The 57,671-nt window shown below is 67.4% G+C and carries 51 protein-coding genes; 21 read left to right on the top strand and 30 right to left on the bottom strand.

What is annotated here, in order from left to right:
- Positions 1-149: 149 nt before the first annotated feature.
- On the top strand, positions 150-797 hold the full coding sequence (locus tag B3547_RS11485; RefSeq protein ID WP_292963207.1) for an HAD-IA family hydrolase: 648 nt from the start codon (positions 150-152) through the stop codon (positions 795-797).
- A gap of 6 nt (positions 798-803) precedes the next feature.
- Here the strand turns inward: B3547_RS11485 and B3547_RS11480 are convergent, their stop codons facing one another.
- Positions 804-1,676, bottom strand: a complete 873-nt coding sequence (locus tag B3547_RS11480; RefSeq protein WP_125954164.1) for a LysR family transcriptional regulator — start codon at positions 1,674-1,676, stop codon at positions 804-806.
- A 91-nt stretch (positions 1,677-1,767) separates the two neighbouring features.
- Here B3547_RS11480 and B3547_RS11475 point away from each other — a divergent pair, with 91 nt between their 5' ends.
- Genes B3547_RS11475 through B3547_RS11460 form a run of 4 tightly spaced genes read left to right on the top strand, consistent with a single transcriptional unit; the run spans position 1,768 to position 4,371 of the window.
- On the top strand, positions 1,768-2,478 hold the full coding sequence (locus tag B3547_RS11475; protein ID WP_124808132.1) for a CoA transferase subunit A: 711 nt from the start codon (positions 1,768-1,770) through the stop codon (positions 2,476-2,478).
- Entirely contained in the window at positions 2,478-3,113 is a 636-nt protein-coding gene (locus tag B3547_RS11470) for a CoA transferase subunit B (protein ID WP_194918735.1), read from the top strand. The genes B3547_RS11475 and B3547_RS11470 overlap by 1 nt, the downstream gene beginning before the upstream one ends.
- Positions 3,114-3,125: 12 nt before the next feature.
- Positions 3,126-3,680 carry a glutathione peroxidase gene (locus B3547_RS11465; protein WP_292963202.1) on the top strand — a complete coding sequence of 185 codons (555 nt, stop codon included), beginning with the start codon at positions 3,126-3,128 and terminating at the stop codon, positions 3,678-3,680.
- A gap of 7 nt (positions 3,681-3,687) precedes the next feature.
- Positions 3,688-4,371, top strand: coding sequence for a glutathione S-transferase (locus tag B3547_RS11460; RefSeq protein WP_292963200.1), 684 nt, complete (start codon positions 3,688-3,690; stop codon positions 4,369-4,371).
- A 3-nt stretch (positions 4,372-4,374) separates the two neighbouring features.
- Here B3547_RS11460 and B3547_RS11455 read toward each other — a convergent pair whose 3' ends face one another.
- Positions 4,375-4,791: a DUF983 domain-containing protein gene (locus B3547_RS11455; RefSeq protein WP_124808128.1), complete on the bottom strand. Its 417-nt coding sequence runs from the start codon at positions 4,789-4,791 to the stop codon at positions 4,375-4,377.
- A gap of 194 nt (positions 4,792-4,985) precedes the next feature.
- Between B3547_RS11455 and B3547_RS11450 the strand changes: the two genes are divergently transcribed.
- On the top strand, positions 4,986-5,654 hold the full coding sequence (locus B3547_RS11450) for a ferritin-like domain-containing protein (protein ID WP_194918742.1): 669 nt from the start codon (positions 4,986-4,988) through the stop codon (positions 5,652-5,654).
- Between the two features lie 9 nt (positions 5,655-5,663).
- Here B3547_RS11450 and B3547_RS11445 read toward each other — a convergent pair whose 3' ends face one another.
- From B3547_RS11445 to B3547_RS11435, 3 genes are read right to left on the bottom strand one after another with little or no spacing between them, the layout of a single operon-like run.
- On the bottom strand, positions 5,664-7,229 hold the full coding sequence (locus tag B3547_RS11445) for a DHA2 family efflux MFS transporter permease subunit (RefSeq protein WP_292963197.1): 1,566 nt from the start codon (positions 7,227-7,229) through the stop codon (positions 5,664-5,666).
- Positions 7,229-8,326: an HlyD family secretion protein gene (locus B3547_RS11440; protein ID WP_292963194.1), complete on the bottom strand. Its 1,098-nt coding sequence runs from the start codon at positions 8,324-8,326 to the stop codon at positions 7,229-7,231. The genes B3547_RS11445 and B3547_RS11440 overlap by 1 nt, the downstream gene beginning before the upstream one ends.
- A complete protein-coding gene (locus B3547_RS11435; protein ID WP_124808239.1) occupies positions 8,319-8,768 on the bottom strand; it encodes a MarR family winged helix-turn-helix transcriptional regulator in 450 nt (149 codons plus the stop codon). The genes B3547_RS11440 and B3547_RS11435 overlap by 8 nt, the downstream gene beginning before the upstream one ends.
- Before the next feature lie 121 nt (positions 8,769-8,889).
- Here B3547_RS11435 and B3547_RS11430 point away from each other — a divergent pair, with 121 nt between their 5' ends.
- Positions 8,890-9,501, top strand: a complete 612-nt coding sequence (locus B3547_RS11430) for a lysophospholipid acyltransferase family protein (RefSeq protein WP_194918746.1) — start codon at positions 8,890-8,892, stop codon at positions 9,499-9,501.
- Positions 9,502-9,510: 9 nt separating this feature from the next.
- Here the strand turns inward: B3547_RS11430 and B3547_RS11425 are convergent, their stop codons facing one another.
- Entirely contained in the window at positions 9,511-11,289 is a 1,779-nt protein-coding gene (locus B3547_RS11425) for a bifunctional metallophosphatase/5'-nucleotidase (RefSeq protein ID WP_125954061.1), read from the bottom strand.
- Between the two features lie 169 nt (positions 11,290-11,458).
- Between B3547_RS11425 and B3547_RS11420 the strand changes: the two genes are divergently transcribed.
- Positions 11,459-12,094 carry a TetR/AcrR family transcriptional regulator gene (locus B3547_RS11420; protein WP_292963190.1) on the top strand — a complete coding sequence of 212 codons (636 nt, stop codon included), beginning with the start codon at positions 11,459-11,461 and terminating at the stop codon, positions 12,092-12,094.
- A gap of 3 nt (positions 12,095-12,097) precedes the next feature.
- On the opposite strand, the gene B3547_RS11415 is transcribed toward B3547_RS11420, so the two are convergent.
- From B3547_RS11415 to gluQRS, 5 genes are all read right to left on the bottom strand, one after another.
- Positions 12,098-12,445 carry a DMT family protein gene (locus B3547_RS11415; protein ID WP_124808121.1) on the bottom strand — a complete coding sequence of 116 codons (348 nt, stop codon included), beginning with the start codon at positions 12,443-12,445 and terminating at the stop codon, positions 12,098-12,100.
- A 6-nt stretch (positions 12,446-12,451) separates the two neighbouring features.
- Entirely contained in the window at positions 12,452-13,321 is an 870-nt protein-coding gene (locus B3547_RS11410; protein WP_124808120.1) for a 3-hydroxyacyl-CoA dehydrogenase family protein, read from the bottom strand.
- 341 nt (positions 13,322-13,662) lie between these two features.
- The gene (locus B3547_RS11405) at positions 13,663-14,226 is read right to left on the bottom strand and encodes a cob(I)yrinic acid a,c-diamide adenosyltransferase (RefSeq protein ID WP_292963186.1); all 564 of its coding nucleotides are present in this window, start codon (positions 14,224-14,226) and stop codon (positions 13,663-13,665) included.
- Positions 14,227-14,262: 36 nt separating this feature from the next.
- Positions 14,263-14,493: an HIG1 domain-containing protein gene (locus B3547_RS11400; RefSeq protein WP_124808118.1), complete on the bottom strand. Its 231-nt coding sequence runs from the start codon at positions 14,491-14,493 to the stop codon at positions 14,263-14,265.
- Positions 14,490-15,350, bottom strand: coding sequence for a tRNA glutamyl-Q(34) synthetase GluQRS (gene gluQRS / locus B3547_RS11395; protein WP_292963183.1), 861 nt, complete (start codon positions 15,348-15,350; stop codon positions 14,490-14,492). Before gluQRS ends, B3547_RS11400 begins: the two co-directional genes overlap by 4 nt.
- A gap of 470 nt (positions 15,351-15,820) precedes the next feature.
- Here gluQRS and guaA point away from each other — a divergent pair, with 470 nt between their 5' ends.
- Together guaA and B3547_RS11385 are read left to right on the top strand one after the other, a co-directional pair.
- Positions 15,821-17,380 carry a glutamine-hydrolyzing GMP synthase gene (guaA, locus tag B3547_RS11390; protein WP_124808116.1) on the top strand — a complete coding sequence of 520 codons (1,560 nt, stop codon included), beginning with the start codon at positions 15,821-15,823 and terminating at the stop codon, positions 17,378-17,380.
- A 7-nt stretch (positions 17,381-17,387) separates the two neighbouring features.
- On the top strand, positions 17,388-17,813 hold the full coding sequence (locus B3547_RS11385; RefSeq protein ID WP_292963180.1) for a GNAT family acetyltransferase: 426 nt from the start codon (positions 17,388-17,390) through the stop codon (positions 17,811-17,813).
- A 4-nt stretch (positions 17,814-17,817) separates the two neighbouring features.
- Here the strand turns inward: B3547_RS11385 and B3547_RS11380 are convergent, their stop codons facing one another.
- On the bottom strand, positions 17,818-18,654 hold the full coding sequence (locus B3547_RS11380; RefSeq protein WP_125954066.1) for a DODA-type extradiol aromatic ring-opening family dioxygenase: 837 nt from the start codon (positions 18,652-18,654) through the stop codon (positions 17,818-17,820).
- A gap of 284 nt (positions 18,655-18,938) precedes the next feature.
- Between B3547_RS11380 and B3547_RS11375 the strand changes: the two genes are divergently transcribed.
- Positions 18,939-22,367, top strand: a complete 3,429-nt coding sequence (locus B3547_RS11375) for a glycosyltransferase (protein ID WP_292963177.1) — start codon at positions 18,939-18,941, stop codon at positions 22,365-22,367.
- Here the strand turns inward: B3547_RS11375 and B3547_RS11370 are convergent.
- Positions 22,323-23,636 (bottom strand): HAMP domain-containing sensor histidine kinase, encoded by a 1,314-nt coding sequence (locus B3547_RS11370; RefSeq protein WP_124808112.1) that lies wholly within the window; start codon positions 23,634-23,636, stop codon positions 22,323-22,325. The two genes, B3547_RS11375 and B3547_RS11370, sit on opposite strands and share 45 nt — an antisense overlap.
- A 39-nt stretch (positions 23,637-23,675) precedes the next feature.
- The gene (locus B3547_RS11365) at positions 23,676-24,368 is read right to left on the bottom strand and encodes a response regulator transcription factor (protein ID WP_124808111.1); all 693 of its coding nucleotides are present in this window, start codon (positions 24,366-24,368) and stop codon (positions 23,676-23,678) included.
- 82 nt (positions 24,369-24,450) lie between these two features.
- On the opposite strand from B3547_RS11365, the gene B3547_RS11360 reads away from it, so the two are divergent.
- The gene (locus tag B3547_RS11360; protein WP_292963173.1) at positions 24,451-25,176 is read left to right on the top strand and encodes an AcvB/VirJ family lysyl-phosphatidylglycerol hydrolase; all 726 of its coding nucleotides are present in this window, start codon (positions 24,451-24,453) and stop codon (positions 25,174-25,176) included.
- Positions 25,177-25,199: 23 nt separating this feature from the next.
- Here B3547_RS11360 and B3547_RS11355 read toward each other — a convergent pair whose 3' ends face one another.
- Together B3547_RS11355 and B3547_RS11350 are read right to left on the bottom strand one after the other, a co-directional pair.
- Positions 25,200-26,009: a hypothetical protein gene (locus tag B3547_RS11355; protein ID WP_292963170.1), complete on the bottom strand. Its 810-nt coding sequence runs from the start codon at positions 26,007-26,009 to the stop codon at positions 25,200-25,202.
- Positions 26,006-26,689 carry an RNA polymerase sigma factor gene (locus tag B3547_RS11350; RefSeq protein ID WP_292963168.1) on the bottom strand — a complete coding sequence of 228 codons (684 nt, stop codon included), beginning with the start codon at positions 26,687-26,689 and terminating at the stop codon, positions 26,006-26,008. Before B3547_RS11350 ends, B3547_RS11355 begins: the two co-directional genes overlap by 4 nt.
- 313 nt (positions 26,690-27,002) lie before the next feature.
- On the opposite strand from B3547_RS11350, the gene B3547_RS11345 reads away from it, so the two are divergent.
- Positions 27,003-30,146, top strand: coding sequence for a beta strand repeat-containing protein (locus B3547_RS11345; protein ID WP_292963165.1), 3,144 nt, complete (start codon positions 27,003-27,005; stop codon positions 30,144-30,146).
- Positions 30,147-30,221: 75 nt separating this feature from the next.
- Here B3547_RS11345 and B3547_RS11340 read toward each other — a convergent pair whose 3' ends face one another.
- From B3547_RS11340 to B3547_RS11275, 14 genes are all read right to left on the bottom strand, one after another.
- A complete protein-coding gene (locus tag B3547_RS11340; RefSeq protein ID WP_124808106.1) occupies positions 30,222-31,328 on the bottom strand; it encodes an NADH:flavin oxidoreductase/NADH oxidase in 1,107 nt (368 codons plus the stop codon).
- A gap of 146 nt (positions 31,329-31,474) precedes the next feature.
- Complete coding sequence (locus B3547_RS11335; RefSeq protein ID WP_194918794.1) at positions 31,475-32,356, bottom strand: transglutaminase family protein; 882 nt, start codon at positions 32,354-32,356, stop codon at positions 31,475-31,477.
- 10 nt (positions 32,357-32,366) lie between these two features.
- A complete protein-coding gene (locus tag B3547_RS11330; protein ID WP_292963161.1) occupies positions 32,367-34,856 on the bottom strand; it encodes a circularly permuted type 2 ATP-grasp protein in 2,490 nt (829 codons plus the stop codon).
- On the bottom strand, positions 34,856-38,266 hold the full coding sequence (locus B3547_RS11325; RefSeq protein WP_292963159.1) for a DUF2126 domain-containing protein: 3,411 nt from the start codon (positions 38,264-38,266) through the stop codon (positions 34,856-34,858). The genes B3547_RS11330 and B3547_RS11325 overlap by 1 nt, the downstream gene beginning before the upstream one ends.
- Positions 38,267-38,516: 250 nt before the next feature.
- Complete coding sequence (locus B3547_RS11320; protein ID WP_292963157.1) at positions 38,517-39,671, bottom strand: pyridoxal phosphate-dependent aminotransferase; 1,155 nt, start codon at positions 39,669-39,671, stop codon at positions 38,517-38,519.
- A 28-nt stretch (positions 39,672-39,699) separates the two neighbouring features.
- Entirely contained in the window at positions 39,700-40,287 is a 588-nt protein-coding gene (locus tag B3547_RS11315) for an NTP transferase domain-containing protein (protein ID WP_292963155.1), read from the bottom strand.
- Positions 40,280-41,278: an XdhC family protein gene (locus B3547_RS11310; protein ID WP_292963153.1), complete on the bottom strand. Its 999-nt coding sequence runs from the start codon at positions 41,276-41,278 to the stop codon at positions 40,280-40,282. The genes B3547_RS11315 and B3547_RS11310 overlap by 8 nt, the downstream gene beginning before the upstream one ends.
- 31 nt (positions 41,279-41,309) lie before the next feature.
- On the bottom strand, positions 41,310-41,837 hold the full coding sequence (locus tag B3547_RS11305; RefSeq protein ID WP_292963150.1) for a cytochrome C: 528 nt from the start codon (positions 41,835-41,837) through the stop codon (positions 41,310-41,312).
- Positions 41,838-41,881: 44 nt separating this feature from the next.
- On the bottom strand, positions 41,882-42,424 hold the full coding sequence (locus B3547_RS11300; RefSeq protein ID WP_124808098.1) for a methylamine dehydrogenase light chain: 543 nt from the start codon (positions 42,422-42,424) through the stop codon (positions 41,882-41,884).
- A 49-nt stretch (positions 42,425-42,473) separates the two neighbouring features.
- Entirely contained in the window at positions 42,474-43,076 is a 603-nt protein-coding gene (locus B3547_RS11295; RefSeq protein WP_124808097.1) for a methylamine utilization protein MauD, read from the bottom strand.
- 4 nt (positions 43,077-43,080) lie between these two features.
- Positions 43,081-43,656 carry a MauE/DoxX family redox-associated membrane protein gene (locus B3547_RS11290; RefSeq protein ID WP_125954077.1) on the bottom strand — a complete coding sequence of 192 codons (576 nt, stop codon included), beginning with the start codon at positions 43,654-43,656 and terminating at the stop codon, positions 43,081-43,083.
- The gene (locus B3547_RS11285; protein WP_124808095.1) at positions 43,653-44,837 is read right to left on the bottom strand and encodes an amine dehydrogenase large subunit; all 1,185 of its coding nucleotides are present in this window, start codon (positions 44,835-44,837) and stop codon (positions 43,653-43,655) included. Before B3547_RS11285 ends, B3547_RS11290 begins: the two co-directional genes overlap by 4 nt.
- A 120-nt stretch (positions 44,838-44,957) precedes the next feature.
- The gene (locus tag B3547_RS11280) at positions 44,958-46,142 is read right to left on the bottom strand and encodes an MFS transporter (RefSeq protein ID WP_292963145.1); all 1,185 of its coding nucleotides are present in this window, start codon (positions 46,140-46,142) and stop codon (positions 44,958-44,960) included.
- A 60-nt stretch (positions 46,143-46,202) separates the two neighbouring features.
- Positions 46,203-46,838 (bottom strand): TetR/AcrR family transcriptional regulator, encoded by a 636-nt coding sequence (locus tag B3547_RS11275; RefSeq protein ID WP_124808093.1) that lies wholly within the window; start codon positions 46,836-46,838, stop codon positions 46,203-46,205.
- A gap of 300 nt (positions 46,839-47,138) precedes the next feature.
- On the opposite strand from B3547_RS11275, the gene B3547_RS11270 reads away from it, so the two are divergent.
- From B3547_RS11270 to B3547_RS11235, 8 genes are all read left to right on the top strand, one after another.
- Complete coding sequence (locus B3547_RS11270; RefSeq protein ID WP_136956409.1) at positions 47,139-47,600, top strand: (2Fe-2S)-binding protein; 462 nt, start codon at positions 47,139-47,141, stop codon at positions 47,598-47,600.
- Positions 47,597-49,840, top strand: a complete 2,244-nt coding sequence (locus B3547_RS11265; protein WP_292963138.1) for a xanthine dehydrogenase family protein molybdopterin-binding subunit — start codon at positions 47,597-47,599, stop codon at positions 49,838-49,840. Before B3547_RS11270 ends, B3547_RS11265 begins: the two co-directional genes overlap by 4 nt.
- A gap of 211 nt (positions 49,841-50,051) precedes the next feature.
- On the top strand, positions 50,052-51,896 hold the full coding sequence (peaA, locus tag B3547_RS11260; protein ID WP_292963136.1) for a quinohemoprotein amine dehydrogenase subunit alpha: 1,845 nt from the start codon (positions 50,052-50,054) through the stop codon (positions 51,894-51,896).
- On the top strand, positions 51,893-53,347 hold the full coding sequence (peaB, locus tag B3547_RS11255) for a quinohemoprotein amine dehydrogenase maturation protein (RefSeq protein ID WP_292963134.1): 1,455 nt from the start codon (positions 51,893-51,895) through the stop codon (positions 53,345-53,347). Before peaA ends, peaB begins: the two co-directional genes overlap by 4 nt.
- Positions 53,344-53,673 carry a quinohemoprotein amine dehydrogenase subunit gamma gene (gene qhpC / locus B3547_RS11250; RefSeq protein ID WP_124808088.1) on the top strand — a complete coding sequence of 110 codons (330 nt, stop codon included), beginning with the start codon at positions 53,344-53,346 and terminating at the stop codon, positions 53,671-53,673. Before peaB ends, qhpC begins: the two co-directional genes overlap by 4 nt.
- Positions 53,674-53,767: 94 nt before the next feature.
- Positions 53,768-54,895: a YncE family protein gene (locus tag B3547_RS11245; RefSeq protein WP_292963130.1), complete on the top strand. Its 1,128-nt coding sequence runs from the start codon at positions 53,768-53,770 to the stop codon at positions 54,893-54,895.
- A gap of 896 nt (positions 54,896-55,791) precedes the next feature.
- Positions 55,792-55,992, top strand: coding sequence for a hypothetical protein (locus B3547_RS11240; protein ID WP_292963128.1), 201 nt, complete (start codon positions 55,792-55,794; stop codon positions 55,990-55,992).
- Positions 55,993-56,021: 29 nt separating this feature from the next.
- The coding region (locus tag B3547_RS11235) for an ABC transporter ATP-binding protein (protein ID WP_292963126.1) at positions 56,022-57,671 on the top strand (1,650 nt) is incomplete at its 3' end.

Here is a 57,671-nt window from a genome sequence, read left to right as displayed (position 1 = left end):
CTTGTGACTCGCAGCATCGGCCCGCCCGCGCCATGATCCAAGTCAAATCGGATCGATGCGGCGCCGCTTGCCGTGCGGCGCGTGCGCGTCCATGGTCCCGCCGCAAACCCCGAGCAGGGGCCCGGGACAGGGTACATGAGGGAGCAGGCATGGCGTTTCGCGCGGTTATCTTCGATTTTGGCGGCGTCATCACGTCCTCCCCTTTCGAGGCGTTCAACAGGCTGGAGACCGAACGCGGGTTGCCGGCGAACCTGGTCCGCAAAATCAACGCGACCAATCCCGACAGCAACGCCTGGGCGCTGTTCGAGCGCTCGGAGATCGATGCAGCCCGCTTTGACGCGCTGTTTGCCGCCGAAGCGCGTGCGCTGGGGCATGATCTGGAAGGCAGCGCGGTGCTGGCGGTGCTGGCGGGCGCGGTCCGCCCGGCAATGGTCGCCGCGCTCGATCGCATCAAGGCGGCCGGCTATCGCCTGGCCTGCATCACCAACAACGTGCCGGCCGGCCACGGCGCCGGCATGGCGCGCAGCGCCGACGGCAACGACGAGCTGGAACGGATCTTCGCCCGGTTCGAACATGTGATCGAAAGCAGCAAGGCCGGCGTGCGCAAGCCCGATCCGCGCATATACCGCATGATGTGCGAGAAGCTGGGCCTGGAACCGGCGGACTGCATCTACCTCGATGACCTGGGCATAAACTGCAAACCCGCCGCCGCGCTGGGAATGCACGCGATCAAGGTGACGGGCGAGGCGCAGGCGCTGGCGGACCTCTCCACCGCGCTGGGGATGGACCTGGGCTGATACGGTTCAGCCTTCGATCCTCAGGGCGCCCGCGCGGCGATAGAGTTCCAGGATCACCGGGTCCTGTTCGGTCGCGCGGATCGCCGCCTCGAAGCGGATCGTCCGGCGCGGGCGCGGCAGCACTTCCACCAGCGTTCCCGCCGCCATTTCGGCGCGCACCATCGTTTCCGGCAGCACCGCCGCGCCACCGCCGCCCGCCACGATCTCCATCAGCATCCGCACGTTGTTGCAGGTGTTGATCGAAGAAGCCTGCACGCGCTGTTCCGCCAGCGTGGCCATGGTCACCGCGTGGAGCGGCGAATGCGCGGGCACCGACCATACCGGCAGCGGCCGCGCGAACCCGCCCTGGGCGACCGTCCCCGGACTCGCCAGCCAGACCAGCCCCACCGACCCGATCCCGCAGGTCCGGATGCCGGGATTTTCCACCGGCCCGGCCAGGAAGGCAATGTCGGTGGTGCCGGCCAGCACCTGCTGCAGCATCCGCGCGGTCAGGTCGATCTCGATCTCCAGCGTCACGCCGGGCAGGTCGCGCTCGATCTGCTGAACGAAGCCGGGCAGACAGCTGGCCGCCGCGATCTCCCCCGCGCCGATCCGCACCACGCCGCTGGCCCCGGCAAAGTCGCTGGCCTTGAGCAACGCGCGTTCGAAGCCCGCCCACAGTGGCTCGCAATCGCGCACCAGTTCGCGCCCGCGCGCGGTCAGCACCATGCGCCGGCCTTCGCGCTGGAAGATTGCGATGCCGAGCTGATCCTCCAGCTCGCGCACCCGCGCGCTGATCGCCGGCTGCGTGGTGTTGAGCCGCTCCGCCGCCGCGCGGAACGTGCCCAGCCGCGCGATCCACAACAGGGTTTCCAGATGGTAGATGGCGATACGTTTCATAGCCATTGTTTATCATAAAACATAAAAAAGTATCGCTATTTACAATTGATCTTTGCCGTTAGGATCGCGCGCGGAAAAGGGAGAGACCCGGATGTCCAAGAAGCTCTATCCCGATGCGGCAGCGGCGCTCGACGGCCTGTTGCGCGACGGCCTGCTCATCACCTGCGGTGGCTTCGGCCTGTGCGGCGTGCCCGAACGCCTGCTCGACGCGGTGCGCGATTCGGGCGTGAAGGACCTGACCTTCGCCAGCAACAACGCCGGCATCGACAACGAAGGCATCGGCAAGCTGCTGCGCACGCGGCAGGTGAAGAAGATGATCTCGTCCTACGTGGGCGAGAACAAGGAATTCGAACGCCAGTACCTTTCGGGCGAGCTGGAAGTGGAATTCTGCCCGCAGGGCACGCTGGCCGAGCGGATGCGCGCCGGCGGCGCGGGCATTCCGGGCTTCTACACCAAGACCGGCGTCGGCACGCTGGTGGCCGAAGGCAAGGAAGTGAAGGTCTTCAATGGCGAGGAATATATCCTCGAACAGGGCATCTTCGCCGATCTGGCGCTGGTGAAGGCGTGGAAGGCCGACGAGAGCGGCAACGTGGTGTTCCGCAAGACCGCGCGCAATTTCAACGTGCCCGCCGCCACCGCCGGCAAGGTCTGCGTGGTGGAAGTGGAGGAAGTGGTGCCCACCGGCAGCCTCGATCCCGACGCGATCCACCTGCCGGGCGTTTACGTCCAGCGCATGATCGTGGGCGCGCCCTACGACAAGAAGATCGAATTCCGCACCGTGCGTGCAAGGGAGACCGCGTGATGGCTTGGACCCGCGACGAAATGGCCGCCCGCGCGGCCAAGGAACTGCAGGACGGGTTCTACGTGAACCTGGGCATCGGCATCCCGACGCTGGTGGCGAACCACATTCCCGCCGGCATGGAAGTGACGCTCCAGTCCGAGAACGGGATGCTGGGCATCGGCCCCTTCCCCTATGAGGACGAAGTGGACGCCGACCTGATCAACGCAGGCAAGCAGACGATCAGCGAACTGCCCCAGTCCGCCTATTTCGACAGCGCGCAAAGCTTCGCCATGATCCGGGGCGGGCATATCGACCTGACCGTGCTGGGCGCGATGGAAGTGGCCGAAAACGGCGACATCGCCAACTGGATGGTCCCCGGCAAGATGATCAAGGGCATGGGCGGCGCGATGGATCTCGTCGCCGGCGTGAAGAAGATCATCGTCGTCATGGAGCATTGCGCCAAGGACGGCAGCCCCAAGTTCATCCCGGCCTGCACGCTGCCGCTGACCGGCCGAAACGTGGTGGACATGGTGGTGACCGACCTGGCCGTGTTCCAGCGCCCGGACCACGCATCGCCGTTCCGCCTGATCGAGCTTGCGCCCGGCGTGACGGCGGACGACGTTCGTGCAAAGACGACGGCGCACTATATCGAATAAGGGACGAATCACATGAGCGCCGAACTCGCCGCGATCCCGCTGACCCGCATCGACGGCCAGCCCGATACCCTGGCCAACCATGCCGGCAACGTCCTGCTGGTGGTGAACGTGGCGTCGAAGTGCGGGCTGACCCCGCAGTACGAGGCGCTGGAGGCGCTCTACGAGGCCCGCCGGGATGCGGGTTTCGAGGTGCTGGGATTTCCGGCCAACGATTTCGGCGCGCAGGAACCCGGCACGCACGAGGAAATCGCCGCGTTCTGTTCGCTGAACTATGGCGTGACCTTCCCGCTTTTTGCCAAGGCGGACGTGACGGGACCGGGCAAGCAGCCGCTCTATGCCGCGCTGACGCAGGCGCAGCCCGCCAAGACCGGCCCGGCCGCCGAATTCCGCGAACGGCTGAAGGGCTATGGCATGACGCCTACCGAGGACCCGGAAGTGCTGTGGAACTTCGAGAAGTTCGTGATCGCGCGCGACGGGAGCGTGGTTGCCCGCTTTGCCCCGGCGGTGACGCCCGACGATCCGGCCCTGACAGCGGTGATCGAGGCGGAACTGGCCAAGCCCGCCTGAGGTTCGCATGTCCTACACGCTGATCACCGCCAACCGGAACTATTCCAGCTGGTCGCTGCGGCCCTGGCTATTGATGAAGGCGCTCGGCATTCCCTTCGCGGAACGGTTCGAGCCCTTCACCAAACCCAGCAATTACGACGAGTTCCGGGCCTTTTCGCCGACGGGCCAGGTGCCGGTATTGATCGACGGCGAACGCACGGTGTGGGATTCGCTGGGCATCGCGCTGTACCTGGCGGACCGCCACCCCGGCGTGTGGCCGGCGGATGAGGCGGCGCGCGCCTTTGCCCAGGGCATCGTCGCGGAAATGCACGGCGGCTTCAGCGCGCTGCGCAACGATTGCACGATGAACGTGGGCGTGCGGGTAAAGCCGCGCCCGATGTCGGCGGCGCTGCTGCGCGACGTGGCGCGGGTGGCCGAGATCTTCACGCAGGGGCTCGACCGCTTCGGCGGCCCGTGGCTGGCGGGCGAGGCTTTCAGTGCGGCGGACGCCTTCTTCGCGCCGGTCGCCTTCCGCGTGCGGACCTATGGCCTTGACGTCGGCCGAGGGCAGGCCTGGGTCGATCAGGTGCTGGCGCATCCCGCCATGCGGGACTGGGAACGGCAGGCGCTGGCCGAAACCTGGCGCGAGGCGGGCCATGAAGCGGAGCTCGCTGCCGCCGGCGAGATCATCGCCGACTACCGCAAGGCCTGAGGCCTATTCGCCGCGTTCCTCGCGCTCGCGCGCGTTGAGCTTTGCCCACAGGCCCTCGGTGCCCGCTTCCACCGCCTTGTTCACGTATTGGGAGGCGGCCAGCCAGCCCTTGAACGGGCGCAACGTGGCAAGGCAGCCGATGGCGAGGACCGGCACCGAGGTCAGCACGTGGACCCACCACGGCGGATCGTAGGCGACTTGCACCCACACGACCAGGAACGTCAACGGAAACGCGGTGATGCACAACGCGAAGAAGGCCGGGCCATCGTCCGTGTTGGCGAAGCTGTAATCCAGCCCGCAGCTTTCGCAGCGGTCCGCCAGCTTCAGCCAGCCCTTGAACATGTGCCCCTTGCCGCAGCGGGGGCAACGCCCTTCCCAGCCGGATTTGAGAATCCAGCGAAACTTGTCGTTTTCGGCCATCGTCCGTGCTTCCTGCCTCGTTTATCTTATTGTTTATCTTGTTCGGCGCGACATCCGCGTCGCGCGGTCGGCACGGTTGGACCATGCTTCGGCCACATCGCATATAGAGCCCTTCAAGAGCGGCGTAAGCCCCTGGGACAATCTGTCCTATCGGCAACTGGTGGAACCGGCTGCTCCGTGCGACATTGGTCTGCATGATCCACGCCATCACCCACGCTTTTCGTGCGCGCTTCCTGGACGTGCTGGCGTCGATCTACCTCTACAACGAACATCGCGGCTACACCGCGCTCGACCGGGTGCTGGAAGCGGTGCGCGTGCAATGCCCGGACGATCCGGCCTTCATTGACGCGATAGAGAAACACCGCGCGGACGAACGCAAACACTATGTCATGTTCCGGCGCTGGTTCGATTTGCAGGGCCGCATGCCGCTGGCGGTCGGTCGGTCGTGCGGCCACATCGACCGGTTCATCGAACGCGTGTTCGGCTGCCCGATCGACGCGCTCGACACCGCCATGATTGCGGCCGACCGGCGCGCCTTCGCGCAGCTCTGCCGGGTGATCATGCTGACCGAACAGCGCGGGATGCGCCAGGTGGAGGTGCTGCTGCGCAACCGCCAGGTCCTTTCCGACCGCGCAATGACGCGGATCTTTCGCGTGGTCGAAAAGGACGAACCGGACCACTGGATACCCTATCGCGACTGGCTGGCGCGCCATGGCGGCACGGCCACGCGCTGGCGCGAGCGCTGGACGGACTATGCGATCCACAAGTCGCTGATGCTGGTCAAGCTGCCGCTGTTGTTCGTGCGACGGAGCACGCCCCGGTTGACGCGCTGGCCCGATGCCGACGAACGGTCCGGCGCGTAACGCCGTGGCTCAATGCCCCATGTCGGCGTCGGGCGGCGGCGCGCCGGGGGCCGGCTTGCCCGCGCGCAGGAAGAACAGGACCGGGATCGCCGACCAGCACGCGATGGCCATCATCAGGAAATCGTTGAGATAGCTGATCATCGCCGCCTGCTGGTTGACCAGCCCGTCGGCCACGCCCAGCGCGGCATCGCCGACCGGCCCGAACGTATCCAGGCGGTTGATGTCGAACGGCACGCTCATCGCGGTCAGCCGCGCGCCCAGCTCCGCGTGGTTGATCTGGATGTTGCGCGCCAGCAGCACCGTGCAGACCGCGATCCCGATCGACGATCCGATGTTGCGGAACAGGTTGGTCATCCCCGCGGCATCCGCGCGCAACTGCGGCGGCAGCGTGGCGAAAGCGATCAGGTTCATCGGAATGAACGTGAAGCTGAGGCCCAGCCCCTGCAACATCCCCGTCAGGAAGATCGGCCGCATCGGCATGTTCGGCGTCCAGCCCGCCATCAGCCACAGCGACCAGCCCGCCAGAAACAGCCCGATGGCCAGCGAAATGCGCGGATCGAACCGGTTGATGAACCGGCCGAACAGGGTGATCGACAGCAGCATGCCCAGGCCGCGCGGTGCCAGCAGCCAGCCCGCGTCGATCGCGGGAAAACCGTATATCCCCTGCAACAGCCCGGGCAGCAGCGCCAGCACCGCCATCATCACCATGCCGACCAGGAAGTAGAGCCCCAGACTGGCGACGTAGTTGCCATCGCGGAACAGCGCGGTCGGGAACAGCGGATGGTCCGCTGTCACCAGATGGACGATCGCCATCCAGAAGGCCACCGCAGCGATCACGGCATAGGCCACGATCTCGCCCGATCCGAACCAGTCCTTCTGCGCGCCGCGATCCAGCATCAGTTGCAGCGTCGAGACTGCCAGCGCGATCAGGACCCAGCCGAACACGTCGAAACGCCGTTCCCGGCGCGGCGTCTGCGGCAGCAGAGCCAGCAGCGCGATCACCGCGCAGATGCCGATCGGCACGTTGATGAAGAACACCCAGCGCCAGCTGACATTCTCGGTGATGTAGCCGCCCAGCACCGGGCCGGCGATCGGCCCCAGCATCACGCCTTGCGTGAAGATGCCCATCATGCGCGGCCGTTCCGCCGGCGTGCTGGTATCGAGCATGATCGTTTGCGCCAGCGGCGACAGGAACGCGCCGCCCAGCCCTTGCAACACCCGGAAGAACACGATCTGTTCCAGGCTCTGCGCCAGCCCGCACAGTATCGAAGCCGCCGTGAACATCACCACCGAGGAAATAAACACCCGGCGGATGCCGATCGTGTCGACCAGCCATCCGGCCAGCGGCAGCGTGACGGCGGAGGCCAGCACGTAGCTGGTCAGTACCCAGCTGATCGTTTCCTGCGTCGCCGAAAGCGAGGCCTGCATGTGCGGCAGCGCGACGTTGGCGATCGTGGTGTCGAGCATCTGCATGACCATCGCGGCCATGACCGCGAACAGCAGCGGCCCGCGATGCTTGACTACCAGCGGCGGCAGCTCCTCCCGCCGGGGTCCGGACGGCGCCGCCGCTGCCATCAGCGTTTGCCGACGTTGACCGACACCACCGCGCTCAATCCGGCGATGAGCGGCCGGGGCGATCTTTCATCGATGGCGATGCGCACCGGCACGCGCTGGATCACCTTGACCCAGTTGCCGGTGGCGTTCTGCGCGGGCAGGACCGAGAACTCCGACCCGGTGCCCGCGCCGATGCTGTCGACATGGCCCTTCAGCCGCAGCTTGGGATAGGCATCCAGCCGGATTTCCGCCGGCTGCCCCGGCCGCATACGATCGAGATCGGTTTCCTTGAAATTCGCTTCCACCCGCGCGCCATCGGCCCGCACCAGGCTGAGCATCGGCACGCCGGGGAACACCATCTGCCCGATCTGCAAGCGCGAAACCTGCGTGATCCGGCCATCGGCGGGCGCGCGGACCACCGTGCGCCGCAGATCGAGCGCGGCCTTGGCGTGCGACGCCTGCGCGGCGGCGATCGCCGGGTTGACGCCGGGCACCTGCGCGCCATCCGCCAGTTGCGCGCGCGCCTTGGCCACTTCGGCCTCGATCGCGACCAGCTTGTCCCGCGCGGTGGCAACCGCGTGCTCCGCCGCGTCCATGTTGGCGCGCGTGTTGAAGCCCCGGTCCATCAGCGCCTTGGCGCGATTGTAGTTCGCCTGCGCCAGAGCAAGGTCATCGCGCGCCGCGCCCAGATCGGCGGCGTTGGCGCCGACGTCCGCCTGCAGCGCGGTAACGTGCGCCTGTGCCGTGGCGATCTGCGCATCCGCCTGCCGGATCGCGACCTCGTAGGGCGAGGTATCGATGGTAAAAAGGATATCGCCCGCCTTCACGTCCTGGTTGTCGCGCACCCGGACCGAGGTGATGAGGCCGGTCACCTCCCCGGCGATCGAAACGACGTCCTGCTTGACGTAGGCATTGTCGGTTTCGACCGAACCGGCGTTGCCGAACCAGTACCACAGGCCACCGGCGACGATCAGCGCCGGCACCACGGTCAACAGCACGATCCTCACCCGCTTGAGCCGGGTTCGCGCGGTATGGCGGGCGGCGGAAGCCATCGCTTCCTGTCGCGATTCTACGTCGCTTTCGCCGGGCTTGCCCGGAAAGGGATCGGCTTCAGCCATGGCTCACCCTTGCAGCCGGGGCGCTATCCTCCGCGAGGTTGGCCCGAACACGTTCGAGCAAGCGCACCAGCATGTCCTGTTCATCCTGCGAAAAGCCCGTCAGCGCTTCGGCGAACACGCCTTGCGCGAACAGGGCCAGGTCATCGAGCAACGGCGCGGCTGCATCGGTCAGGAACAAGCGCCAGGCGCGGCGGTCTGCCGGATCAGGCCGGCGCTCCACCAGCCCCGCCTTTTCCAGCCGGTCGATCATCCGTCCGGCCGTGATCGCCTCCACCTCCAGCCACTGCGCCAGGGCGCCCTGGTTGATTCCGGGCGTGCGCTTCAGCGCGGCGAGCACGCGCCATTGCGGCCCCGTTACGCCCAGATCACGGCTGACAACGTCGAAACGCTTGCGGAAGAGACGCCCGACATCGGTGGAGAGGAAGGCAATGTTATTTTGCACGCCATGCCGATAATAGCCATGCTCATTATCGTCAAGCAGCAGACCGTCCCTGCGCGTCGACCGCATCTTTCTTCGACACGCCCCCTTTCCCGCGATAGGAAACCGCATCGGGGGAGAGGACATGCCAGACAACAGGGTGCGGGACCGGCGGCCGGGCCGCCTTTCACGGATCGTGCGGCGCGTGCTGCTGTGGTTCTATCGCCGCCAGGGCTGGAAGGCCGTGGGCACTCCGCCCGCCAGCCGGCGTTGCGTGATCATCGCGGCGCCGCACACGTCTAACTGGGATTTCGTCTATTTTCTGGGCCTTGTCGACGCCCTGGGCATCCGGGCGCATTTCATGGGCAAACGCAGCCTGTTCCGCTGGCCGCTGGGCGGCTTCATGCGCGACATGGGCGGCGTGGCCATCGACCGGTCATCCCGCAACAACATGGTCCAGGCGATGATCGACGAATTCGCCGCACGCGACGAATTCATGCTGACGATCGCCCCCGAAGGCACGCGCGGCGCGGTGCGGCAATGGCGCACGGGCTTCTATCACATCGCGCTGGGCGCGGGTGTTCCGCTGGTGTGCGGCCTGATGGACTATGGCACCAAGACCGGCGGGCTGGGTCCGGAGATCTGGCCCACCGGCGATTACCGCGCCGACATGGAGAAGGTGGCGGCCTTCTACCGCAGCGTCACGCCGCGCCACCCCGCAAAGGGGCTGACCGATTTCGGCAACCTGGACGACTGACGCCGCCGGTCAGCGCCCGACGGGCGCCGCGCGGACTTCCGCCGGCACCGTGCGCAAGGGCACCGCTTTCACCCAGCTCTCCAGCGCCTCCATGTCCGTGGGACCGGTCACCGCATCGGGCTTGCCGACGAAGCCCGAGAAGGTGTCGCCACCCAACGCCAGGAAGCCGTTCACGGTGACGCGATAGCGGGCCTTCAGGTCCAGCGGCTTGCCGTTGAACGTCATCGCCACGATGCGATCGCCGATCGGCCGGCTGCGGTCGAAGCGGAAGCTGAACCCGGCCGAGGGCGAGAGCACCTGCTCCGGCCCGTTGGTGTCGAAGCCCTGTTCCAGCGTCGCCTTGATCTCCGCGCCGGTCATCGTCTCGGTAACCACCTCGTTGCCGAACGGCTGCGTCTGATAGAGATCGCCGAACGTGACCGTTCCATCGGCGCCCGGCACGATCGGCGCGCGCAGGCCGAACGGGTTCATGAAGGCGATCTGCGCACCGGCGGATCGCGTGGCGGCGAGCTGGGCGTCGGCGATCAGGTTGCCCAGCGTGCCACCGAACGCGCTTTCGGCGCCGTCGCCGCGCGTCGCCGGGCCGGAGAGCTTGCCGATCGGGCGCGTGGTGAAGGCCTTGGACGCATCGACGTAGCGCTTCACGTATTCGAGAATGTCGGCCCGCGGCTGGAACTGCGGATAGAGCGTGGTATTTTCGCGCAAGCCGGTGGCCGAGGTATAGGGGATCGACTGCACGATGACGTTGTGCGCCTTCTTCGACACGACCTGGTGCCGCACCGGATCGATCTCCAGCGTAATGTCGGTCACTTCCTTGCCATAGACGCCCGCGCTGGTGAGCAGGATCGGTTTGGCCGGGTTGATCTTGCCGTAATCGCACACGTATTCCCAATGGGTGTGCCCGGAAACGACGAGGTCGACGCGGGTGTCCAGCCGGTCGAGGATCGGCTTGATATCGCCCACCAGATCATTGCAGCCATTGGGATCGGGCGTGCCCTTGGTCTTGCCGCCTTCGTGGATCAGCACGACGATGGCGTCCGCCCCCTGCGCCTTGAGCTGCGGAACCGCCGCGTTGATCGTGTCCGCCTCGTCGGCGAACGTGTAACCCCTGATGCCTTCAGGGCTGACAAGATCGACCGTGCCCTTCAACGTCAGGCCGATCACGCCGATCGTCACCTTGCGGCTGCCTTCGCCGAAGCTCTTGATGCCCGTGGCGGGAAACAGCGTCTTGCCGCTGGCATCCTTCGTGCTTGCCGCGAGATAGCGGAATGTGGCGCCGGTGAACGGTTCGAGCTGGCAGGGCTGCTTGGCCGTGAACTTCTCGCAGCCCCCGTCCTGCATCCGCCGCAGTTCGCGGGTGCCGCGATCGAATTCGTGGTTGCCCACCGCGTTGAAATCGACGCCGATGCGGTTCATCACGCCGATCGTCGGCTCGTCGAGATAGAGCGAGGAGGCTAGTTGCGAGGCCGAGATCATGTCGCCGGCCGAAACCGTCAGATGGTTCGGATATTTCGAGCGGATCGATTCCAGAGCCGAGGCGAACCACGCCGCGCCGCCAGCGGGAACCTGCATCGTTCCGCCCTTGCCGTCTGGCGCCAGCACGGACTGGCGCGGCGGTTCGAGGCTGCCGTGGAAATCGTTGAACGCGATGATGCCCACTTCGACCGGGCCGGCTTCGGTCACGGCGGGGCTGCCCGCGCCCGGACCGGTCGAAGCGATCGGACCGGCACAGGCGGAAAGCAATACGGAAACGGTCAGTGCGACCGCACCGCGCAGAACATACGTCATGGGACCCGAACCTGATTGTCTCTGTTGAAACGATGCAGCGCCTTAGCCGATCGCGATGACGCGATGAAGGCATTCCGCAATGCGGAGCGATTCGTTTTTGCGCGCAATTGAAACCGGTGGGGCGCGTCCCTAGAATCGGATAAAGAAACGCCGGGAGGAATCCAAAGCGATGGCCAGTGCCTCAGGAAACGCCGACGACCAGCGCGAACGCCTTGTCACCCTTGCCCGCGCCATCATCGAGGAGCGGGGCGGATCGGGGCTGACGATGCACGAACTGGCCGCGCGCGCCGGAATATCCCCCGCCGTGCTGGGCCGCTACTTCGACGGCAAGGACGCGCTGATGGAGGCGGTGGCCGAATTCTGGTTCCGCCCCAAGGTCGCCATCATGGAAGAAGTGCTTGCCAGCGATCTTCCGCCCCGACGCAAGATGTACGAATTCTTCGCGCGGCGCTTCGTGTCGATGCGCAAGGGGTATGATGCCGATCCCACCGCCTTCCGCATGTATGTGGAGATCGGCGAGGAACACTTCGAGCAAGTGCGCAGCTATGTCGATCTGGCCGATCACTATCTGGGCGTGATCATCGGAGAGGCGATGGGCGAAGGCTTTTTCCCCGGACTGGGCGTGGACGAAACCATCAGCCTGGTGAACCAGATGGTCGCGCCCTATTGCTCGATCCCCACCATGATCATGCTGATGGAGCGGCTGAGCGAGGAAAAGCTCGCGCGGATCATCGATGCGGTGTTCGATGGCCTTTCCGCGCAGGACCGGGGCGCCAAAGGGCTGACCGGGCTGCGCGCCGCCTGACGGCTACTTCCCGACGAACAGGAAGCCCACCGCCCCCATCAGGCAGGCGAAGGCGGCGAAATGGCGCCAGTGCAGCGGTTCGCCCAGCACGAACACCATGAACAGGCCGAACACCACCAGCGCGATCGCCTCCTGCACCACCTTGAGCTGCCCCGCGCTCCAGCCATGGGCATAGCCGATGCGGTTGGCCGGCACGGCAAGCGAATATTCAACCAGCGCCAGCCCCCACGAAATCGCGATGACCATCACCACCGGCCGCGCCTCGGCCACTTGCGGGCCGCCGCGCAGGTGCCAGTACCATGCCGTCGTCATGAACAGGTTGGACAGCGACAGCAGCAGGATCGTCTGCATGGCGGGTCAGCGAGTCGGCACGGGTTCCGCGCCCGCATAGTCGTAGAATCCGCGTCCGGTCTTGCGGCCGAGCCAGCCGGCCTCGACGTATTTCACCAGCAGTGGGGCGGGGCGGTACTTGGGATCGCCGGTCGAATGGAACAGCACGCGGCAGATTTCCAGGCAGGTATCGAGGCCAATGAAATCCGCCAGCTGCAAAGGCCCCATCGGGTGATTCAGCCCCAGCCGGCAACCCTTGTCGATATCCGCGACCGAAGCCGTGCCCGCGCCCAGCACGAACGCCGCCTCGTTCAGCATCGGCACCAGGATGCGGTTGACGACGAAGCCCGCCTCGTCCTCCGACTGCACGACCTGCTTGCCCAGCGTTTCGGCGAAGGCGCGCATCCGCGTCACCGTATCGGCGGACGTCGCCAGCCCCGGAATCACCTCGATCAACTGCATGACCGGCACCGGGTTGAAGAAGTGCAGACCAACGAAGCGCGCCGGATCAGGCGACGCGGCGGCCATGCGCGTGATCGGGATCGAGCTGGTGTTGCTCGCCATGATGGCGTTCGCGGCGAGCACTTTGCCGGCGCTTTCGAAAATGCGGCGCTTGATCTCCTCACGCTCGGTCGCGGCCTCGATGATCAGTTCCGCATCGGCCATGGGGGCATAATCCGCCACCGGCGTGATCAGCGCGACGGCGGCGTCCGCGGCGGCGGCGGTGATCTTTTCCTTTTCCACCAGCCGGGCCAGCGCCTTGGCGATACGGTCCTTCGCCTTTTCGGCGAGCGCGAGGTCCACGTCCGACAACAGCACCGGAATGCCGGCCTGCGCGACCACCTGGGTAATGCCGGAGCCCATCTGCCCCGCACCGATCACCGCGACTTTCTGCATGGCTGCCTTCTCCATAGCCGATGGAATGCGCCCTAGGGACAGGACCCGCTACTGGCGCGGTCGAGGCGTCCAAATGGCGAGCATATCGGGCCGAAAGGCGCGCGGCTAAGACTGGTTGCCTTTGCAAGCGCCTTTCGGTTCGAGATGGAAGCCATTTGGACGTCCCGCAGGGATTTGACCAAAATGGCCTGTTGCGGCGTCGAGACGGCTTGAAATATCGACATATTCCTGCGCCCTCTCTCCTTGCACCAGGCCATTTTGCTTCAAACCTCGACCGCGCCAGTAACGGGTCCTGTCCCTAGCTTCGCACCCGCAGCATGGCAACGCTCATGGCAACCGGGCTATGACCGGTTCGCGCCCGGCACCCACAGCGGGTCGGCGCCGGCGTTGAGCGCGCGGGCCAGCACGAACAGATAGTCCGACAGGCGGTTGAGATAGGCCAGCGCGGCCGGGTTGACCGGCTCTTCCGCCGCCAGCGCCACCCCGGCCCGCTCCGCGCGCCGCGCGATCGCGCGGGCCAGATGGACCCGTGCCGCGGCTTCGCTTCCGCCGGGCAGGATGAAGCTGGTCAGCGGCGGCAGGCCCTCGTTCAGCAGGTCGATCGCCTGTTCCAGCCACGCCACCTGCGCGGGCACGATGCGCAGGACCATTTCCGACGGGGTGAAGTCCTCGCCCGGCGTAGCCAGATCGGCGCCGAGATCGAACAGGTCGTTCTGGATGCGATGCAGGTCGCGCGCGGTTGCCTCCGGCGCGGCCACGGCGGCAAGGCCGATGGCGCTGTTCGCCTCGTCCACTTCGCCGATCGCGATCATGCGCGGATCGTGCTTGGCGCGGCGCGACCCATCGACCAGCCCCGTGGTGCCGTAATCGCCCGTGCGGGTGTAGATCTTGTTGAGTTTCACCATCGCTGCAAATCCGTTGCCGGCGGCTTCGTGACGGGATCAGCGCGAAGCGGCGAGCAGGATCACCACGACCAGAACCGCCAGCCCCTGATACTTGATGCGGTTGAACATCATCTTGTTCTGCAGGAGCTGCATTTCGGTCGCGCCTTGCTGGTCGCCGCGCTCCAGATCCTCGCGCGTGGACTTCAGGAAGGCGATGATGCCGCGCACCAGCGAGATGACCGCCATGGCCATCAGCACGATCAGCAGCGGGATCAGGACATACTTCATGGCGCTTGGTTTACGTATTCGGAGAGTGAAATACCAGTGTCAAAAAGGGCAGCGCGCAGATCGGCGGTCAGCGCGATGCCATCCTCCCCCGAAAGCCGGCGGTCCGTGAGCGAGGGCGCCCCCCGCCGCTTGGCCAGCTTGCGCCCGTCCGCTTCCACCAGCACGGGGTGGTGATGCCACACCGGCACGGGAAGACCGAGCAAGGCCTGCAACAGCCGGTGGACGTGAGTCGCCGCGAACAGGTCCGCCCCGCGCGTGACCACGGTGATCCCGTCGGCCGCATCGTCCACCGTCGCGGCAAGATGGTAGCTTGCCGGCGCATCCTTGCGCCACAGCACCACATCGCCGAACGCGCCGGGCCGCGCCTGCTGCGGCCCGCGCCGCTCGTCCAGCCAGGCGAGGTCGCCGGCGGCGGCCATGGCGCGCTCCATGTCGAGCCGCCAGGCCACATCAGGTCCGGGTTCGACCGGATGCTTCCGTCCTGTTCCCGGCCTGCATGTGCCGGGATAGACCGGGCCATCCGGACCCTGCTTTGTCGCCCGGGCGGCGATTTCGGCGCGCGTGCAGCGACAGGGATAGAGCAGCCCCGCCGCGCGCAGCGTGTCGGCCGCGGCGGCATAGGTGGCGATGCGCTGCGACTGGGGCAGGACTTCGCGCCACGCCAGTCCCAGCCAGGCAAGGTCGGCGCGAAACGCCGCCGCCAGTTCCGGGCGGCTGCGCGCGCCGTCGATATCCTCGATGCGCAGCAGGAACGCGCCCTGATCCCGCGCCGCGCGATCCTGCGCGACGATCGCGGCATAGGCATGCCCCAGGTGGAGCGGGCCGTTGGGGCTGGGGGCGAAGCGGGTGACGGTCACACCCCGCTGGTGTCCGCGTGCGGGCGGTTTCGTCAAGCATTGACGGCAAAGGCCGGCGCTTGCCCCTCAAACGAATCGCGCACAAACAAAACGGCCGCCCCACCGGGGCAGCCGCTTTTGTCGGTAGCGCTGTGTTGGCTGTGCCGTGGGCTCAGGCGAGCGTGACGGTGAACATCATTCCGCTGAGGCCAGCGGCAAGGATGATCGGCAGCGCGTAAGTCGCAAAGCTGCGCATGGTATACCTCCTGTTATGGTGTACCTTCGCAGACATCCTCTCGGTTTCGAGGAAGCGCCGGCAGGGTGGGCTGGAGCTTTTTCGAACCGAGGCGCGCAATACGCCAATTGACGTATGCTGCAAGTGCGAAGCAAGCACCCATGATTGCATGTAACGCAACTGTAATAATCGCGAACAATCGCTTTGAGGGACGCGACGGCTGGACAGAAACCGGCCCTCCCCTTATCGGCCTGCCATGAGCATCGAGCCTTCCGAATCCATCCTCATCGTCGATTTCGGCAGCCAGGTCACGCAGCTGATCGCCCGGCGCGTGCGCGAAGCCGGGGTCTATTCCGAAATCGCGCCTTTCACGCAGGCCGAAGCCGCGTTCCAGCGGATGAAGCCCAAGGGCATCATCCTTTCGGGATCGCCCGCCAGCGTGCCCGCCGATGGCTCCCCCCGCGCGCCGCAGGTGCTGTTCGACAGCGGCTTGCCGATCCTGGGCATCTGCTATGGCCAGCAGGTCATGAGCCACCAGCTCGGCGGCACGGTGGAGCCCGGTGATTCCGGCGAATTCGGCCGCGCCTTCCTGACCGTGACAGAACCCTGCGTGCTGTTCGACGGGCTGTGGCAGACGGGCGAGCGCCATCAGGTGTGGATGAGCCATGGCGACAAGGTGACGCAGTTCGCGCCCGGCTTCCGCATCGTCGCCGTATCGGACGGCGCGCCCTTCGCGGTGATCGCCAACGACGAGAAGAAGTACTACGGCACGCAATTCCACCCCGAAGTGGTCCACACGCCCGATGGCGGCAAGCTGATCGCCAATTTCGTGCGCCACGTCTGCGGCTGCGCCGGCGACTGGACCATGGCGGAATTCCGCAAGACCAAGATCGCCGAAATCCGCGAACAGGTGGGCGATGCCCGGGTGATCTGCGGCCTTTCCGGCGGCGTCGATTCGGCGGTGGCCGCCGTGCTGATCCACGAGGCGATCGGCGATCAGCTTACCTGCGTGTTCGTCGACCACGGCCTGATGCGGCTGGGCGAGGCCGAACAGGTCGTGAGCCTGTTCCGCAACGCCTATCACATCCCGCTGGTCCACGTGGATGCCTCCACGCTGTTCCTCAAGGGGCTCGAAGGCGTGACCGACCCCGAGGCCAAGCGCAAGTTCATCGGCAAGACCTTCATCGACGTGTTCGAGGCCGAGGCGAAGAAAGTCGGTGGCGCCGATTTCCTGGCGCAGGGCACGCTCTATCCCGACGTGATCGAAAGCGTCAGCTTCACCGGCGGTCCTTCGGTGACGATCAAGAGCCACCACAACGTGGGCGGCCTGCCCGAACGCATGAACATGCAGCTGGTCGAACCCTTGCGGGAGCTGTTCAAGGACGAAGTCCGCGCGCTGGGCCGCGAACTGGGCCTGCCCGAGATCTTCGTGGGCCGCCATCCGTTCCCCGGCCCGGGCCTGGCCATCCGCATCCCCGGCGAAGTGACGCGCGACCGTTGCGACATCCTGCGCAAGGCCGATGCGATCTACCTCGAGGAAATCCGCAACGCCGGCCTCTATGACGCGATCTGGCAGGCCTTCGCGGTGCTGCTGCCGGTCAAGACCGTGGGCGTGATGGGCGATTTCCGCACCTACGACAGCGTCTGCGGGCTGCGCGCGGTGACCTCCACCGACGGCATGACCGCGGACATCTACCCGTTCGATGCCGCCTTCCTCAGCCGCGTGGCGACGCGCATCGTCAACGAAGTGAAGGGCATCAACCGCGTGGTCTATGACTACACCAGCAAGCCGCCCGGCACGATCGAGTGGGAATGATCGGCTTATGCCGATAACGCTGCGCGAAGCCACGACCGAGGATCGCGATCCGGTGATCGCGCTGTGGCGCGCCGCCGGCCTGACGCGTCCGTGGAACGATCCCGAGGCGGATTACCGACTGGCGCTGGAAAACGAGGCGTCGACGGTGCTGGTGGCCGAGGACGGCGGGGATACGCTCGCCGGTGCGGTCATGGTCGGGTTCGACGGGCACCGGGGCTGGGTCTACTATCTGGGCGTCGTGCCCGGTCGGCAGCAGCAGGGCATCGGCCGAAGCCTCATGACGGCCGCCGAAGCCTGGCTGCAGGCGCGCGATTGCCCCAAGATCATGTTCATGGTCCGCACCGACAACCTGCCCACCCGCGCCTTCTATGCCGCGCTGGGGTACGAGGATCAGGCGGTGGTGACGATGGGCCGGCGGCTCGACGGGCGCTGACCGCTCACGCCGCCAGCCGGTCGAACCCGCTGGCGCTGCGGTCCTGCCCGAAGCGATAGGCCGACGCGGTGATGCCACCGCGCAGATCGTTCTGCGAATAGATGCAGATGGCCGGATCGCTGCCCGCCGCACCAACGGCGACCATCAGCGGGATCAGGTGATCCTCGCGCGGGTGGGCGATCCGCGCGGAAGGCGCGGCATCCCACTGCTCCAGCGCCCGCGCGCGGTCCTCCGGCGCCAGGTCGATCAGGGCATGGCGCAGCCAGGCGTCGAACTGCGCGGAAGGCGCCGACGCGCGTGCATCGAACATGCGAAGGTTGTGATAGGACAAGCCCGAGCCGATGATCAGCACGCCCTCCGCGCGCAGCGGGGCGAGCGCGCGCCCCAGCGCCAGATGCGCGGCCGGGTCATACCCTTCCTTCATCGACAGGCTTACGACCGGCACTTGCGCATCGGGATAGATCGGCTGGAGCATCGAGAACGTGCCATGATCGAACCCGCGCGTCGGATCGGCGTTCATCGCGATGCCGGCCTGCGCCGCCAGCTCCCGCACGCGCTCCGCCAGCGCGGGCGATCCGGGCGCGGGATAGCGGATGTGGTAGGTGTGCTCGGGAAAGCCGAAATAGTCATAGACCATCCCCGGCTGCGCGGCGCTGGAAACGGTGAAATCCGCTTCTTCCCAATGCCCGGAAATCGCCAGGACGGCCTTGGGCGGTTCGGGCAACTGCCCGGGCAGGGCCTTGAGCGAGGCTTCGAGCCAATCGAAATCGCGCCGGAACGGGCCTTCCAGCCATGGCCAGGGGCCGCCGCCGTGGGACAGGAAATAGACGGGCTGCAACATGATCTCACCTTCTGCTGGCGCCCGGTTTAAGCGCACGGACGCCGGCGGGACAGTGCTCAAATGCCATTGATGATGTTCGGAAATCCGGAACAGGCCCTCCATGGCCAAAACGTAATGTTTTGCTCACGCCACCGTTGCGTGCGCCAGCCTAGAAAACAGCCCGGCGGCAAGGCAGTTGTCGATGGATCGCAACGTGACGGTCCCCTGTTCCGATACATTCTCCAACTGCCTTGCCGTCACCGGCCGCGCGCCAGATGGCGCGAGGCCAGAACCGGGGAATGCTGGTGTCACGTCCAATCTTTTTCGATCCGACTGGCCGCCGCCGCCGCTGGACGCGCCGCGGCGCCTTCGCGATTCTGGCGCTCCTGCTGGCCGTCTGCGCGATTTTCGCGACGACCGTGGCGACCGTCAGCGCCCCTTCCCCCCTGCCGTTCGGGACCGAACGCACCGCACCGCTGCCCCTGAAGGCGCAGGTCAGCCGTCTCTCCCACCGGATCGAGCGCCTGTTCGGTCACAATCCCGCGCCCGCGCGCAAGCCCGGCGCGCCGCTGACTGTTGGTTTCTACACGTCGTGGACCGATGACAGCGCCGATACGCTGGCGCACCACGCCGGCGAGCTCGACTGGGTGGCGCCCACGCTGATGTCGATCGACCAGGCCGGCAATCTCCATGCCAACGACGATGCCCGGATGCGCCGCGTCCTCGCCGCCGCGATTCACCGCCCCCTGGTCGTTCCGGTACTGCAGAACGCCAGCAACGGCACATGGGACGGCGCGGGCACTGCCCGCGCGCTGGCCAACCCGGCCCGCCGCGCCGCGCTGGTGCAGGGCGTCGACCAATTCCTCGACAAGACCGGCGACGGCGGGGTGATGGTCGATTTCGAGAACATGCCGGAAGGCAGCCTGGGGCTGCTCCGCCAGTTCGTGGCCGATTTGCACGCGCGGCTTGCACCGAAACACCGGGTGGTATCGGTGACCATGCCGGTCGACGATCCGGCCTGGTCCACGCGCGCCTTCGCGCAAGTGGCCGACAAGGTCGTGCTCATGGCCTATGACGAGCACTGGCAGGGTGGAGAACCCGGCCCGATCGCCTCGAACGGCTGGTTCACGGCGCACCTCGCCGATTCGCTGAAAGGCGTGGCCGCCAGCAAGATCATCGTCGCGCTGGGCAACTATGCCTACGACTGGCACGAAGGCCATGCCGACAGCCTCACGGTGGAGGAAGCCTGGCTTTCCGCACACGACAGCGGGGCAACGCCCACCTGGGACAAGGCAAGCGGAAACCCCGGTTTCGCCTATACCGACAACGGCGTGCGCCATGACGTGTGGCTGCTCGATGCCGCCGCCAGCTGGAACCAGATGCAGGTGCTTTCGCGCATGGGCATCAATTCGGTCGCGCTGTGGCGGCTGGGCTCGGAAGATCCGGGATTCTGGAACACGCTCAAGAGCTGGAACGCCGGCGCCCGGGCCGGGCGTGCGGCCGGCGCGCGGCCCGACCTTGGCCACATCAGCGAATCGACCAATGCCGATGTCGAGGACAATGGCGAAATCCTGCGCATCGACGCGACGCCGACGCCCGGCCAGCGCGCCGTTTCGTTCGATCCGCGCTCGAACCTGATCACTGGCGAACAGTATGTGACGCTGCCCACACCCTATGTCGTGCGCCGCACCGGCGACCGGCCCAAGCTGGTGGCGCTGACCTTCGACGACGGCCCCGATCCGGTCTGGACGCCGCAAATCCTCTCCGTGCTGGAACAGTACCATGTCCCCGGCACGTTCTTCGTGATCGGCGAAAACGGCGTGGGCAACCGGGGGCTGCTGCGCCGCCTTGTTGCCGAAGGCAACGAGATCGGCAACCACAGCTACACCCATCCGAACATGGCGGACGAGAGCGATACCGGCATCAAGCTGGAGCTCAACGCCACGCAGCGCCTGATCGAAGCCTATACCGGCCGTTCCACCCGCCTGTTCCGCGCGCCCTATTTCGGCGATGCCGAACCGACCACGACCGACGAACTGGGGCCGGCACTGGTAGCGCAGCAACAGGGCTATACCATCGTCGGCCTCCACGCCGATCCGGGCGACTGGGTCAAGGGCCGCAGCGCCGACGAGATCGTGCAGCGCACGCTCGATGCCGTGCGCAACGGCAACGGCGATCGTTCCGCCAACGTAATCCTGCTGCACGATGGCGGCGGCAACCGGGCGGAAACGGTGAAGGCGCTGCCGCGCATCATCGCCACGCTGCAGGCCGAAGGCTACCGCTTCGTGCCGGTATCGACGCTGGCCGGCCTGACCCGCGACGACGTGATGCCGCAGGTTTCCGGGCTGGATCTGCTGGCCGTGCGCGCCGACGTGGCGATCTTCTCGAGCCTGGCGGCGGCGATCGACGGTCTGGACTGGATCTTCTTCTTCGCCATCGCGCTCGGCATGGCGCGGGCGATCAGCATGACCGCGCTGGCCCTGTTCCCCGAACGCCGCCTGGGCCTGTCGCGCGATTCCACCTATCGCCCGCTGGTGAGCGTGATCATCCCCGCCTACAACGAGGAGCGAGTGATCGAGGCGTCGGTCCACCGCATTCTCGCCAGCGACTATCCGCACATGGAAGTGATCGTGGCGGACGACGGATCGAAGGACCGCACCAGCCCGATCGTGTCGGCCGCATTCGGCAACGAACCGCGCGTGCGACTGATGACCATGGCCAACGGCGGCAAGGCCTCGGCGCTCAACCGGGCGCTGGCGCAGGCCAGTGGCGAGATCATCGTCGCGCTCGACGCCGATACGCAGTTCGAGCCGCAGACGATCAGCAAACTGGTGCGCTGGTTCGAACTCGATCACATCGGCGCGGTCGCGGGCAATGCCAAGGTCGGCAACCGGGTGAACATCGTCACGCGCTGGCAGGCCGTGGAATACGTCACCGCGCAGAACATCGAACGCCGCGCGCTGACCCGGTTCGACGCGATCATGGTGGTGCCCGGCGCGGTCGGCGCCTGGCGGCGCAGCGCGCTGGAGGACATCGGCGGCTATCCCGAAGACACGCTGGCCGAGGACCAGGACCTGACCATCGCCATCCAGCGCAAGGGCTGGAAGATCGCCTACGACGAGGACGCGGTGGCGTGGACCGAAGCACCCGAAACGCTGCGCGCGCTGGGCAAGCAGCGTTTCCGCTGGGCTTTTGGCACGCTCCAGTGCCTGTGGAAGCACCGCGCCATCCTGCGCGAGCGGCACCCCAGCGGCCTTGCCTTCGTGGGCATGCCGCAGGCCTGGCTGTTCCAGATCCTGTTCGCGCTGATTTCGCCGCTGATCGATCTGGCGCTCGGCATCTCGATCGTGGGAACGATCGTGCGCGTGATGCAGCACGGCTGGGACCAGACGCAGACCGACGTGTTGCGCATGGGCATCTACTGGATCGGCTTTACCACTGTGGACCTGCTGTGCGGCTGGATCGCCTATCGCCTCGACGTGCGCGAAAAGCGGTTCCCGGCGCTGCTGCTGCTGACGCAACGCTTCGTCTATCGCCAATTGATGTATGGCGTGGTGATCCGCGCGGTGGGCGCGGCGACGGCGGGGCTGGGGATCGGCTGGGGCAAGCTGGAACGGACTGGCCGCGTCAGCGTCGCCCCGTCGGCCACCGCTGCCGCTCCGGCCCCGGCCACTCCGCCCGAAGCGCCTTCAGCGCGGGAGCCGCAGGGTAGCCACGAGCCCGCGCTCACCTGACAGCACCAGTTCGCCGCCATGGAGCCGCGCGACGGCGGCGACCATGGCGAGCCCCAGCCCGCCCCCGGTGCGCGTGCGTGCGTTGTCGAGCCGCACGAACCGTTCGACCACGCGCGCCCGGTCCTGCTCGGGAATGCCGGGGCCATCGTCGCTGACGATGATCTCGCCCCAGCCTTCGGCCGCGCGCGTGGCCACGGTGATGGTGGAGCCGCCATATTTCAGCGCGTTGTCGATCAGATTGGCCAGCGCGCGGGACAGGAATTCGCGATCGGCCGGCACGGTGACGCTGCGCGCATCGGCACACAGCGTCACGCCCGATTGTTCCGCCAGCGGTTCGTAGAGTTCGACCAGATCCTCGGCCACGGCGGCCAGATCCAGCGGCACGCGCCGATCCTGGATGGCGCCGCCTTCCAGCCGGCTGATCTCCAGCGCGTTTTCCAGCATCGACCGCAAGGCATCGGCATCCGCCCGCGCCGCCTGCAGCGCGTCCGCCGCGCCGGGTTCGTCAACGCGCGCCAGAGCCGTGTCGATCGCCGCCGACAGCCGGGTGACGGGGGAGCGCAGGTCGTGCGCCAGCGCGCCGGAAATGGCGCTTAGCTGCGAAACCAGTTCGTCGATCCGTTCGGCCATCAGGTTCATCTGCAGGCGCAGGTGATCGAAGCCGTCCCCCGTATCCCGCGTCGACAGGCGCGCGCCGAAATTGCCGGAAGCCAGTTCCGCCGCGGTGTCGGCGATCTCATGCGTGCGCTGGCTGATCACGAAACCGAGCAGCAGCGCGCTCACGGTGGCAAGGGCTACGGCGATGACGACGGTAAGGCCGATTGCGGCCGCGAAGGCCAGCGTGAAGCGCCGCTCGACCGCGCCGAGCACGCCGACGACCAGCGTATCGCCGCCAGGCAGGCTGCTGGCTATCGCCATCCCCTCCGTTTCGGGCAGGCTGGGGCCGCGATGGATGTGCACGATGTGCGGCTGCGCCGACACCGAAATCGAGGGCACGCGCGACAGGTTGTTGAGGATCGTCGGCCCGTGCCCCGAAAGCGCGATGAACACCGTGGGGTCCGCCGCGCTGCCGCGCTTGGCGTTGATGAAATTGGCCAGTTCGTCGCGGCCGCCGTCGTAATAGGCGGTCAGCAGATCGTCGCGCAGATCGGTCACCTGCCGCACGCGATCGCTGCGCACCACCTCGAGCATCTCGGTGCGCAGGAAGAAGATCGCCGCCATGCTGGACAGGAGTTGCAGCACGAACACGGCGGCAACCAGCCGCATCATGGTTGGAGAAGGGCGCCGCCGGGCCGACATCGGGTCCGCTCAGTCCAGCGCCAGCCGGTATCCCGCACCGCGCACCGTGTGGAACAGCGGCTGATCCTCCCCGTCGTCGATCTTGCGTCGAAGCCGGCTGATATGCACGTCGATGACGTTGGTGCCGGGATCGAAGTGATAGTCCCACACCGCCTCCAGCAGCATGGTCCGCGTCACCACCTCGCCCTGGTGCAGCAGCATGTACTCCAGCAAGCGGAATTCGCGCGGCTGCAACGCGATCTTGCGCGTTCCCCGGCGCACCTGCCGGGTGAGCCGATCCAGTTCGAGATCGCTGCACCGCAATGTCGTTTCCTGCGCCGGCTTCTGCGCCGTTCCGCCACCACGCCGGATCAGCGCCTGCACGCGTGCCAGCAGTTCGGCGAAGGAAAACGGTTTGCCAAGGTAGTCGTCCGCGCCCGCCGTCAGCCCCGCGATCCGGTCGTCGGTGCTGCCAAGCGCCGACAGGATGATCACCGGCGTCCGCACTTCGGCCGCACGCAGCGCCTTTAGCACGGAAAGGCCATCCATCCCCGGCAGCATCCGGTCCAGCACCACCACGTCAAACTGGCTGTCGGTGGCCAGGAAAAGACCATCGCGCCCGGTTGTGGCGCGATCAACCGTAAAACCTTCCTCATCCAGTCCCCGCGCGATGTAATCGCCGATCTGGGGATCATCTTCGACCAGCAGGATACGTCCAGCCACAAACCCGTTCCATGACAGTTGATGACAGCGTGTTAATGCTTTCCCCACGCGCGGGATAGAGGGCAGCGGGTATCTGGAGCAAATGGCCGATAGCTCTTTGGGTCGCAAATTGCTGGGCTGGGCAGCCGTCCTCCCCATCGTCGCCGTGGCGGCGGTCGGGGCGGGCGGTTGCTTCCTGCGCGATCCGACGCGCTTTCAACCCGCCGCGCGATTCGTTACCGGCCGCCCGGTCGCCGTCTATTTCGCCGGGACGGCCGGGCTGCTGCCGATGGGCGACGAGCCCGACATAGCAACGGCCCTGCGACGCCAGGGCGTGCCCGTGCTGAGGGTGGACACCCCCTCCCTGTTCGTGGGCGACAAGGACCGGGCCTATGTCGATCAACTGGTGGATGACAGCATTCGCAAGGCGCTGTCCGCCAGCGGCGCCGAACACGTCGCGCTGATCGGCTTCACGTTCGGCGCGGACATTCTCGACACCGGACTGGGCGCGGTTCCGCCCGATCTGCGGCATCGCATTTCGTCCGTGGTGCTGATCCGCCCCGATCCCACGGTCCATTTCCACGCAGGGCCGGCGTGGCTGCGGCTGCACGACGTGCCCGACAGCGATCCGCATCGCACCCTGCGCCTGCTGCGTGGTCTCAGCGTCACCTGCATTCAGGCGGATAGCGACAACCTGTGCGCCTCGCCGGGGCTGGAAGGCATGCGGCGCGTGTCGTTAGCCGGCCCCCGCCCGGCATTCTGGCAGAAGCGCGATCTCACCGCGGCGGCCATGCATGCGGTCCTGTTTCCGGCAGGGGTGATGCAATGAGGGGGCGCTTCGCCCTGCGGCGATCAGAACGGATGGCCGCCGCCAGCACCGCCGGGCAGACGGCCACCGGGGCCTCGTCCGGGCGGGGGCGCGGAATTTTCCTGAGCCGGAGCGCCGGGCACGGCGGCGGAGCCACCTCCCGGCGGAGAGAGAGCGCCGACATAGCCGTAAGCCTGCGGCGCGGGCGGCCCCATCAATCCGCGCGACGGTATCTGCGGACCGGTCTTTTCGTCGTCGTCATCGCGAGGGCCGATCAGTTCGCCCTTCGGCACCGCGGCCGCCGACGCGAGAACCTCGGGCGTCATTTCCACCGGAACAGCGGGCGATGCCTCGACCGGAATCGCCTCCTCCTCCGGCATGGCTGTCTGCGCGGTCACGGGGCGCGTAGGGGTGGCCGCGGCCGCCAGTTTCGTCCGGGGCGCTGCGAGGGCGGGCGGCTTTCCGTCAGCCGTGTCCGGCACGGCCGGCGCGAATGCCATCGGAGCGCCGCCTCCGCTCGCCGGAATACCCTGCGGATCGGCACCCATCCCTATCATCGCCACGGCCGCTATTCCGGCAGCCAGCGCTCCGATGCCGCCGCCAGCCGCCAGCCGCCGCCAGACAGGGTGGCGTGGCCGCTGGGACGGAACCGACGCCGCAACCTGCGCCGCCACTGGCCGCGCCGTCACGCCAGTGGCTGCCGCCTGTGGCGCGGCAGCCTGAGGCAGCAGCGGCACTTCCCGCACGATCCGCGCGATCAGGTCAGCGGGAACAGACGGCGCGGATAGCTGGTCCAGCGCGCGGTCCAGCGCCGCTTCGCGCGCGGCGGGCGCGATCGGGATCACCCGCCTCATGCCCGCAGTTCCATGCCATAGGCCACGACCGGTTCGCGCGCGCGCAGATCGGCAACGCCCACGTCGCGCGCTTCCAGCAGTTCGCGCAAGTGACGCCGAGCCCTGAACAGAAGCGATTCCATGGCCTTTATGTTAAGTTCCAGAACTTCGGCGGCAAGCGCGTTTGTGAAGCCCTCGTAATAGCACAGCACAAGCGCGGCCCGATACCGTTCGGGCAGGTCCGCCAGGGCCCCTGCAACCGCCGCCCGCGCCTGATCCGCCTCGATCGTGGCGTCGGCCAGCGGCATGGGATCGGCGCGTTCGGGCAGATCGGGCGTGATCACCACGCGAAAACGGCGCTTCCGGTCGAAGCACAGGTTCATCGCGACGCGATGGAGCCAGCCCACCAGCCCCGCCCCGCTCGACTGCCACCGCGGGGCCTGCTGCCACAGACGCGCGAAGCATTCCTGCACCACGTCTTCGGCTTCGTGCCCATCGCCCAGCATACGCATCGCCACGCGGTAAAGCGCGGGGGTATGCCGTTCGACCAGCACGGAAAACGCGGCGATCACGCCACGTCCCACCTCACCCATCAACGACAGGTCATCGAACGCCGACCACAGCATGGGAGCGTCGGGCGCAAGCGAGGCATGGTCGGTCGCGAATGCCCCGTCCGCTCCGGAATCGCCTAGGAAAGTCACACCGACTGTCGCCTCCACGCGCCGTTCCGTCATCGGGAACCCACGGCCCGGCTCTTGCTGGCGGTCCAACCCTGAACGGCGAATTTACCGACGTTGCGCAACGAAATATTTCATCGCCCCCGGCGCGAAGGGTTTGAAAGGCTGGGCCGTTTTAATCACCGGAACCACCGTGGCCCCTTACCCTCGAAGTTCGATGTCGCGTTGTTTCCGCCCTGTCGAGAACACCGCCGGCATCAGTCGAGCTTGCGGGTCGCACCACAAAACCGGGCCTGCGATTCGATCGCAGGCCCCATTTCACGGATCACGTCCCCCCATGCATCGTCACCGCACGCCCCGTTTCTTCGCTGCCGTTTCGCTCGGTTCGCTGACCTTCGCGCTCGGCGCACAGGTTGCCCTGGCCGACACCACGGTCGGCGGCAACAGCACCACCCCCGTTCTCACCTCGACAGGCGGCAATGTAACAGTCGCCAGCGGCGGCACGATCACGCTGGTCAACGGCAGCGCCGTGACGGTCGATTCCTCCAATACCGCTACCGTCGCTTCAGGTGGCACGATCGCCATGGGCGCGGGCAACGGCGCGACCGGGATCACCGTCAACCCCGGCACCACCACCACGATATCGAACGCCGGGGCGATCAACGTCACCGAGAATTACACCGCCCCCTTCATCACCAACAACGGCGTCAACATCGCCGATGGCCCCATCGCGGCCGCATCGAACCGGTACGGCATCCACGTGCTATCGGGCGGCACGGTGACCGGATCGGTCACCAACTCCGGCACGATCTCCGTCGAGGGGCTCAATTCCGCCGGCATCGCGCTCGATTCGACGCTCAACGGCAATCTCGGCAATACCGGCACGATCTCGGTAAAGGGCGATAACAGCGCCGGCATCCGCACGTCCGCGGTAACCGGCAATGTCACCGCGGGCGGAACCGTCACGGCGATCGGCCAGGGCGCGCAAGCGCTGGTCACCAGCGGCGATATCGGCGGCACGCTGAAGATCAACGGCACCCTGGGGCAAGCCACCACCTACACCGCCGACGACGGCACCTCGCAGGTTCTTTCGCGCACCGCGCTGCAAAGCGGGGCAGCCGCGGTGGAAGTGGACGGAAACGTCGCGGGCGGGGTCCTGATCGCGGCTCCCAATTCCAGCACGTCGACCGAGACCACCGGTTCGATCCAGTCCTATGGTAGCAGCCCCGGGCTCCAGATCGGCGGCGCGAACAACATCGCGATCGGCACCGTGGCCAGCAACGATGGCACCTATTCGGTGGCGGTGGACGGCAGCGTGACCGCCAATGCCTATTACAGCTCGACCAACGCCTATGGCATCGTGATCGGGGGCAAGGGCGGCAACGTGAACCTGGCCGGCGGCATCGGCATCAACGGCAACGTCACCGCGACGACCAACGATGCCAACGCCACCGCCATTCTCATCAACCAGGGCTCCACGGTTCCCACGCTTTACGTCAGCGGCACGGTCAAGGCCGCCAGCACATCGCTGGGCATCAGCGCCTACGCGGTCCGCGACCTGTCGGGCACGCTGACGACGGTGAACAACACCGGCTTCATCACCTCCAACCAGGGCAGCCAGTCCGGGGCGATCGATCTTTCCGCCAACACCAGCGGCGTCACCGTCAAGCAGTACCTCAACGCGACCGATGCGGCCTCGCAAAAGACCGACAAGGCCGCGGCGGGCTACAACGTCGATACCGCCACGGTCTATGCGGCGATCACCGGCAACATCTACACCGGCAGCGGCAATGACACGCTGGACGTCGAAACCGGCAAGATCACCGGCAACACGTTCCTTGGCGCCGGCAACGACACCGTGATCATGGCCGACGATTCGAAGTATATCGGCAACATCGATTTCGGCACGGGCACCGCCACGATGACGATGGGCGGCAATTCGCGCTTCACCGGCACGCTGATCTTCAACGACCAGCCGGCCACGCTGACGCTCAACGACAGTTCGATCTGGCGGGGCACCGTCACGGGCGGTTCGCAGGCAACGGTCAACGTCAACTCGGGCCTGTTCGCCGCCAACGCGACCGGCAACATCGCGGTCAACTCCCTGAACGTGGGCGCGAACGGCACGCTGGGCGTCTATGTCGATGGCACCACCGGCACGAGTTCAACCTTCGTCACCAATACGGCGACGTTCGCCAGCGGATCTAAGATCACCGCCTCGCTCACGTCCATCGCCAAGGCGGAAGGCACGTATACGGTGCTGACGTCCAACGGCCTTACGGGCGCTTCGAACCTGAGCGCCAGCAATCTGGCCCTGCCGGTCCTCTATGCCGGCACGCTGGCCACGCAGGGCAACAACCTGCAACTCACCATCGCCCGCAAGACCGCCGCGCAACTGGGGCTGACCGCCGCGCAAGGCGCCATCTACAACCCGATCATCGCGCAGGCCCAGGCGCTGACGGCCGCCGGCGGCACCCCTTCCGCTCTCGAAACCGACCTGCTGCAGGTGGCCGACACGCCCACGCTGCAAGCGCAGTTCAACCAGTTGATGCCCGATTATGCCGGGGGCGTGTTCGATTTCGTGACACGCGGCTCCCGCCTTGCCGCGCAGCACGTGCAGGACGATTCATCGCTGTTCACGATCAGCAACGTGGGCGGCTGGTTCGAGCCGATCTATTTCCACGGCGGCAAGCAGACGACCGGCACCGCGGGCTTCTCCGACCACGGCTTCGGCCTTTCCGGCGGGCTTGAACGCGTGACGGGCATCGGCAACGTCGGCCTTTCACTTACCTGGATCAGCGGCAAGGTGAACACCAGCAGCTACCAGTCGGTGAAGACCAGCAACCTCGAGGTCGGCGCCTTCTGGCGCATGGCCAAGGGGCCGTTCTATGCCTTCGCCCGCGTGGGGGGGAGCCGCCTTTCGGCAACCTCCGCGCGCACGTTCACGGGGGCCGTCAGCGGCACCAGCTTCAATTATACCGCTGCGGGCAAGTGGAAGGGCTGGATGATCACCGGATCGGGCGGCGCGTCCTATGGCTTCGACGTGGGCGGCAACTTCCAGCTGCGCCCCAAGGCGATCGTCGAATACTATCGCCTGCACGAAAACGCCTATGACGAAACCGGCAGCGCGCCGATCATCCTGGAGGTGGCCGGGCGCAACAGCAGCGCGCTGACCGGCACGACCACGCTGGTCGCGAGCTGGAGCAGCGGCCCCAGCTCGTATGAAGGCCGCCCGTTCACCGTCGAAGTCGAAGGCGGCCGGCGCAACCAGCTTTCGGGCCATCTCGGCACCACGCTCGCCAACTTCACCGACGGCAACCAGTTCGCGCTGACGCCGGACAGCCTGAAGTCGGCCTGGCTGGGCAAGGTCAGCATCCTGCAGGGCGGCCTGGACTACACCTGGCGCCTGACCGGGGGGGCTGAACGGGCGCAGGGCGTGGTCGACTATTCGATCCGCGCTTCGCTCAGCATCGCGCTCTGACGCGGGCGTAGAGCCATCGGGCAGGGGTCTGGGGCCACGTGCTCCAGGCCCCTGCCCTTTTGCGTCGGCAGCGCTTCAGCCCGCCGCGAAGAGATGGCGATACTGGTGCGGCTGGCAGCGAAGATACTGGTCCGCCGCATGGACCGAGGCGCCAAGATGGGCCGCCGCGTGCCAGGGCCAGCGCGGGTCGTAGAGGATGGTGCGCGCCAGCGCGACGAGGTCCGCATCGCCCGAAGCGACGATCTGTTCAGCCTGCTCGAACCCGGTGATGAGCCCGACCGCGATCACGGGAATGGAGACGGCCTGCTTCACCGCGCGCGCCAGCGGCACCTGATATCCGGGAGCCACGGGAATCGCCTGACGCGGATCAAGGCCGCCGCTGGAGACGTGGATCGCGGCCGCGCCCCGGCGCTCCAGTTCGCGCGCGAAGGCGACGGTCTGCTCCGCATCCCAGCCGCCGTCCACCCAGTCGGTTCCGGATACGCGGACCGTCACCGGGCGCTCCGCCGGGAAGGCGGCGCGCACCGCGTCGAACACTTCCAGCGGAAACCGCATCCGGTTCTCCAGGCTGCCGCCATAGGCATCGTCCCGCCGGTTCGAAAGCGGCGACAGGAACTGGTGCAGCAGATAGCCGTGCGCGCCGTGAATCTGCACGGCATCGATACCGATCCGCGCCGCGCGCCGCGCCGCTTCGGCAAAGGCATCGCGGATGCGGTCCATCCCGGCGCGGTCGAGCGCCAGCGGCGGGTTCTCTCCGGCGGCGAACGGAACGGCGGAAGGCGCCTCGGTCTGCCAGCCGTTGTCCGCGTCCGGCGCGATCTGGCCCTTGCCCAGCCACGGCTTGTCGGTCGAAGCCTTGCGCCCGGCATGCCCCAGCTGGATGGCGATGGGCATCGGCGAATGGCGGCGCAGGCTTTCCACCACACGGGCCATCGCCGCCTCGGTCCGGTCATCCCACAGGCCGACGTCGGCATAGCTGATCCGCCCTTCCGGCAACACCGCCGTCGCCTCGATCGTCAGCACGCCCGCGCCCGATTGGGCAAGATTGCCGAGGTGCATGAGGTGCCAGTCGGTCATCTCGCCATCGACGGCAGAATACTGGCACATCGGCGCGATCACGATGCGGTTGGAAAGCGAAAGCCCGCCGATATCAAGCGGTTCGAACAACGTGGGGTGCGCCATGCGCCTGTCTCCTGTTCCGGGCAGCATGGCCCGATCGCGCGAAGATAGGAAGCTGCTCCGGGATTGCACCCGCTGCCTGCGCGCAATTCCGCTTGCCGGCGCAAAAGGTTTACTCTCCCGCTGGATCGGCCCCGCGCCCACCCCGTTCAATCGACCGGAACAACGTCCACGGCAACAGTCATGTTCTGGCTTCCGCCGCCCAGAAACACGCCGTCGATCGGGGCGACGTCGGCATAGTCGCGCCCCATCGCGGTGAAGATGTGATCGGTGCCCGCGAAGATCGCGTTGGTGGGATCGAAGCCAACCCAGCCCAATTCGTCCCCGCACCACAGGTTGACCCAGGCGTGCATGGCGTCGGCGCCAACCAGCCTCGGTTTGCCCGGCGGCGGCAGCGTGCGGAGATAACCGCTGACATAGGCCGCGGGAATGCCGTGCGCGCGCGCCGCCACGATCATGATGTGGGCGAAGTCCTGGCAGACGCCGCGGCGCAGGCGGAACGCCACGTCGGGCGGCGTATCCGCTACCGTGGCGCTACCATCGTACTTGAACTCGCCATGGATCGCTTCCATCAGCGCCCGCCCGGCGGCCAGCGTGGGCGTTCCGGGGGTGAAGAACCGGGTTGCCCAGCCCGCGATCTCGGGCGAAATCTGCGCCACCGTGGAACCGTAGAGATAACCGGCGGGGCTGGTGGACGACAGATCGCGCCGCACCAGCGTGCGTTCGCGCACTTGCGCCACGGTGGGGCTGACCGCCATGTCGAGCGAAAAGCACGGCGGCGCCACTTCCACGCGGAACCGGGCTTCGATCGACAGCTTCTTCAGCGGCGCATCGATCGACAGGCGCGCGCGGTTGACCACCCACGGCCCGCTTTCCTGCTGGATCGCGGACGGCGCCGGATCGATGTTCAGCGCATAATCGCGCAGGATCTGTCCCGGCCACGACGCCGGCTTCAGGCGCAGGTTGAAGCGCGCCAGACGCACGCCGCCCGCGTATTGCACGGTGGTGAGATGCCGGACATCGTAGATCATCGCCGGACCATCATACCAGCAGATTGCTGCGCACCACGGGTTCGGACCGTTCGAACTGCAGGAAGTATCGCGCGGAAATCGCTTCGGACAGAGTCAGCAGGCGCCGTTCCGTCTCGCCCAGCAGGCTGTCATCGACGGCATCGATCATCAGGCTGAGGAACGGCGCAAGCGCGGCGCGCGTTTCGCGCAAGGGCGCTTCGGGCAGGTTGTCCTCGCCAAGCGCCGGCAAGGCGGTGACATGCGCGGCCAGCGTCTGCAACTGGAACACCAGCGACCGCGGATTTTCCGCATCGAGCAGCAACAGGTCCAGCACCGGATCGCGCAACGGCACGCTGAGATAGCGCGACCGGTAGGTGATCTGGCTGTCGCACAGGTCCAGCAGCGCGCCCAGCGCATCGGCTTCCGGCAGCACGCCCAGCTGGCGCGTCATCCGGCAGACCGCGAGCGCGCGCTCCAGCCGCCGGCCGATGTCGAGGAAGCGCCAGGCCGGCCCGCGCACCATGTCCTCCGCGCCCAGCCCGGCCAGCGCGCCGAACCGTTCCACCAGTTCCCGCGCCACGCGCAACAGGGCGCCGGGGCGGTGCGAATCCAGCTTGGGCATCGGCCGGCTGGCGATGCGCCAGAAATCGGGCGCGAACCGGTCGCGCAACGACAGGCCAACGCTGCGGATATTCCCCAGCAGCGTGCTGACGCTGCCCGGCAGCCCGCCATCGCCCAGCGCGATGCGGCAGGCCTCGTGCGCGGACAGCTTCTGGTCCTTCGCCCGGATCGCGCCCCACAGGAACAGCAGCTCCACGAGCTTTTCGCGCACGGCGGGGTTGATGCCCCCGCCCGCATCGACCTCGATCGAACTGCCCAGGATCGAACGGACGATCCGCACCGTCATTTCCGCGCGCTCACAATAGCGGCCGAACCAGAACAGGTTGTCGGCCGCCTGGCTGGCGAGGATGCCGCCGCCACGCCGGATCGCCGGGGCATCACCCAGGGTGGTCGAGCCATAGTCCGGCACCGCCGCCGCATCGACCACGCAGACGTCGGCCGAGAGATCGCCTTCGCCCATGAGCGAGGTGAGCAGCCCGCCCGATGAGGCCAGCCGCGCGAATCCGCCGGGCATGACGGTCCATTCGCCATCCGGCCCGCGCGCCACGAACGCGCGCAGCGTGAACGGGCGCGGCTCGAACCGATCCCCCACCAGCGCAGGCGTGGTGGAAAGATGGACGATTTCCTGCCCGCAGTAGTCCATCGGACGCCGCTGCATCGCATCGAACAGCAGGTCGCGCGCGGAAGTGGAAAGGCTTGCCCCGGCCACGCCGCGCACGTCCTCCAGTCCCTCGACCGGCTGGCCGAACGCCGGCGTGATGACGAACTCGTCGAACCGGGCGCGCACGATATCGGCTTCCACCGGTTGCCCGCACCACCAGGTCGCGATGTTCGGCAGCAGCGGTTCCTCGCCCAGAAGGGTGCGACACAGGCGCGGCATGAACGCGGCGAAGGCCGGCGCCTCCAGCAATTCCACGCCCGGCCAGTTGGTCATTTCCAGCCCGCCCGAAGCCCAGGCATCGAACATGTCGGGCACGCCGATGGTGGACCGCGCATCGAAGCTCAGCGGATCGAGCGCGTTGGTGTCGATCCAGCGCCACACCGCGTCGATCCGCTTCGGCCCGGCGATCGTGCGGATGTAGAGCCGGTCGTCGATCACCGTCAGATCGCGCCCTTCCACCAGCGGAAAGCCCAGATAGCGCGCGAGATGGGCCTGTTCCGGATAGCTCTGGTTGAACCGGCCGGGCGTGAGCAGCGCGATGCGCGGGCTTTCGCGCTGGCAATCGCGGGCAATTCCCGCGCGCAGATCGCCGAAGAAGCGCGCGACACGCCGGGCGTTGATGTCCGACAGCAGCGTGCCGGTGCCGCGTGACAGGGCCAGGCGGTTCTCCAGCGCATAGCCGATGCCGTTGGCCAGCCGCAGCCGGTCCCCCAGCACGCGCCACTGGCCGCGCGGCCCCCGCGCCAGATCGACCGCGTAGACATGGAGGTAATGATCCGCGCGCGGCTTCAGCCCGACCATGTTGCGCGCGAAATAACGGCTGCCAGCAATCACGGCGGCGGGCAGGAAACCATCGTCCACCAACCGCTGTGGGCCGTAAATGTCCGCCACAAGCTGTTCGAGCAGCCGCGCGCGCTGGATCAGCCCGCGTTCCACGTCCGCCCATTCCTGCGCGCCGATCAGCAGCGGCATCGGCGTCAGCGGCCATTCGCGCTCCTCATCATCGCCGGCGATGCGGAAGCTCATGCCCATGTCCTGGATCTGGCGCGCGACCAGTTCCTGCACCGAAAGGCCCGATTCCGCCGCCAGCGAGGACAGGCCGTTGGCCATGGCCACCCACTTTTCCGCGACATCGCCCGAGGCATGGCGAAACAGGTCGCCCGCATCGACGTCGACCGGATAGTCCTGCAACCGGTTGGTGGCCGGGGCGGGCGGCGCTGCGTTCTCGACCAGCGCCATCAGATCAGATGCGCGGGACGCCTGAGATCGAGCGACATCGGAAACTCCCCTGCTGCTTCCTCGGCCGGAATGGCCTGACTGCCCGGCGAATGGCCGTGATCCTGGAAGCGCGCCTTGCGCCGGGCTTCCGCCTCATAACCGTTGACCGGCACGGTATCATAGTTGCGCCCGCCCGGATGCGCCACATGATAGACGCATCCCCCCAGCGAACGGCCGTTCCACGTATCGAGGATGTCGAACGTCAGCGGCGCATGGGCCGGCATCATCGGGTGCAGGCAGTTGGCGGGGAACCACGCCTTGTAGCGCACCCCGGCCACGGCCTCGCCCGGAACGCCGGTCGGCTGCAGGGGCAGCCGCCGCCCGTTGCAGGCGATCACGTGGCGGCCCGGCACCAGCCCGCTGGCGCGGATCTGCAAGCGTTCGGTCGAACTGTCGACATAGCGCACCGTGCCGCCGATCGCGCCGGTTTCGCCCAGCACATTCCACGGCTCCAGCGCGTGCGCCACTTCAAGCTGCACGCCGCCGCCCTCGACCGCGCCGTGCACCGGGAAGCGGAACTGGCGCTGCGCCTCGAACCACACCGGATCGAAATCGTACCCGGCACCGCGCAGATCGGCCAGCACGTCGAGGAAATCGGCCCAGACGTAGTGCGGCAGCATGAAGCGGTCATGCAACTGCGTGCCCCAGCGCACCAGCGGCCCGTCCTGCGGCTGCTTCCAGAACCAGGCGGCCAGCGCCCGCAACAGCAATTGCTGCGCCAGGCTCATCTTGGCGTCGGGCGGCATCTCGAACCCGCGGAACTCGACCAGGCCGAGCCGGCCGGTGGGGCCATCGGGCGAAAACAGCTTGTCGATGCAGATTTCGGTGCGGTGGGTATTGCCCGTCACGTCGACCAGCAGGTTGCGGAACAGGCGGTCCACCACCCAGGCGGGCGGTGGCGGCTGGTCCGGCCCGTGATTCGGGTTGGGCACCTGCGCCAGCGCGATCTCCAGTTCATAGAGCGCATCGTGCCTCGCTTCGTCGATGCGCGGCGCCTGGCAGGTCGGGCCGATGAACATGCCCGAAAACAGGTAGCTGAGCGCGGGATGGCGCTGCCAGTAGAGCACGAAGCTCTTGAGCAGGTCCGGCCGGCGGATGAACGGCGAATCGAGCAGGGTCGACCCGCCCAGCACGATGTGGTTGCCGCCGCCGGTGCCGACGGAGCGGCCATCGACCATGAACTTGTCCGCCGTCAGCCCCACCTCGCGCGCGCATTCGTACAGCGTTTCGGTGATGTCCACCGCTTCGCGCCACGATTTTGCCGGCTGGATGTTCACTTCGATCACGCCGGGATCGGGGGTAATCTTCAGCACCGTCAGGCGCGGATCGGGTGGCGGTGGATAGCCCTCGATCCGGATCGGCACGCGCGTTTCCTCGGCGACCTGCTCCACCGCCGCGATCAGGTCGAGATAGTCGTCCAGCGATTCCACGGGCGGCAGGAACACGGACAAGTAGCCGTCCTTCGGCTCCACCGTCAGCGCGGTGCGGACCGCGCCTTCGATCGCGACCTGTTCGATCCGGCGCTGCGCCGTCCCCGCCGGACCTTCCACGGCGATGCTGGCCTGTTCGGCGGCGGCTTCTGGCGGTGTCGCCGCGTCGCGCACCTGGTGCCCGCGCTCCGCCACTTGCGCGCGGAAATCGGCGAGCGGTTCGCGCGGCTCGGCGGTGTCGCGCGGGTGGATATAGGGATAGTCGGACGGCGGCACGAACGGCAGCGATCCCAGCGGCAGGCGATAGCCCAGCGCGCTGTCGCCCGGCACCGCATAGAGCGCGCCGCGCCGCACTTTCCAGCGTTCGCTCTGCCAGCGCGTCACCCGCGATGGCGCGGCATGCCAGCGCTGCACCGGCAGGACATAGCCCACCGGCTTGGTCAGTCCGCGCTGGAACGTGCGCATGAAGCGCTGCCGTACTTCGGGATCGTCCAGCTGCGGATCGGTGGGACTGGTGTTGGCGGGAAGCTCCGCCTCTTTCACGATCCATTCGACCGCGTCTTCATAGACCGGCTGGACGAACTCCTCCTCCACCCCCAGATTGCGCGCGGCCGTGGTCAGGAAAACCTGGGCCATCGCGGCATCGGGCTGCGGCGCCCCGGCCTCTGCATCGGCCGGATGCTCGTGCGCAGGCCTTTCCCCGGCGATCAGCGACGGATCGCGCCAGATCGGCACGCCATCGGCGCGCCAGTAGATCGCATAGCCCCAGCGCGGCAGGCTTTCGCCAGGATACCACTTGCCCTGCCCGTGGTGGAGCAGCGATCCCGGCGCGAACCGTTCGCGCAGCAGGCGGATCAGCCGGTCGGCATAGGCGGCCTTGGTCGGACCGACCGCCGCGCTGTTCCATTCGGGCGCCTCGAAATCGTCGTCGGCGATGAAGGTCGGCTCGCCGCCGATCGTGAGCCGCACGTCGCCAGCCGCCAGATCGGCATCCACCTTGTCGCCCAGCGCGAGCAGGGCATCCCAGCGCGCGTCGGTGAAGGGCTTGGTGATCCGCACCGCTTCCTGGATGCGCGAGACTTCCATTTCGAACCGGAAGTCCGAATGAACCGGCTCCATCACCACGCCTTCGATCGGCGCGGCGGAGCGGTAGTGCGGCGTGGCGCACAGCGGGATGTGGCCTTCGCCGGCGAAGAGGCCCCAGGTGGCGTCCAGCCCGATCCAGCCCGCGCCGGGAACATAGACTTCCGCCCAGGCGTGCAGGTCGCAGATGTCCTGCGACACGCCCTTCGGCCCGTCGACCGCGACCACATCGGGCGTCAGCTGGATCGAATAGCCCGAGACGAACCGCGCGGCGAAACCCAGCGTGCGCAGCAATTGCACCAGCAACCACGCCGAATCGCGGCACGATCCGGTGCCGATCTCCAGCGTTTCCTCGGGCGCCTGCACGCCCGGCTCCATGCGGATCACATAGCCGACGGTCTGGTTGACCGCCTGGTTGATTTCCACGAGGAAATCGATCGTGCGGCCCTGATGGCCCCGGAACCGATCGGCCAGCGCCGCGAACAACGCGCCTTGCGGCTCGGTCTCGAAATAGGCGGCAAGGTCCGACGCCAGCGCCGGAGCATAGGCGAACGGATATTCCTCGGCGTATTCCTCGACGAAGAAGTCGAACGGGTTGATCACCGCCAGTTCGGCCAGCAGGTCCACCTCGATCTGGAAATGGTCCACCGGTTCGGGAAACACGATCCGCGCCTGCCAGTTGCCCAGCGGGTCCTGCTGCCAGTTCAGGAAGTGGTTGGGCGGGCTGATCTTCAGCGAATAGTTGGGCACCGCCGTGCGGCTGTGCGGAGCCGGTCGCAGGCGGATGACCTGCGGCCCCAGCATGACCGGCTTGTTGTAGGAATAGCGCGTGAGGTGATGGAGACCCGCCTTGATCATGGTTGGGGACAGTGCGCCAAACAATGCTGCACCGCAACACGTAATGCCGCCGTCACGGGCAAAAATCGGGGCTTGTCGGTTTTGCGAACGTAGGAGCGCAGAAGGCCCACCCCCAGCCCCTCCCGCAAGCGGGAGGGGAGAATAAGGGGCAGCCCCTCCCGCAAGCGGGAGGGGAGCGAGACTTGCGTCGCCGACGGCGACGTTAGTCGCAGCGGGGTGGGCGTCCCATGCGCTGCCTTTCCATCCCCGTTCAGGCCGAGACGGCGCGCGCTTCCGCCGTGCGCGCCGCGAACCACGGTCGCATCCGCTCGATCGCGTCGATCACCCGGTCGGTCGATACCGCAAAGCTGATGCGGATGAAGCGGTGCCCCTCCACCGGATCGAAATCGATGCCCGGCGCGGTGGCGACGCCGGTTTCCTCCAGCAGGCGGATGCAGAAGGCCAGGCTGTCGTCGGTCAGGTGGCCGATATCGGCATAGATGTAGAACGCGCCATCGGGCGGGGCGATGCGGCCCAGCCCCATGCCCGGCAGCGCCGCCAGCAACAGATCGCGGTTGCGCGCATAAGTGGCGACATGGCCTTCGAGTTCGTCGCGACAATCGAACGCGATCAGCCCGGCGTGCTGCGCCAGCACCGGCGGCGTCAGGAACAGGTTGCCCATCCGCGCCCGCGCCTGGTCCACCAGCGCGGCGGGCACCACCACCCAGCCCAGCCGCCAGCCGGCCATGCTGAAATACTTGGAGAAGCTGTTGACCACGATCGCCTGGCGGTCTTCGGCCAGCATCGACACCGCCGGCGCGCCATAGGTGATGCCGTGGTAGATCTCGTCCGAGATCACGCGGATGCCCTTGCGGCGGCAGACCTCGGCGATCGCGGCCAGTTCGGCGGGTTCGATCACCGTGCCGGTGGGATTGGCGGGGCTGGCCAGGATCAGCCCGTCGGGGACCGGGTCCAGCGCGTCGAGCGCGGCGGCGGTCACCTGATAGCGCTCCGCCTCGCCACAGGGCAGTTCCACCGGCTCCATGTGCAGCGCGCGCAGGTTGTTGCGATAGGCGACATAGCCGGGCCGCGCGATGGCGACGCGCGCGCCGGGATCGAACAGCAGCGACAGCGCCAGCACCAGCCCCGGCGAAGCCCCGCAGGTCAACACGATCTGTTCGGGATCGATCACCGCACCGCAGATTTCCCCGTAGTGCCGGGCGATCCGCGCTTTCAGCTTCGGGCTTTCCCAGTAGCCCATGGGATCGGTATCAAGCACATGGTGCGCGGCGGCGATCGCTTCGGCGGGCGCGCCGGTGGAAGGCTGGCCGAACTCCATGTGGATGATCGAGCGCCCCTCCGTGCCCAGGCGGTGGGCGATGCGGCTGACGGCAATGGCGTGAAAAGGCTCTAGGCGGGCGGTCATGCCCTGCCGACTAGCACGGGGCTCCGCGTCACAGAAGGCCGGACCACAAAAGACTCTGGGCGCGCGCAAGGTCTTCGGGCCGGTCCACGTCCAGCTCCGCCCCCGGCGGCAGCGGCAGATGCGGCGCGTCGGCCAGCAGCGCCCCCGCGCCGCGATCCCCGGACAGGGCCGCCAGCGCGTCGAAATGCATCGCGCCGAACAGCGCGGGCGGCATGGGTTGCGTTCCCGCGCGGCTGGCGATGCGGTCCCCGTCGAACGCCGAAACCAGCGCCGCGACGTGCGCGGCCGGCACCAGCGGCATGTCCGCCAGCGCAATCAGCACAGCGCGCGCGCCCGCTGCCCGCGCCGCCGCCACGCCGATCGCCAGCGAGCGGGACTGCGGCGCCTGGGGAGGATCGAGTGGCAAGGTCGCCCAGCCGAGCGGAGCAAGGGCGGGCGTATCCCCGCGCACGACGGCAAAGTGCCGGGCGAAGGGCAGCCCGGCCAGCATGGCGGCGGCATGGAAGGCTACAGGCTGTCCCTCCAGGTCCGCGTCCAGCTTGGCTCCGCCGAACCGCGTGCCCCGTCCTGCCGCCAGCAGGATGACCGCGATGCCCGCAAAATCCGGATCAGCCACGCAGCGTGGCGGTCGGGTCGGCGGCGGCTGGTTGCGCCCTGGCGGTCGTCCATTCGACACCGCCGGCGCAGGCCTGATAATCCTGCACCACCTCGCCCAGGATCGACAGCGCCAGAGTGGCCGGATCGCGTGTGGACGGGATCAGGCCGATCGAGCCGCGCAAGGCATCGATCCGCGATTCCGGCACGCCTGCCGCGCGCAGCATGTCCACCCGCGCGCGGTGTGTCCGCCGGCTGCCGATCGCGCCGTGGTAGAAGGCCGGCGCGGCCAGCGCGCGCGGCAGCAGAGCCTCTTCCCAATCGTGGTCATGGAACAGAAAGACGATTGCCGTCCACGCATCGCTCGCGAAAGCGACTTCCGCCGTGCGCGACGCCATCGGATGCACCGCCATGGTTCCGGCGGCCTCCCGCACGAACGGATCGCGTTCGGGCGCATGGGCGCTCGCCGCGATGCCAAACGCCATGGCCAGCCGGGCGAGCGCAGCAAGGTCTTCGCCCTGCCCCACCGCCACCAGCCGCAGTGGCGGCACGTAGTGCTGCACGAACGCGTCCCCGCTCCATCCTGCCGGGGCATCGGCCCCGGCAGGCGCGGCCCCCGCGACGCCGAGCGCGAGCGCCATCGGTTCGCGTCGGGCCAGCGCCCCCAGCACGGCCACGATCGATCGCGCATCGCGGCAGGGCGTGAACAACAGGTCGATGCCCCCGCCGCAAGGCAGGCGGATATCGATATAAGGCGATCCGGAACCATAGCGGATGACCCGCCCCTCACCGCGCGCCAGCACGTCCAGCGCCTCGGCGATCACCGCGGCCTCGATGCAACCGCCCGAGAACGAACCGGCGTGGCGGCCATCGGCCAGCACCGCCATCTGCGTCCCGATCGCGCGCGAAGACGTGCCCTCAATGCCGGCCAGCGTCACCAGCACGCCATCGATTCCGTCTGCCGCGCCGCGCACCAGCAGGCGCAGGATGTCGATGGGGGTGGGCGCGATCATCGGCGCTGCTTACCACATTCCCGCGCCCGGGTCACTTGGTCTCGCCCGGATAGAGCAGGCCGAGCGAGGCCGGCGCCCGGCACTTGCGGATCGCGTCGGCGGCATGGCGGGCGCGTTCGGCGGTCAGCGAGGCCGAATCCATCACCAGCGGCCGTTCGCGCGTCACTTCCGCGCCCGTGAACGGCCTGGTCCCCGGCGGCACGCTGCCCGCGCCGATCACGAAGACCACGTAGTTCATCATGTCCGCCAGTTCCGCGTTATCCTTGATCCGGCTGTGCGCGATATTGGGCAGGCGCAGCAGATAGGCGCGCGATTGCGGCGTGCACATGAACCAGCCGACGCGGCCGAACAGTTCGGGCAGCGGCGCGGGCGCGGATTTGCCCTGCACCCCATGGCAGCCGGCGCAATGCTCGACATAGTCCGACCGCGCCAGTTCCGGATCGACCATCACCTCCGCCGGGGTGAGCTGGGCCGGCGTCGCGCGCACGTCCGCGCGCCCGATGGCACAGGCCAGCGCCAACAGCGCCAGGCAGAAAACGGGCCAGGAACGAAACGCCATGCCGCCAATATCCCTCTGCGCGGTCCGTTCGCGCAATCGCCCGGTCAGGCCGGGCCGACAAGCACGGCGGTGGAGCAGTGGTATTCCATGCTGCTCGTGCCGAAGCACCAGATCACGTCGTTGTTGAGCTGCGGCACGTAGAGCTGCGTCTCGCGGTCGGTATTGTTGCAATCGCACTGCATGCAGTACGCCTTGCCGCAGCAATCGCGATAGGCGATCAGGTAGGACTTGCCGTCATCGGGATTGACGCAGGTGCCCACCCACGAAACCGGCGAAGGTTCCGCGCCGGGCGGGCAGGTGTGGATGCCGCCGCCGCAGCAGGTGCAGAGCGAACCGTCGATCGCGCAATAGCGCCAGTAATCGCACTTGGTGTTGTCCTTGCTCTGCGCCACGCGGGCGAAAGCGGTCTTGCCTTCGCCCGACCGGTCAGGCTTGGCCGCCTCGGCCCGGCTGACCGGCAGCAGCGGAAACACCGGGGCGGCCACCAGCGCCGCGCCCAGCCGCGCCAGGATGCCACGGCGCGAGGTGCCGCCCGCGAAACGGCGAAGCAGCGTTTCGCCCATGGCGTCCGCATCGAACTTCTTCATGACCATGCCCCCTTGAAATTGTCCGCGCAGGCCAGCCGCGCCACAGCCATCACGCCACTTCCGCCTTCAGGCTTCCGATATAGTCCTGCACCGAACGGACGCCCATCTCGTGCGCAATCACCAGGCTCTCCAGGTGTTCGCGGCTGTTGACCAGCCCCTTGGACAGCACCGTGCCATCGGCGTCGAGCAGCACCGCGTAAGGCAGCTTGCCCACCTCGAACGCCTGCCCCACGTCCGGCCCGTTGATGAACTGGTACGATCCCAGGCCGTGCTGTTCGATCATCCCGCGCTGCACCGCCGGATCGTCGTCCCCCACGAAGATCAGCTGCACGCGCTCGTCGCGCGCGAACGACTTGGCCATCGGAATCAGCCCCTTGCACAGCGGGCAGGCGGCCGACACGAACATCAGCAGGCGCAGCGCCGATCCGGGCGCGGCGCCACCGACGGTCACCGCCGCGCCTTCGAGCGTCCGCGCCGGAATGGCGGCCGATCGCGCGCCCACCGAAGGCCCGCCCGCCGTGGTCAAAGCCCCGGCCGGCGCCACGCGCATGTGCAGCACGCCCACCTGCCGCGCCAGCGCCAGCACAGCGACGACGAGCGCGAGGACCACGCCCCACGAAATGACCTGCGAAACGATAAGCGCCGTCAGCATGGGCTCACCTCCGTTTGATTCCAGCGTTGACTCTGGCCGCGACGGGCGAGACAGCCAGCGCGGCGATGGCGTTGAACAGCAGATAGAGAACGAACAGGCTGAGGCCGCCCGCTAGGGCGGTGGCCAGCTCGAAGCCGGTGGACGGCAGCGCGGCGGGCAGGCGCAAGGCCGCCAGTGCCATCAGCACCACATTGCGCGCCACCAGCGGCCAGCCCAGCGTCTGGCGCAATTGCGACCGCCCGCAGCCGCAGTCGATCGAGCGCCGACCGCGCCCGATGTTCACCGCCATTGCCGCTGCGAACAGCCCGAGCAGGAGCAGCGCCGGCACCACGGCCAGGCGCGGCCCGCCCGCCAGCAACGCCACCCCCAGCACCAGTTCCGCCCACGGCAGCACCGCAGCAACGGGTGCGACCAGCACATCGGGCAGCAGCCGGTAATTGGCGATCACGCCGGGCAGCACATCGCGATGGAGCAGCTTCGACAGGCCCGCATGCACGAAGACCAGACCAGTGCCGAACGCGCCGGCCAGCCCCGCGACGCGCAGGCCCGATACCGCAAGATCGGCGGCGACAGCGCTCACCGCGCGTCCGTAACGGTGATCACGCCGCTGCCGGCACGGTCGAGCTTGAGCGTTTCGTCCCAGGTCTTCAGGTCAATCACATGGACCGTGCCACCCTCGCCGCCGGAATACATCAGCTTGGGCGCAGCCTCCTGCGTGACCTCGATCGTGGTAGCCGGATCGGTGATCGGCACGCGCTTCACCACTTTCTTCGCCGCGAGATCGACGTCCCAGATTTCGGTGCCGCCGGCCTTGTGCGTCCAGTATTCGCCCGGATGCATCAGCACGAAGAGATGGCCGGACGCGCGGTGGAGCGCCATCGGCTGCCCCCCGCCGGGATACCAGTTGACGTCGAGCGGCTTGGTGTCGCCCGCGCGCAGCCCGGCCGCCACCTGGATCGAGAAGGGCTCGGAAACCGTCGGCGCCGCCGCCATCTTCGCGGTATAGATCTTGCCGGTGTAGGACAGGAAAACCGCTTGCTGCTTCGTTTTGTCGTAGATCAGGTTGTCGAAGATCGGATCGTCGGTCGCCGAAAAGAACGGAGCCGAATGGGTGATCGCGGGCTTCGCGGCACCCGCCGTGACCGTTGCCAGCGAACCATCGGCGCAGAGCGCGGAGAAGCCGGCGCCGGGATTGGGGATAAGGCTGGCGCAGCCGGGCAGCTCGATCGCGCGCAGGAACTTGCGCTTTTCCAGATCGACCACGCTGACCGACGACGCGGGGCTGAAGTTATAGACGAAACCCAGCTTGCCGTCGTCGCTCAGGATGAAGTCCTGCTTGCGGCCGCCGATCAGCAGGCGGCCGGGAATCGGGATTTCGGCCTGCAGCTTGAGATTGGTCGAATCATAGACCGTGACCATGTCCTGCCGCGTACCGCGATTGCCCTTGCTCCAGATCGTTTCGGCCACGTAATAGAACTTGCCCGCCGGATCGATCGCCATGTCCGCCAGAAGCGCCGTCTGCACCAAACCCAGCATCTTGCCGTTGCCGGTGTCGTAGATCGCGGTACCGGGGAACACGAAACCCCGGTTCACGAAAATCCAGCCCGGCTTGGGCGGCGTGATCGCGGCGACGTCCGACTCTTCAGGCTCCGTGGGATTGGCGGTGTCGGCCAAGGCCTGCGGCGCGTCGATCACCGACAGCGCGAGGCAGGCGGCAAGCGTCGGGATGGCGGAAAGCATGCGGCTGGCAATGGATTTCATCTGACCTTGACCCCCTTCGGTTGCGACGGCCGATGCGGCGCCTTCACCATGCGCCTTGCCCCCGCAAGATAGCATGGCGCTGCGTCGTCGGGTGAAGGTTTGACGCCCGTCCAGTTTTAGTCAAGCGCCTATAGGGGCTGGCGCGCCACCCTTTTGAGGACTCGCGCCGGTCGCACCCGCAAATCCGGCGCGGACCGCCCAGCCGACCGAGACCAGCCCTCCCGTCAGGGCCAGCGCCACGCCGATCAGCAACCCCTCGCGCCCGAACAGCGCCATCATCGCCGTTCCCAGCAACGGCCCGGCGATCAGCCCAAGACTGTGCGTGCAGGCCACGAACACGCGAAAGCGCGAATCCCGGCTCGACGCCGTCGCCAGCCCGGAGCATCGGATGATGATCGCGGTGGAACCGATGTTGAGCAGCACGATCGACGCGACATAGGCGCCGTCCGCCCCCGGCACCGTCAGCACCACCGGCGAAGCGAGCGCCAGCCCGGACAGCAGGGCGGTGACCGGCAGCGGCACCAGCAGCCGTTCGCGCATCACCGCCACCGCGGTCAGCGCGCCGACGACGGAGCCGATCGCCACGGCCTGCCCGATCGTGCGATCGGCGATACCCGCGCGCGTGGCCAGCGCGGCCGAGAAGCTCCACACCAGCATCGTCGAACAGATGAACCAGAAGGTTGCCGCGGCCAGCGCCCAGCCGGCGACCGGCACCGCGCTCCTTCCCGCGGCGATGCCGGACGGGCTATCGATCATCGATGCCGACCGCACGAACGGCACCAGCACCACCAACGCAAGGGCCGGTACCAGCGCCATCGCCATCAGCGCGGTTTTTGCGCCGGCCGCCAGCATCAGCTCGGGCAAGGCCAGCGAAACCAGCGTCGAGAGAATGAGCTGGGTCAGATAGACCGCGCCATAGGCCTTGCTGGGGCGGTGCGCGGCATAGGCCGCCATGGTGGTGGCATAGACCACCCCCATCGCCAGGCCATAGCCGGCGCGGCACGCGAGAACGGTCGCCAGGCTGCCGGCCAGCGCCGTCGCCACGCTGCACAGGAATGCCAACACGGCCGCCGCCACAACGCTTCCTCGGGGCAGGACCGGCCCCAGCCACCAGACCGTCAGCGCGCCCAGCGCGGAGCCGGCCTGGGTAAAGCCCACGACCAGCCCGTGCGCCTCCAGCGGCACGGGCCGCGCATCGCTCAACACCGTCAGGTAGATCGGATCGATTCCGGGTTGCAGGCATCCCAGCGCGGCCGCCAGCGAGGCCGCCCCAACACCCCTCCCGATGATCGCCCTGTTCCGCATCCGGCACACTCACAGCCCTGGGGTCAGGACCCTTTTGTGCCGCGTGCTGCTTCGCGCGCCTTACCGAAGGCCGGAAATCTGTTCCGGCGTTATCGTTCTGGCGAGATCGACCAGCGCGCGGGCGGCTATGGTCCGGAACGCCATCATCTTCGCGGCCCAGGGTTTTTCATATCCGAGGAATGGCGTAGTGCCTTCCATCGACGCGCTGATATAAAGCGCCACCGTGTGCACCTGATCGGGCGACAGCCGGGGATTGAGCAGCGCTACGTATTCCCCGATGAAATCGTGGACCCCCTGGTAAAAGGCCCGGACCCGATCCGCGATGAATTCGTTCTGGTTGGCCAGCGCCCACAGTTCGGTGAACAGCCGCGTGGTGCGCTTGCCGGCGATATCATCCAGGCAAATCTCGATCAGCAGCCGCAGCCTTTCCTCCGCCGGCAGGTCGGGCTGGCGGACGCGGTTCTCCAGCAGCTTGTCATAGCTTTCCAGCAACTCGTCGAGCAGGATCTGGATCAGCATTTCCTTGCGCGGGAAATGGTAGCTGACGTTGCCCACCTTCATCCCGCATTCGGCGGCGATACGGCGGATCGTGAACGCGCCCGCGCCTTCGTCGATCAGCACGGTCAACGCGGCCTTGAGAATGGCGTCGACCGTCTCGGTCCCGCGCGTATAGGTTCCCGGCCGCGTGGCTATCATGTGGGCGACATCGCTTGCCATTGCACCCGGCCTAACACTCCTGAACGTGGGTCGCCAGCCCGACTGCCCCGCCCAACCCTTTTTATCCCGCGCGCGCAACGGCGCTTGACGGATACTTGATGCCTGTCCAATATTTAAGCCGTTTTCAAGCCAATTTCTTGAAACCGGACAACAAAGGTTTCCATCCCGCCAGCGTTCCGCGTTACGGAATATCTGTTTGGCAATGGTGCATCCCGTGCGCCCGGCTTAACAGGTGCGCGGGATGAGAATATCCGCGCGATCAAGCATGAAGGACTGCCGATGGCCATTTCGCTGACCGTCAACCGCAAGAAGCGCGTCGTCGACGCGGACGCCGACAAGCCGCTGCTGTGGGTCTTGCGGGAAGACCTGAACCTGCCCGGCACCAAGTTCGGCTGCGGTGCGGGCCTGTGCGGCGCCTGCACGGTGCTGCTGGACGGCAACGCGGTGCGATCGTGCCAGACGCCGATCGCCGATGCGGCGGGCAAGCAGATCACCACGATCGAGGACGTGGCCTCGCTGCCGGTGGGCAAGAAGGTGGTCGATGCCTGGGTCGATCTCGACGTGCCGCAGTGCGGCTATTGCCAGGCCGGACAGATCATGTCGGCCACGGCGCTGCTGACGCAGACGCCCAAGCCCACGGCCGAGGACATCGAAGGCGGCATGAGCGGCAACATCTGCCGTTGCGCCACCTACCTGCGCATCCAGAAGGCGATCCGCAAGGCGGCGGGAGTGGCGGCATGAGCATCGTGAAGGATCGAGAAGCCGCCGGCGCGGCACTGAGCCGCCGGTCGTTGAACCGCCGCTCGTTCCTCGCCGCCTCGCTCGCGGGCGGGGCGGTGCTGACCTTCGACGCCCGGATCGCGCTGGCGCAGGCGACTGGCGCCGCGGGCGAACCCGTCCTGCTCACCGCGTTCATCCGCATCAACGCGGACAACAGCGTGACCATCGGCGCCAAGAATCCCGAGATCGGCCAGGGCGTGAAGACCATGCTGCCGATGCTGATCGCCGAGGAACTCGACGTGGCGTGGAACCAGGTCCGCATCGAGCAGACCGACGCCGACGACAAGCGCTATGGTCTTCAGGTCGCCGGCGGCAGCACCGCGACGCCGAACAACTGGCTTCCCATGCGCCAGGCCGGCGCGGCCGCGCGCGCCATGCTGGTGGCGGCGGCGGCCAAGCAGTGGGGCGTCGCCCCGGCGTCGCTTTCGACCGAAGCCGGCAAGGTGATCGACAAGGCCGGCGGGCGCAGCGTGCCCTATGCCGCGCTGGCGCGCGAGGCGGCCGGCATGCCCGTGCCCGATCTGGCGACGGTGCCGCTGAAGCCGGCGGAGGCGTTCCGCATCATCGGCCAGTCGGTGCCGGGCGTGGACACGCCCAAGATCGTCAAGGGCGTGCCCCTGTACGGCATCGACACGCACCTGCCCGGCATGCTCCACGCCGCGCTGGTCAAGTGCCCGGCGTTCGGCGGCACCATCGCCCGGATCGACGATGCGGCCGTGCGCGGGATTCCGGGCGTCGTCGCCGTGGTACCGGTCAACAGCGGCCTTGTCCCGCCGGGGCAGCAGGATGCCGTCGCGATCGTCGCCGACAGCTGGTGGAAAGCCAGCAAGGCGCGCGAAAAGCTGGTGGTGGCGTGGGACGATGCCGCGCAGAAGCAATTCTCGACCGCCGGCTATGCGAAGCAGGCCGCCGATGCGCTGGGCGCCGCGCCGCAGGCCGATCTGTTCAAGGCTGGCGACGCCGACAAGGCCCTGGCCGGCGCGGCAAAGACCGTGACCGCCGACTATTCCTATCCCTTCCTGGCCCACGCCACGCTGGAGCCGCAGAACTGCACCGCGCTGTGGACGGCGGACGGCAAGCTGGAGCTGTGGGCGCCGACGCAGAACCCGGGCGCCGGGCGCAAGGAAGTGGCCGCCATGCTCGGCATCGCGCCCGAAGCGATGACCATCCACATGACGCGCATCGGCGGCGGTTTCGGCCGCCGGCTGATGAGCGACTACATGGTGCTGGCGGCGCAGGTGGCGAAGGGCGTGCCCGGCCGGCCGGTCAAGCTGCTGTGGGACCGCACGGACGATCTGCGGCACGATTACTATCGTCCCGCCGGCTGGCACCGCTTCACCGCCGGCCTCGATGCCAAGGGCGCGCTGATCGCGTTCAAGGACCACTTCATCACCTTCGGCGCGGACGGGAAGCCGATCCGCGCGGCGGAAATGAGCTCGACCGAATTTCCCGCTCCGGTCGTGCCTGATGCCCATCTGGGCGCGACCTATCTCAAGACCAACCTGCCGACGGGCTGGCTGCGCGCGCCGACCTCCAATGCCATGGCCTTCGTGTACCAGGGTTTTCTCGACGAGGTGGCCGAGGCCGCTGGCATCGACCTGCCCGAGCTGATGCGCCGCACGCTGGGCGAACCGCGCGAACTGCCGACCGAGCGCAAGGGGCTGGTGTTCCACACCGGCCGCGCCCGCAGCGTGATCGACGCGGTGTGCAAGGCCGCGAACTGGACCGGGCGCACAGGCCCCGCAAAGGGCGCGGGCGATGCGGTCAAAGGGCGCGGCTTCGGCTTCTATTTCAGCCATCGCGGCTATTTCGCGGAAGTCGTCGACGTCACCGTTTCGGGCGGAACTTCGGTGAAGGTCGACAAGATCTGGATGGCGGGCGACATCGGCAGCCAGGTCATCAACCCGCTCAATGCCGAGCACCAGTCGCAGGGTGCGGCGATCGATGGCATCGCGCAGGCGCTGGTGTGGCAGCCGGTAGTGCAGGAAGCCGGCGCGATCACGGCCGACAACTTCGGCGATTTCCCGCTGCTGCGCATCGATGCCGTGCCACGCGATGTCGCGATCACCTGGGTCAAGAGCGATTTCCCGCCTACCGGACTGGGCGAACCGGCCCTGCCGCCGGTCATTCCGGCGATTGCCAACGCCATCCGCGCCGCCACCGGCAAACGGCTGCGATCCCTGCCGTTGCAGCTGACCTGATCGCGGCCCGAACGCCGCCCGCCAGGACAGCTTCCAACATCCAAAAGGCGTGTGATTCCAACCGGATCACACGCCTTTTTTCGCATCTGCAAAAAAGATGGGCGGCGCTGCAACAAAGGCGTTGACCAATCTTGGACAAGCGTCAAGCTTGCTCTCGTGACCCGCGCTCGAATCGCGCCGCTTCCGGTCCAATCAGGGGGATTTCGCGAGCATGGCCTACCCGGATACCGAGTCCCGTCCACACGACGCGCAGGATGCCGCCGCCAGCCCATCCTGGCGGGCCGCGCTGGCAACGCGCCTGTCGCTGCGCCCGCTGCTGCTGGCGGGTCTGTGCACCGCCACCGCCGTTGTCGCGCAGGCCGGGGGCATGACCGGCGGCATGGCTGGCGGGGCGGACAAGCCCGAAAGCGAGGAAGGCATCCCGGTCACCGATAGCCTGACCAAGGAAAAGTGCGGCGCCTGCCACACCGCCGACGCGAAGGGCAATCTTTCGCGCATTTCCTGGCTGCGCACCACGCCGGAAGGCTGGGCGCAGGCGATCAAGCGCATGGTCAAGCTGAACGGCTTGCAGATCACGCCCGAGGAATCGCGGCAGGTGGTCCGCTATCTTTCGAGCAGCCACGGGCTTGCCCCGGAGGAAGCAAGGCCGGTGATGTACCTCGTGGAGCATCGCATCCAGGACGAGACCAACATCCCCAGCGAATCCCTGCGCGGAGCCTGCGCCACGTGCCACGCCTTTGCCCAGCCGCTTTCCTGGCGACGGTCGGGCAGCGAATGGAAGCTGCTGCAGGATTTCCACGTCGCGCTCTATTCGCAGGCCGACGTCCAGTATCGCCGCCCCGCCACGGACGAACCCGGCGCGGTCTTCGGCCAGCCGACGCCGATCGTGACCAAGCCCGGCGCGACGCCGGTGACACAAGGCCAGATCGCGCTGGACTATACGCGCAAGGTCGCCCCGCTGCACACGCCCGAATGGACGCAGTGGAAGTCCCGGATGCAGGACCCGCGCCTGGCGGGCAAATGGCTGGTCAGCGCCTCCGCCCCGGGCAAGGGCCGGTTCATCGGCACGATGACCATCGGCGCCACGGCCGACAGCGACGAATTCAAGACCGGCATCGCGCTGCGGTCGCTGACCGACGGATCGACGCTGAGCCGGACCGGCAACGGCATCGTCTATGCCGGCTACAGCTGGCGCGGCCGCTCCACGCCGTCCGCGCAGCCTTCCGCGCCCGATGCGCTCGACAATCCGACGCGCGAGACGATGTGGTTCTCGCCCGATCGCAAGAACGCCGAAGGTCGCTGGTTCTGGGGGGAATATCAGGAATTCGGTTTCGACGTGAAGCTGGTACGCGCAGACGGCAGCCCGACTATCGGCGCTGTCTGGCCCAACGCGATCAAGGCCGGCACCAGGGGGGTGGACGTCCACATTTTCGGCGATAGCCTGCCGGCATCGCTGACTGCGAAGGATATCGACCTTGGCGCCGGGCTAGCGGTGACCAGGGTCGTCACCGCGAGCCCCACCGAAATCGTCGTATCTGTCGATGCCGCCCCCGGCGCTGTCGCCGGCGTGCATGATGTTTCGGTGGGGAGCGCGGTGCTCGCTTCGGCCCTGCCGGTCTATCGCAAGGTCGACTACCTGAAGGTCACGCCCGACACCAACCTGTCGCGGCTGGGCGGCGCGCACTTCGCCAAGGGATACGCCCAGTTCGATGCCGTCGGCTTCGACAACGGCCCCGATGGCAAGCCCAACACCGCCGACGACGTGAACATCGGCCCCGTCGCCGCCGACTGGAGCATCCAGGAGTTCCAGTCGGTCTGGTACGATGACGACAAGGCCTATGTCGGTTCGATCAGCCAGAAGGCGCTGTTCACGCCGAACGTGGACGGACCGAACCCGCAGCGCAGCGGCAATCGCAACAACTATGGCGAGGTCTGGGTGGTCGCCACGGCCAAGGCCGAAAAGGACGCCCAGGGTAAGCCGCTGACGGCCAAGTCCTACCTCGTCGTCACGGTTCCCGCCTACAAGCGCTGGGATCAGCCGGAGGTTTCGCAATGACGACCATGCTGGCCCACCGCTACCGGCGCGGCGAACTCCACGAATTCCGCTCGTCCGACACGGACTTCATGTACCTGGTTTCGGCGGGCGCGATCTTCGCGCTCGACGAAGGCACCCGCGCCGTGCTCGATCTGCTCGACGAGGGCGAGATGAGCCACGAGGAACTGGCCACGGCGCTGGCCGGCGCGGGCCACTCCCCGGCGGACGCGGAGGACCTGATCCGCGAATTGCGGCAGGTCCGCGCGATCCATTCGGAACAGGTCACCACCGCGCCCGCGCCGTCCGCCCCGCCGGCGGACTATCCCCTGCAGGCGCTGGTGCTCAACGTCACCAACCAGTGCAACCTGGCCTGCACCTATTGCTACGAATTCGGCGCGGACAAGATCGCCACGCCGGCCGGCAAGCCGAAGTACATGGCGCTGGAAACCGCGAAGTCCTCGGTCGATTTCCTGCTGGCCGGATCGGGCAACCGCGAAGCGGTGCACATCACCTTCTTTGGCGGCGAAACGCTGATGAATTTCCGCCTGCTGCGCGATGTGGTGGGCTATGCCACCGAGCAGGCGGCGGCGCAGGGGCGCAAGATCACCTTCAGCCTGACCACCAACGCCACGCTGCTCACCGACGAGATCATCGATTTCCTCTCGGACAACGCGATTGGCGTCACCGTCAGCATGGACGGCCCGGCGGAAATGCAGGACGCCCGCCGCGTCTACAAGAGCGGCAAGGGCAGCTACGCCGTGATCGAGCCACGCCTGCGCAAGCTGATCGCCCGCCACAAGACCCGTGCGATCACCGCGCGCGTCACCCTGACGGCGGGGGTCACCGACGTGATCCGCATCTACCGCCATCTCAAGGACGACATCGGCTTCCACGAAGTGGGCTTCGCGCCGGTGACGACCGCGGGCGAGGAGCGCGAGTATTCGCTGAACGGCGATGACATGACTGGCGTCCTCGCCGGTTTCCATGCCCTTGCCGACGAATGGCTGGACTATGCGCTGCAAGGGCGGATGCACGGCTTCACCAACGTCAGCGAAACCATCGGCGAACTGATCCAGGGCACCAACAAGTCGCACCCGTGCGGCGCGGGCCTCGGCCTGCTGGGCGTGAGCCCGTCGGGCGACCTTTCGCCCTGCCACCGCTTCACCGATGCCGATACGCACACCCTGGGCCACATCTCCACGGGGATCGACCAGGGCAAGCGCGAGGACTTCCTTGCGCGCGGACACGTTCAGGCCAAGTACGAATGCCAATCGTGCTGGGCGCGCCCGCTCTGCGCCGGCGGCTGCCATCACGAGGCCTTCGTCCGCTATGGCGATACCGGCCACGCCAACCTGCATTATTGCGACTGGATCCGCCAATGGACCGACACGTGCCTGAAGATCTACGGCACGCTGGCCGTGCGCAACCCCGGCTTCCTCGAACGCTTCGCTGAACGAAAGGGCTTGTCATGAAGCATCTCAAGCCGATCAATAAGAAGGCCCAGAAGATCGAAGAGACCATCACTTCGGTTGATGAAGACGTCGTCGCGCTGCAGCAGCAGCCGCGCCCACACGTACCGATGGGGTGCACCCTGTCGTTCTCGCCGGGGTGGGAAGTCGATGCCGGGGGCGGCACGGCGGGCCTGTGCCAGCCGGTCGAGCGCGACATCTACGATTGCTACGTCACCTGCTTCTGGCCGGTGCAGGTGCCCGACCACGTCAATTATTCGCCGGACTGGGCGAGCAATTGCGCGGCGGCAACGAAGGACTGGCGCAATCTCGATCTCGTCTTCCCGTGATCGGGCGCGCCCGCGCCTGCCACGCCGAACCCTGACCATCCGGGGCGGACCTGCCGCGTTCCTGCGGCGCGCCCCTTCGAGGAAGAGAAGCACGATGAAGCAGCTTCGTTCCCTGTCCCGCCTGAAAGCCCTGATAGCGAAAGCATGGGTGGCGCCGGCACTCGTTACGGCGCTGGCCGCCGCGGCGCCCGCCCATGCCGGCACGATGATGATCGGCACGTATCCGGACAAGCTGTTCACGATCGACGACACCAACGGCGCGATCACAGACCGTATCCAGCTGCAGGCGGGCCTGCCCACCTCGCTGCGCCTGTCCAACGACAAGGCGAAGATCTACGTCACGACGATCACCACCAGCGGGATCGTGGTGCTGGACAGCGCCACGCGGCGCATCCTCAACCAGTTCAGCCTGAACACGCCCACCACCAAGTACCGCTTCATGGGCGGCGTTCCCGATCCCACGGGCCGCTGGTACTACACCCAGCTCATCCGCTTCGACAAGGAACCGGACCGCTACAAGGTTAGCAAACCGCTCTACGCGGTGATCGATCTTCAGCAGAAGAAGGTCGCGCGGACAGTGGAAATCGATCCGCAGGACGATACGCTCGGCGGCTTCCGCCCCACCTTCGCGCTCTCGCCCGACGGCAAGACGCTGTACAAGTTCGGCGACAAGGTGCTGGTGATCGATACGGCGACCCTGAAGGTCAGCGAGCGGCTGGACCTTGCCAAGCCGGAAACCACGGGCATGGAGAACGTGGCGTTCGGCGGCGGCGTGGAAGCGTTGCAGAATCCCAACGAGTTCGTCTCGCTGTTCAACGCTTCCGACCCCTATGTCCACGCCAAGATGTTCGGCATCGGGCGCTTCAACCTGACCAACCGCACGTTCGATTTCACCCCGATCGGCCCGGTGCCCACCGGCATGGCCGGGCTGGAAGTCACGCCCGACGGGAAGGATGGCTATACCGTCGTCACCAACGGCACGCTGGGCAACAAGCGCTGCGAATTCTGGCACTTCGACATGGCCACCAACAAGGTGATGGAGAAGGCGGAATTCCACTGCCGTTCGCGCTTCTCATTCGGCATCTCGGCCGACGGGCAGAAGCTGTACATCCACGGCGCCAGCTATGACATCGAGGTGTACGACGCCAAGACGCTCAAGTACGAACGCACCTGGGATCTCGGTGCCGATGCCACCATGGCCGGCCTGCTCCACCTGAAATAGCGGGACGACGATGACAGGACGCCCATGACCGGACCACAGCCAGCGGTGCGATTGCGGGGCGGCGGCGTTTCCGTCGCGACCTGCGCCCACCTGCTGGCGCAAGACGGGTTTTGCCTGGCGGGGGCGGCGGTCGAACCGCGCGCCCCCGTTCCCGTGATCATGCTGAGCGATCCGGCGCTGGCCCTGCTGCGCGACATCTTCGGCCAGCTGGGCCTGTTCGCCGCCCTGCCCCGCATCGAACGACGCGTGGTTTCGTGGGGCGGCAGCGTGTCCGCGCCGCTGCCCCATGGCGCGGCGGTGGTGTCCGGCGCCCAGATCGAGGCCGAACTGGGCCTGCCGGCACTGCCGGTCGACATGCTCCAGGAGGCACCCGCGCCGTTCACCATCCACGGCGCGCCGCCGTTTCCCGAACCCGCGCTGCACCGTTTCGGCACGCGCGAGGCCGTGGCTGTGCCAGTCGCGCTGCGCGCGGGGGCCGATCGAGCGACCTGCCATGTCGAAGCCACGCCGGAAGGGTGGCTGTTCCTGATTCCGCAAGGGGCAGACGCCGCCTGGCTGCTGGGCGTGGGCCGGATGCCGGACGCCCTGCTCGCGCAAAGCCGCCTGGTCGCGCCGCTGGTCGACACGCTGGGGCCGGCAGGCGCCAGGTTCGAAACCGCGCCGCGCCTGCTCGACCGGCTCGCCGGGCCGGACTGGATCGCCTGCGGCACCGCGGCGATCGAATCGTCGGCCATCGATGACACGAAGGGGATGATCATCACGCCCANNTCGCCTTCGATCCGATCTGCGGCGACGGCACCGCGCAGGCCGCGCGCGAGGCCATCCTGGCAGCGGCGGTGCTGGCCGCGATCCGCGACGGCGGTGACCGCGAGGCGCTGCTCGCGCACTACCGGGCGATGCTGATCGCCTCGATGCGACGGCACCTGCAGGTCAGCCTGCCGTTCTACCGCTCAGGGGGCGACACGCCCTGGTGGCGCGAACAGGCGGAGGCGCTGGCGCAGGGCCATGCCTGGTGCACCGGCCAACTGGCGCGCGTGCCCGAACCGCGCTTCGTGCTGCGTGGCAACCGCCTGTTCGCGCGGGAGGCAGCCGCCTGAGCCAGCCTCCAGCCTCGAATTCGGCCCCGATGCCAGCGGCACCACCGCCGCCCGTGGCCGACTGGGGCACCTATCGCCGGCTGCTGCCCTATGTGCGCCCCTATCTGCGGCCGTTGCTGGGCGTGCTGCTGGTCAGCCTGCTTTCGACCGGGGTGGGCCTGGCGCAGCCCTATCTTTCCAAGCTGATGATCGACGAGGCGCTGCTGCGCCGGAACATGGACGCGCTGCTCGCCGTGTCGGGCGCGATGATCGTGGTGACGCTGGCGGGCTTCGCGCTGAACATCCTCGCCAGCTATCGCTACGTCGGGCTGTCGGCGGCGATGCTCTACGACATCCGCGTCGCGCTGCTCCGCCACCTGCAAACGCTCAGCCCGCGCTTCTATGGCGGCTTCCGGCTGGGCGACCTGATGTCGCGCATCAACAGCGATGTCAGCGACGTGCAGCGGGCGGCGGGCGACACGCTGCTTTCGGTGCTGAGCAACGTGCTGTTCTTCATCGGCTGCGTGGCGATGATGGTGTGGCTCGACTGGCGGCTGTTCCTGATCGGCACGGTGCTGGTTCCGGTAGCGGTCATGGTCTTCCTCCACTTCCAGAAGAAGGTCACCGCGCTTACGCGCGAAATGCGCGAACGCGGGGCGGATCTCGGCAGCCTGCTGGTCGATACCGTCATGGGCATGCGCGTGGTCGCCGCACTCGGCGCGGAAGCGCACGAGGTCGACCGCTTCGGCGCCCGCAACAGCGCCTTCGTGCGCGCCATGCTGAAGATGCAGGTCGCCTCGTTCATGACCGGCGCGCTCCCCGGCACGCTGCTGACCGCCTCGACCTCGGTGGTGATCCTCTATGGCGGCACGCGGATCATCCACGGTGAGATGACGATCGGCGCGCTCGTCGCCTTCATGGCCTATCACATGCGCCTGTTCGGGCCGATCCAGGCGCTACTGGGGCTGTCTTCGGGCCTGGCCTCCACCCGCGTCTCGCTGGCGCGGATCTTCGAGCTGTTCGATACCCCGGCGGAAGTGACCGAGCAGACCGATGCGCGCCCGCTCGGCCCCGTGCGGCAAGGCATCCGGTTCGAGCGAGTCTCGTTCCGCCACGATCGCGAACCGGTGCTGGCGGGCGTGGACCTGTTCATTCCCGCCGGCAGCTTCTGCGCGATCCTGGGCGAAAGCGGCGCGGGCAAATCGACCATGGCCGACCTGATGGTCCGCTTCCTCGATCCGCAACAGGGCCGCATCCTGGTGGACGGGCACGACCTGCGGCAGACGTGCCTGGCCGATCTGCGGCGCGAGGTGCTGCTGGTCGATCAGGCGCCGTACCTGTTCAACGACACCATCGCCGGCAACATCGCCTTCGCCATGGACGGCGTGCCGCGCGCGCGTATTGCCCAGGCCGCTGCGGCCGCCGGGCTGGAGCCGTTGCTGCGCCGCCTGCCGCAGGGGCTGGATACCCGCACCGGCGAGCGTGGCCTGGCGCTGTCGGCCGGNNAGCGCATCGCGCTGGCCCGCGCGCTGCTGCGCGAACCATCGGTGCTGATCCTAGATGAACCGACCGCCGCGCTGGACGAGGGCACCGAGCAGCGCGTGGCCGACGGGCTGCGCGCGGCGCTGCCGCAGGCGACGATCGTGGTCATCACGCACAAGCCTGCGCTGGCCCGGCGCGCGGACCTGATCGTCACGCTG

Origin of the sequence: Novosphingobium sp. UBA1939 (assembly GCF_002336885.1) — a bacterium.
Lineage (GTDB): Bacteria > Pseudomonadota > Alphaproteobacteria > Sphingomonadales > Sphingomonadaceae > Novosphingobium.
This window is presented reverse-complemented; position numbering and strand designations above follow the sequence as displayed.

Coding starts and splice junctions, on each gene's coding strand:
- B3547_RS11485 (WP_292963207.1), top strand. CDS start 150: ATGGCGTTTCGCGCGGTTATCTTCGATTTTGGCGGCGTCATCACGTCC.
- B3547_RS11480 (WP_125954164.1), bottom strand. CDS start 1,676: ATGAAACGTATCGCCATCTACCATCTGGAAACCCTGTTGTGGATCGCG.
- B3547_RS11475 (WP_124808132.1), top strand. CDS start 1,768: ATGTCCAAGAAGCTCTATCCCGATGCGGCAGCGGCGCTCGACGGCCTG.
- B3547_RS11470 (WP_194918735.1), top strand. CDS start 2,478: ATGGCTTGGACCCGCGACGAAATGGCCGCCCGCGCGGCCAAGGAACTG.
- B3547_RS11465 (WP_292963202.1), top strand. CDS start 3,126: ATGAGCGCCGAACTCGCCGCGATCCCGCTGACCCGCATCGACGGCCAG.
- B3547_RS11460 (WP_292963200.1), top strand. CDS start 3,688: ATGTCCTACACGCTGATCACCGCCAACCGGAACTATTCCAGCTGGTCG.
- B3547_RS11455 (WP_124808128.1), bottom strand. CDS start 4,791: ATGGCCGAAAACGACAAGTTTCGCTGGATTCTCAAATCCGGCTGGGAA.
- B3547_RS11450 (WP_194918742.1), top strand. CDS start 4,986: ATGATCCACGCCATCACCCACGCTTTTCGTGCGCGCTTCCTGGACGTG.
- B3547_RS11445 (WP_292963197.1), bottom strand. CDS start 7,229: ATGGCAGCGGCGGCGCCGTCCGGACCCCGGCGGGAGGAGCTGCCGCCG.
- B3547_RS11440 (WP_292963194.1), bottom strand. CDS start 8,326: ATGGCTGAAGCCGATCCCTTTCCGGGCAAGCCCGGCGAAAGCGACGTA.
- B3547_RS11430 (WP_194918746.1), top strand. CDS start 8,890: ATGCCAGACAACAGGGTGCGGGACCGGCGGCCGGGCCGCCTTTCACGG.
- B3547_RS11425 (WP_125954061.1), bottom strand. CDS start 11,289: ATGACGTATGTTCTGCGCGGTGCGGTCGCACTGACCGTTTCCGTATTG.
- B3547_RS11420 (WP_292963190.1), top strand. CDS start 11,459: ATGGCCAGTGCCTCAGGAAACGCCGACGACCAGCGCGAACGCCTTGTC.
- B3547_RS11415 (WP_124808121.1), bottom strand. CDS start 12,445: ATGCAGACGATCCTGCTGCTGTCGCTGTCCAACCTGTTCATGACGACG.
- B3547_RS11410 (WP_124808120.1), bottom strand. CDS start 13,321: ATGCAGAAAGTCGCGGTGATCGGTGCGGGGCAGATGGGCTCCGGCATT.
- B3547_RS11405 (WP_292963186.1), bottom strand. CDS start 14,226: ATGGTGAAACTCAACAAGATCTACACCCGCACGGGCGATTACGGCACC.
- B3547_RS11400 (WP_124808118.1), bottom strand. CDS start 14,493: ATGAAGTATGTCCTGATCCCGCTGCTGATCGTGCTGATGGCCATGGCG.
- guaA (WP_124808116.1), top strand. CDS start 15,821: ATGAGCATCGAGCCTTCCGAATCCATCCTCATCGTCGATTTCGGCAGC.
- B3547_RS11385 (WP_292963180.1), top strand. CDS start 17,388: ATGCCGATAACGCTGCGCGAAGCCACGACCGAGGATCGCGATCCGGTG.
- B3547_RS11380 (WP_125954066.1), bottom strand. CDS start 18,654: ATGTTGCAGCCCGTCTATTTCCTGTCCCACGGCGGCGGCCCCTGGCCA.
- B3547_RS11370 (WP_124808112.1), bottom strand. CDS start 23,636: ATGATGCGGCTGGTTGCCGCCGTGTTCGTGCTGCAACTCCTGTCCAGC.
- B3547_RS11360 (WP_292963173.1), top strand. CDS start 24,451: ATGGCCGATAGCTCTTTGGGTCGCAAATTGCTGGGCTGGGCAGCCGTC.
- B3547_RS11355 (WP_292963170.1), bottom strand. CDS start 26,009: ATGAGGCGGGTGATCCCGATCGCGCCCGCCGCGCGCGAAGCGGCGCTG.
- B3547_RS11345 (WP_292963165.1), top strand. CDS start 27,003: ATGCATCGTCACCGCACGCCCCGTTTCTTCGCTGCCGTTTCGCTCGGT.
- B3547_RS11340 (WP_124808106.1), bottom strand. CDS start 31,328: ATGGCGCACCCCACGTTGTTCGAACCGCTTGATATCGGCGGGCTTTCG.
- B3547_RS11335 (WP_194918794.1), bottom strand. CDS start 32,356: ATGATCTACGATGTCCGGCATCTCACCACCGTGCAATACGCGGGCGGC.
- B3547_RS11330 (WP_292963161.1), bottom strand. CDS start 34,856: ATGGCGCTGGTCGAGAACGCAGCGCCGCCCGCCCCGGCCACCAACCGG.
- B3547_RS11325 (WP_292963159.1), bottom strand. CDS start 38,266: ATGATCAAGGCGGGTCTCCATCACCTCACGCGCTATTCCTACAACAAG.
- B3547_RS11320 (WP_292963157.1), bottom strand. CDS start 39,671: ATGACCGCCCGCCTAGAGCCTTTTCACGCCATTGCCGTCAGCCGCATC.
- B3547_RS11310 (WP_292963153.1), bottom strand. CDS start 41,278: ATGATCGCGCCCACCCCCATCGACATCCTGCGCCTGCTGGTGCGCGGC.
- B3547_RS11305 (WP_292963150.1), bottom strand. CDS start 41,837: ATGGCGTTTCGTTCCTGGCCCGTTTTCTGCCTGGCGCTGTTGGCGCTG.
- B3547_RS11300 (WP_124808098.1), bottom strand. CDS start 42,424: ATGAAGAAGTTCGATGCGGACGCCATGGGCGAAACGCTGCTTCGCCGT.
- B3547_RS11295 (WP_124808097.1), bottom strand. CDS start 43,076: ATGCTGACGGCGCTTATCGTTTCGCAGGTCATTTCGTGGGGCGTGGTC.
- B3547_RS11285 (WP_124808095.1), bottom strand. CDS start 44,837: ATGAAATCCATTGCCAGCCGCATGCTTTCCGCCATCCCGACGCTTGCC.
- B3547_RS11280 (WP_292963145.1), bottom strand. CDS start 46,142: ATGCGGAACAGGGCGATCATCGGGAGGGGTGTTGGGGCGGCCTCGCTG.
- B3547_RS11275 (WP_124808093.1), bottom strand. CDS start 46,838: ATGATAGCCACGCGGCCGGGAACCTATACGCGCGGGACCGAGACGGTC.
- B3547_RS11270 (WP_136956409.1), top strand. CDS start 47,139: ATGGCCATTTCGCTGACCGTCAACCGCAAGAAGCGCGTCGTCGACGCG.
- B3547_RS11265 (WP_292963138.1), top strand. CDS start 47,597: ATGAGCATCGTGAAGGATCGAGAAGCCGCCGGCGCGGCACTGAGCCGC.
- peaA (WP_292963136.1), top strand. CDS start 50,052: ATGGCCTACCCGGATACCGAGTCCCGTCCACACGACGCGCAGGATGCC.
- peaB (WP_292963134.1), top strand. CDS start 51,893: ATGACGACCATGCTGGCCCACCGCTACCGGCGCGGCGAACTCCACGAA.
- qhpC (WP_124808088.1), top strand. CDS start 53,344: ATGAAGCATCTCAAGCCGATCAATAAGAAGGCCCAGAAGATCGAAGAG.
- B3547_RS11245 (WP_292963130.1), top strand. CDS start 53,768: ATGAAGCAGCTTCGTTCCCTGTCCCGCCTGAAAGCCCTGATAGCGAAA.
- B3547_RS11240 (WP_292963128.1), top strand. CDS start 55,792: ATGCTGATCGCCTCGATGCGACGGCACCTGCAGGTCAGCCTGCCGTTC.